The sequence below is a fragment of the Pseudomonas sp. 91RF genome (genome assembly GCF_003576265.1).
GTDB lineage: Bacteria > Pseudomonadota > Gammaproteobacteria > Pseudomonadales > Pseudomonadaceae > Aquipseudomonas > Aquipseudomonas kribbensis.
This window is the reverse complement of sequence record NZ_QWFC01000038.1, coordinates 55,947-113,617: the sequence shown is the minus strand read 5'-3', so window position 1 is coordinate 113,617 and position 57,671 is coordinate 55,947. Positions and strand designations below refer to the sequence as shown.

General features: G+C 61.3%; 48 protein-coding genes (2 of these 48 cut by a window edge). 25 read left to right on the top strand and 23 right to left on the bottom strand.

Features of this window, described 5'->3' with window-relative positions; all coding sequences use genetic code 11:
- The 3 genes in view from DXT77_RS20280 to DXT77_RS20270 are tightly spaced (at most 3 nt apart) and all read left to right on the top strand, a layout consistent with a single transcriptional unit that may run on beyond the window.
- A protein-coding gene (locus DXT77_RS20280) for an alpha-2-macroglobulin (RefSeq protein WP_119428916.1) crosses the window boundary here: on the top strand, positions 1-4,406 show its 3' portion. It extends 160 nt beyond the left edge of the window; the window shows 4,406 of its 4,566 coding nt (coding positions 161-4,566); its start codon lies off the left edge, out of view; its stop codon occupies positions 4,404-4,406.
- A 1-nt stretch (position 4,407) separates the two neighbouring features.
- On the top strand, positions 4,408-6,027 hold the full coding sequence (locus tag DXT77_RS20275; RefSeq protein ID WP_119428915.1) for a DUF2300 domain-containing protein: 1,620 nt from the start codon (positions 4,408-4,410) through the stop codon (positions 6,025-6,027).
- A 3-nt stretch (positions 6,028-6,030) separates the two neighbouring features.
- Positions 6,031-6,843, top strand: coding sequence for a YfaP family protein (locus tag DXT77_RS20270; RefSeq protein WP_119428914.1), 813 nt, complete (start codon positions 6,031-6,033; stop codon positions 6,841-6,843).
- Positions 6,844-7,737: 894 nt separating this feature from the next.
- On the opposite strand, the gene DXT77_RS20260 is transcribed toward DXT77_RS20270, so the two are convergent.
- The 9 genes from DXT77_RS20260 to DXT77_RS20220 all read right to left on the bottom strand — a co-directional run bounded on the left by DXT77_RS20260 (position 7,738) and on the right by DXT77_RS20220 (position 17,007).
- Positions 7,738-8,475: a helix-turn-helix transcriptional regulator gene (locus tag DXT77_RS20260; RefSeq protein ID WP_119428912.1), complete on the bottom strand. Its 738-nt coding sequence runs from the start codon at positions 8,473-8,475 to the stop codon at positions 7,738-7,740.
- 214 nt (positions 8,476-8,689) lie between these two features.
- Positions 8,690-9,217 carry an inorganic diphosphatase gene (gene ppa, locus DXT77_RS20255; RefSeq protein WP_007933577.1) on the bottom strand — a complete coding sequence of 176 codons (528 nt, stop codon included), beginning with the start codon at positions 9,215-9,217 and terminating at the stop codon, positions 8,690-8,692.
- A 112-nt stretch (positions 9,218-9,329) separates the two neighbouring features.
- Positions 9,330-10,142 (bottom strand): zinc-dependent peptidase, encoded by an 813-nt coding sequence (locus DXT77_RS20250; RefSeq protein ID WP_119428911.1) that lies wholly within the window; start codon positions 10,140-10,142, stop codon positions 9,330-9,332.
- 4 nt (positions 10,143-10,146) lie between these two features.
- Positions 10,147-10,803, bottom strand: a complete 657-nt coding sequence (locus DXT77_RS20245; RefSeq protein WP_085712304.1) for a DedA family protein — start codon at positions 10,801-10,803, stop codon at positions 10,147-10,149.
- Positions 10,804-11,041: 238 nt separating this feature from the next.
- Positions 11,042-11,503 carry an N-acetyltransferase gene (locus DXT77_RS20240; RefSeq protein ID WP_085712303.1) on the bottom strand — a complete coding sequence of 154 codons (462 nt, stop codon included), beginning with the start codon at positions 11,501-11,503 and terminating at the stop codon, positions 11,042-11,044.
- A 115-nt stretch (positions 11,504-11,618) separates the two neighbouring features.
- The gene (gene eutC, locus DXT77_RS20235) at positions 11,619-12,452 is read right to left on the bottom strand and encodes an ethanolamine ammonia-lyase subunit EutC (RefSeq protein ID WP_372238681.1); all 834 of its coding nucleotides are present in this window, start codon (positions 12,450-12,452) and stop codon (positions 11,619-11,621) included.
- Positions 12,449-13,843, bottom strand: a complete 1,395-nt coding sequence (locus DXT77_RS20230; protein ID WP_119428910.1) for an ethanolamine ammonia-lyase subunit EutB — start codon at positions 13,841-13,843, stop codon at positions 12,449-12,451. Before DXT77_RS20230 ends, eutC begins: the two co-directional genes overlap by 4 nt.
- Before the next feature lie 71 nt (positions 13,844-13,914).
- Positions 13,915-15,285, bottom strand: a complete 1,371-nt coding sequence (eat, locus tag DXT77_RS20225) for an ethanolamine permease (protein ID WP_119428909.1) — start codon at positions 15,283-15,285, stop codon at positions 13,915-13,917.
- A gap of 201 nt (positions 15,286-15,486) precedes the next feature.
- On the bottom strand, positions 15,487-17,007 hold the full coding sequence (locus DXT77_RS20220; RefSeq protein WP_119428908.1) for an aldehyde dehydrogenase family protein: 1,521 nt from the start codon (positions 17,005-17,007) through the stop codon (positions 15,487-15,489).
- 301 nt (positions 17,008-17,308) lie between these two features.
- Here DXT77_RS20220 and DXT77_RS20215 point away from each other — a divergent pair, with 301 nt between their 5' ends.
- The 4 genes from DXT77_RS20215 to DXT77_RS20200 all read left to right on the top strand — a co-directional run bounded on the left by DXT77_RS20215 (position 17,309) and on the right by DXT77_RS20200 (position 21,697).
- The gene (locus DXT77_RS20215; protein WP_119428907.1) at positions 17,309-19,225 is read left to right on the top strand and encodes a sigma-54-dependent Fis family transcriptional regulator; all 1,917 of its coding nucleotides are present in this window, start codon (positions 17,309-17,311) and stop codon (positions 19,223-19,225) included.
- A 201-nt stretch (positions 19,226-19,426) separates the two neighbouring features.
- The gene (mpl, locus tag DXT77_RS20210) at positions 19,427-20,776 is read left to right on the top strand and encodes a UDP-N-acetylmuramate:L-alanyl-gamma-D-glutamyl-meso-diaminopimelate ligase (RefSeq protein ID WP_119428906.1); all 1,350 of its coding nucleotides are present in this window, start codon (positions 19,427-19,429) and stop codon (positions 20,774-20,776) included.
- Positions 20,773-21,420: a flavin prenyltransferase UbiX gene (gene ubiX, locus DXT77_RS20205; protein ID WP_085712297.1), complete on the top strand. Its 648-nt coding sequence runs from the start codon at positions 20,773-20,775 to the stop codon at positions 21,418-21,420. The genes mpl and ubiX overlap by 4 nt, the downstream gene beginning before the upstream one ends.
- A complete protein-coding gene (locus DXT77_RS20200) occupies positions 21,413-21,697 on the top strand; it encodes a YceK/YidQ family lipoprotein (protein WP_119428905.1) in 285 nt (94 codons plus the stop codon). Before ubiX ends, DXT77_RS20200 begins: the two co-directional genes overlap by 8 nt.
- A 25-nt stretch (positions 21,698-21,722) precedes the next feature.
- Here DXT77_RS20200 and DXT77_RS20195 read toward each other — a convergent pair whose 3' ends face one another.
- From DXT77_RS20195 to DXT77_RS20180, 4 genes are all read right to left on the bottom strand, one after another.
- Entirely contained in the window at positions 21,723-24,287 is a 2,565-nt protein-coding gene (locus tag DXT77_RS20195) for a hypothetical protein (protein WP_147407016.1), read from the bottom strand.
- A 243-nt stretch (positions 24,288-24,530) separates the two neighbouring features.
- Entirely contained in the window at positions 24,531-25,172 is a 642-nt protein-coding gene (locus tag DXT77_RS20190) for an oxidoreductase (protein WP_119428903.1), read from the bottom strand.
- Positions 25,173-25,199: 27 nt separating this feature from the next.
- Positions 25,200-26,927: a C13 family peptidase gene (locus tag DXT77_RS20185; protein ID WP_119428902.1), complete on the bottom strand. Its 1,728-nt coding sequence runs from the start codon at positions 26,925-26,927 to the stop codon at positions 25,200-25,202.
- Positions 26,928-27,037: 110 nt separating this feature from the next.
- A complete protein-coding gene (locus DXT77_RS20180; protein ID WP_007909575.1) occupies positions 27,038-27,493 on the bottom strand; it encodes a MaoC family dehydratase in 456 nt (151 codons plus the stop codon).
- A 193-nt stretch (positions 27,494-27,686) separates the two neighbouring features.
- Between DXT77_RS20180 and DXT77_RS20175 the strand changes: the two genes are divergently transcribed.
- Genes DXT77_RS20175 through DXT77_RS20165 form a run of 3 tightly spaced genes read left to right on the top strand, consistent with a single transcriptional unit; the run spans position 27,687 to position 29,366 of the window.
- Positions 27,687-28,049, top strand: a complete 363-nt coding sequence (locus DXT77_RS20175) for a CidA/LrgA family protein (RefSeq protein WP_119428901.1) — start codon at positions 27,687-27,689, stop codon at positions 28,047-28,049.
- Positions 28,049-28,765 (top strand): LrgB family protein, encoded by a 717-nt coding sequence (locus tag DXT77_RS20170; RefSeq protein WP_119428900.1) that lies wholly within the window; start codon positions 28,049-28,051, stop codon positions 28,763-28,765. Before DXT77_RS20175 ends, DXT77_RS20170 begins: the two co-directional genes overlap by 1 nt.
- 10 nt (positions 28,766-28,775) lie before the next feature.
- On the top strand, positions 28,776-29,366 hold the full coding sequence (locus DXT77_RS20165; RefSeq protein ID WP_119428899.1) for an LON peptidase substrate-binding domain-containing protein: 591 nt from the start codon (positions 28,776-28,778) through the stop codon (positions 29,364-29,366).
- Positions 29,367-29,372: 6 nt separating this feature from the next.
- Here DXT77_RS20165 and DXT77_RS20160 read toward each other — a convergent pair whose 3' ends face one another.
- The 4 genes from DXT77_RS20160 to DXT77_RS20145 all read right to left on the bottom strand — a co-directional run bounded on the left by DXT77_RS20160 (position 29,373) and on the right by DXT77_RS20145 (position 36,735).
- Positions 29,373-31,079, bottom strand: coding sequence for a hypothetical protein (locus DXT77_RS20160; protein ID WP_119428898.1), 1,707 nt, complete (start codon positions 31,077-31,079; stop codon positions 29,373-29,375).
- Between the two features lie 3 nt (positions 31,080-31,082).
- Entirely contained in the window at positions 31,083-34,529 is a 3,447-nt protein-coding gene (locus tag DXT77_RS20155) for a calcium-binding protein (RefSeq protein ID WP_119428897.1), read from the bottom strand.
- A 139-nt stretch (positions 34,530-34,668) separates the two neighbouring features.
- Positions 34,669-35,985, bottom strand: coding sequence for a bifunctional DedA family/phosphatase PAP2 family protein (locus DXT77_RS20150; RefSeq protein ID WP_119428896.1), 1,317 nt, complete (start codon positions 35,983-35,985; stop codon positions 34,669-34,671).
- Positions 35,986-36,039: 54 nt separating this feature from the next.
- Entirely contained in the window at positions 36,040-36,735 is a 696-nt protein-coding gene (locus DXT77_RS20145; RefSeq protein ID WP_119428895.1) for a DNA-3-methyladenine glycosylase, read from the bottom strand.
- A 177-nt stretch (positions 36,736-36,912) separates the two neighbouring features.
- Between DXT77_RS20145 and DXT77_RS20140 the strand changes: the two genes are divergently transcribed.
- The 13 genes from DXT77_RS20140 (at position 36,913) to DXT77_RS20080 (ending at position 49,497) form a co-directional block, all read left to right on the top strand.
- Positions 36,913-38,184, top strand: coding sequence for a glutamate-5-semialdehyde dehydrogenase (locus tag DXT77_RS20140; protein WP_119428894.1), 1,272 nt, complete (start codon positions 36,913-36,915; stop codon positions 38,182-38,184).
- A complete protein-coding gene (gene nadD, locus DXT77_RS20135; protein WP_085712285.1) occupies positions 38,153-38,875 on the top strand; it encodes a nicotinate-nucleotide adenylyltransferase in 723 nt (240 codons plus the stop codon). The genes DXT77_RS20140 and nadD overlap by 32 nt, the downstream gene beginning before the upstream one ends.
- Before the next feature lie 70 nt (positions 38,876-38,945).
- On the top strand, positions 38,946-39,440 hold the full coding sequence (rsfS, locus tag DXT77_RS20130; RefSeq protein WP_085712284.1) for a ribosome silencing factor: 495 nt from the start codon (positions 38,946-38,948) through the stop codon (positions 39,438-39,440).
- A gap of 10 nt (positions 39,441-39,450) precedes the next feature.
- A complete protein-coding gene (rlmH, locus tag DXT77_RS20125) occupies positions 39,451-39,918 on the top strand; it encodes a 23S rRNA (pseudouridine(1915)-N(3))-methyltransferase RlmH (protein WP_011063671.1) in 468 nt (155 codons plus the stop codon).
- Positions 39,919-39,928: 10 nt separating this feature from the next.
- Positions 39,929-41,824 (top strand): penicillin-binding protein 2, encoded by a 1,896-nt coding sequence (gene mrdA / locus DXT77_RS20120; RefSeq protein WP_119428893.1) that lies wholly within the window; start codon positions 39,929-39,931, stop codon positions 41,822-41,824.
- 31 nt (positions 41,825-41,855) lie between these two features.
- Positions 41,856-42,959 (top strand): rod shape-determining protein RodA, encoded by a 1,104-nt coding sequence (rodA, locus tag DXT77_RS20115; RefSeq protein WP_085712360.1) that lies wholly within the window; start codon positions 41,856-41,858, stop codon positions 42,957-42,959.
- 17 nt (positions 42,960-42,976) lie between these two features.
- Positions 42,977-43,987, top strand: coding sequence for a lytic murein transglycosylase B (gene mltB / locus DXT77_RS20110; protein WP_085712282.1), 1,011 nt, complete (start codon positions 42,977-42,979; stop codon positions 43,985-43,987).
- Positions 43,987-44,997, top strand: coding sequence for a septal ring lytic transglycosylase RlpA family protein (locus tag DXT77_RS20105; protein WP_085732950.1), 1,011 nt, complete (start codon positions 43,987-43,989; stop codon positions 44,995-44,997). The genes mltB and DXT77_RS20105 overlap by 1 nt, the downstream gene beginning before the upstream one ends.
- 189 nt (positions 44,998-45,186) lie before the next feature.
- Entirely contained in the window at positions 45,187-46,344 is a 1,158-nt protein-coding gene (locus DXT77_RS20100) for a D-alanyl-D-alanine carboxypeptidase family protein (protein ID WP_065259591.1), read from the top strand.
- A gap of 84 nt (positions 46,345-46,428) precedes the next feature.
- Positions 46,429-46,704: a DUF493 domain-containing protein gene (locus DXT77_RS20095; RefSeq protein ID WP_007958664.1), complete on the top strand. Its 276-nt coding sequence runs from the start codon at positions 46,429-46,431 to the stop codon at positions 46,702-46,704.
- Positions 46,704-47,351: a lipoyl(octanoyl) transferase LipB gene (gene lipB, locus DXT77_RS20090; RefSeq protein ID WP_085712280.1), complete on the top strand. Its 648-nt coding sequence runs from the start codon at positions 46,704-46,706 to the stop codon at positions 47,349-47,351. Before DXT77_RS20095 ends, lipB begins: the two co-directional genes overlap by 1 nt.
- Before the next feature lie 25 nt (positions 47,352-47,376).
- The gene (lipA, locus tag DXT77_RS20085; protein ID WP_162803535.1) at positions 47,377-48,375 is read left to right on the top strand and encodes a lipoyl synthase; all 999 of its coding nucleotides are present in this window, start codon (positions 47,377-47,379) and stop codon (positions 48,373-48,375) included.
- A gap of 174 nt (positions 48,376-48,549) precedes the next feature.
- Complete coding sequence (locus tag DXT77_RS20080) at positions 48,550-49,497, top strand: LD-carboxypeptidase (RefSeq protein WP_119428892.1); 948 nt, start codon at positions 48,550-48,552, stop codon at positions 49,495-49,497.
- A 45-nt stretch (positions 49,498-49,542) separates the two neighbouring features.
- Here DXT77_RS20080 and DXT77_RS20075 read toward each other — a convergent pair whose 3' ends face one another.
- The 5 genes from DXT77_RS20075 to leuS form a co-directional block, all read right to left on the bottom strand.
- Positions 49,543-50,865 (bottom strand): lytic murein transglycosylase, encoded by a 1,323-nt coding sequence (locus DXT77_RS20075; protein ID WP_119428891.1) that lies wholly within the window; start codon positions 50,863-50,865, stop codon positions 49,543-49,545.
- A 61-nt stretch (positions 50,866-50,926) separates the two neighbouring features.
- Positions 50,927-51,091 carry an alternative ribosome rescue factor ArfA gene (arfA, locus tag DXT77_RS20070; RefSeq protein WP_007958672.1) on the bottom strand — a complete coding sequence of 55 codons (165 nt, stop codon included), beginning with the start codon at positions 51,089-51,091 and terminating at the stop codon, positions 50,927-50,929.
- A gap of 138 nt (positions 51,092-51,229) precedes the next feature.
- Positions 51,230-52,267, bottom strand: a complete 1,038-nt coding sequence (holA, locus tag DXT77_RS20065; protein WP_119428890.1) for a DNA polymerase III subunit delta — start codon at positions 52,265-52,267, stop codon at positions 51,230-51,232.
- 39 nt (positions 52,268-52,306) lie between these two features.
- Positions 52,307-52,912: an LPS assembly lipoprotein LptE gene (gene lptE / locus DXT77_RS20060; protein ID WP_119428889.1), complete on the bottom strand. Its 606-nt coding sequence runs from the start codon at positions 52,910-52,912 to the stop codon at positions 52,307-52,309.
- Positions 52,913-52,999: 87 nt separating this feature from the next.
- On the bottom strand, positions 53,000-55,606 hold the full coding sequence (gene leuS / locus DXT77_RS20055; RefSeq protein ID WP_119428888.1) for a leucine--tRNA ligase: 2,607 nt from the start codon (positions 55,604-55,606) through the stop codon (positions 53,000-53,002).
- 254 nt (positions 55,607-55,860) lie between these two features.
- Here leuS and DXT77_RS20050 point away from each other — a divergent pair, with 254 nt between their 5' ends.
- Both DXT77_RS20050 and DXT77_RS20045 read left to right on the top strand, forming a co-directional pair.
- Entirely contained in the window at positions 55,861-56,184 is a 324-nt protein-coding gene (locus tag DXT77_RS20050; RefSeq protein WP_085712273.1) for a hypothetical protein, read from the top strand.
- 105 nt (positions 56,185-56,289) lie between these two features.
- Positions 56,290-57,069: a YdcF family protein gene (locus DXT77_RS20045; protein WP_119428887.1), complete on the top strand. Its 780-nt coding sequence runs from the start codon at positions 56,290-56,292 to the stop codon at positions 57,067-57,069.
- Positions 57,070-57,103: 34 nt separating this feature from the next.
- Here DXT77_RS20045 and lnt read toward each other — a convergent pair whose 3' ends face one another.
- On the bottom strand, positions 57,104-57,671 hold the 3' end of the coding sequence (gene lnt / locus DXT77_RS20040) for an apolipoprotein N-acyltransferase (protein ID WP_119428886.1). Its footprint extends 956 nt past the window's final position; 568 of the gene's 1,524 nt are visible here — the last part of the coding sequence; its start codon lies off the right edge, out of view; the stop codon is at positions 57,104-57,106.

The window sequence follows — 57,671 nt, the reverse complement described above, 5'->3', positions numbered from 1 at the left end:
AGCAGGCGGTGGTGCGCCTTGAAGCGCCGGGTCGTGACTACCGCCGTTTCCGCATGGAACCGTACGGCGGCGCCGACATCCGCGTGTACAAGATCGACAAGCCGCTGGACTTCCTCAAGCGCCAGAAGAACCTGCACCGCGTGGTCAGCGACGGCCAGTTCAAGGGTGAAGGCCTGTCGAACACCCTCGCGTACCTGTGGGACAACTGGTACCGCAAATCCCGTCGAGTGATGCAGCGTGCGTTCTCCTACGAATCGCGCCAGCAAGTCACCGAGGAAGTGCCGGAGCTGAAGATGGGAAATGCCATCGCTGCGCCGACGCCGTACGACGCCCAACCGCAGTTTGCTCTGATTCCGGGCCTGCCGGTGGTCAGCCAGTTCCGATATCCGCTGTGGCAGGCCAAGCCGATCCAGCCGCCAGAAGGCGTGAATCTGGCCGGGTCTTCCAGCGAGTTCGTCAGCGTCGCGCCGGGTAACGTCTACATCCCGTTGGGCAACTTGAAACCAGGCCTGTATCTGGTCGAAGCGCTGATCGGCAAGTACCGCGCGACCACCATGGTTTTCGTTTCCAACACTGTGGCGGTGAGCAAAATTGCCGGTGATGAATTGCTGGTGTGGGCCGCGCGCAAACACGAAGGCAGCTCGGTGCCGAAGGTCAATGTGCTGTGGACCGACGGCCTCGGCGTAATGAGCAGCGGCGCCACCGACACCGATGGTCTGCTGCGCCTGAAACACGTCAGCCCGGAGCGTTCGTTCGTCATCGGCGAGGACGAAGAGGGCGGCGTATTCGTTTCGGAAAACTTCTATTACGACAGCGAAATCTACGACACCAAACTCTACGCCTTCACCGACCGGCCGCTGTATCGCCCGGGCGATTGGGTGTCGCTGAAAATCGTTGGCCGCGAATTCAAGAACGCCCGCGACTCGGTGTTGCCGGGCGCGGCGGACGTCAGTGTCAGCGTGCTCGATGCGACCGGCACCGAGTTGCAGCGTCTTGACCTGAAACTCGATTCCAAGGCCGGCACCCAGGGCCGTTTCCAGTTGCCCGACAACGCGGTGGCCGGTGGTTACGAGTTGCGTTTCAACTACAAGGATCAGGCCTACAGCAGCGCGTTCCGGGTGGCGGAGTACATCAAGCCGCACTTCGAAATCTCGCTGAACCTGGCCAAGCAGGATTACCGCACCGGCGATCCGGTGAAGGGCAGCCTGGTGCTGCTGTACCCGGACGGCAAACCGGTGGCCAACGCCAAACTGACCCTGAGCCTGCGCGCCCAGCAACTGTCGATGGTCGACAACGAGCTGCAATACCTCGGGCAATTCCCGGTGGAGCTGACCAGCACCGAACTGACCACCGACAGCAAAGGCAACGCGACCCTCGACCTGCCGGCCGCCGACAAGCCGAGCCGCTACATGCTTACCGTGTTTGCCAGCGATGGCGCGGCGTATCGGGTCAAGACCACCAAGGAAATCCTCATCGACCGCGGTGCTGCCAGCTTCCGTCTGACTGCGCCGCAGCGTTTCAGCGCGGTCGGTGACAAGGTCGCGTTCAGCTACGCCAACGAAGGCGGCAGCGAACAGGCGCAGGCCGTGGTGCCGAGCGGCTACAGCTGGGTGCGTCTGGAAGACCAGACCACCGGCGAAGGCAAGCTGGCGGCGAAAGACAAAGGCTTCAGCGTGACGTTCGATCGTCCGGGGACCTACAACCTGTCGCTGAAGGATCAGTTCGGCCGAGTGCTTGGCGGCACCGGTCATTCCGTTACCGGCGATGGCGTCAAGGCCGTGCCGGGCACCGTGGAAATCGTCCTCGACAAGCCGGAGTACAAGGCCGGCGACGAAGCACTGGCGTTGATCACATTCCCCGAGCCAGTGAGCGATGCACTGCTGTCGCTGGAACGCGACAAGGTCGAAGCCACCGCGCTGCTGGCCAAGGGCGGCGACTGGCTGAAACTGGAAAAACTCAGCGACACCCAATACCGCGCACGCATCCCGGTGAAGGACAATTTCGCGCCGAACCTGACGTTCTCGGTGCTGTACACCAAGGGCGGTCAGTACAGCTTCCAGAACGCCGGGATCAAGGTCGTCGCGCCGCAGATCGACGTGGCGATCAAGACCGACAAAGAGACTTATCAACCGGGCGATACCGTGACGGTCGACCTGACCACGCAGTTCGCCGGTAAAGCGGTGCCCGCGCATCTGACGGTCAGCGTGGTCGACGAAATGGTCTACGCGCTGCAACCGGAAGTCGCGCCGACCATCGACCAGTTCTTCTACCACCCGCGCCGCAACAACGTGCGCACCAGCGCCAGTCTGTCGTTCATCAGCTACGACGTGGCATTGCCGGGCAGCCCCGGCGCACCGGGCAAGGCCAACCGCAGCGAGCGTGGGGTGAAAGTGCTGGAGCGGCCGCGCCGCGAAGACGTCGACACCGCCGCGTGGCAGCCGGAACTGCTGACCGACGCCGACGGCAAGACCCGCTTCACCTTCAAGATGCCGGACTCGCTGACCCGCTGGCGCATCACCGCACGGGCGATTGCCGATGACGGTCAGGTCGGGCAGAGGAAGCAGTTCGTGCGCTCGGAAAAACCTCTGTACTTGAAGTGGAGCGGGCCGAGCAAATTCCGCAAGGGCGATCAGCCGCAACTCGGCGTGTTCGCCTTCAGTCAGGCCGAGAAACCGGTCAAGGCTGAACTGGTGACGCACTACGCCGGCGCCGAACAGCGTCTGCCGGTGACCCTCAACAACGGCATCAACTACCTGCCGCTGCCGGCCTTCGCCTTGGCAACCGGCGAATGGACAGCCGAACTGGTGCAGGACGGCAAAACCGCCGACGCCCTCGCGGTGCGCCTGACCGCGACCGGCGAAGGCTGGCAAGTGACGCAGACCCAGAGCCTCGACGTGGCCAGCGGCGATACGCCGTTGAGCCTGCCGGCGGACGCCACTGACATTCGCCTGCGTCTGGATGACAGTCCGCAAGCGCTGTTCCGCTCGGCCCTCGACGACCTGCTCAGCTATCCGTACGGCGGCGTCGAGCAGACCGCCAGCCGCCTGCTGCCGCTGAGCATCGCCTATCCGTCGCTGGCGTCGAGCCCGCAGATCCGCGATCGCTTGCGCCTGATCATGCAGAACAGCCGTCTGCGTCTGGTGCAAATGGCCGGGCCGTCGGCGAGCTTCACCTGGTGGGGCTTCGACGGCGAGCCGGATGCGTTCCTCACCGCTTACGCCTATTACGCCGACTGGAACGCCAGTCAGGTACTGGAACTGACCTTGCCGCCGGAGCACTGGCAGCGGGTGCTGGAGGTCTACGCCAAGCAGGCGCCGAACACGCCATTGCTGCAACGGGCACTGATTCTGTCGTTCGCCAGACAGATGCACCTGCCGGTCAACACGCTGCTCAGCGGTTTGATGGACGATCTGGCCAAGGCCGGGGAAGGCAATGCCGCGAACCTGATGGACGACGGTGAAGACAGCCTGGTGATGAGCGATCCGGATTCGGCACTCGGTCTGGCGGCGGCGCGGGTCTTGACCGCATCGCTGGCCACGCAATCGAAAGTCGCTCTGCTGGATGCGTTCAATCGTCAGTTGGGCGCTGCGCAACAGCGTTTGGCCGTCAGCTCTCAACCGTTTGTCGAAGCGCTGAACCTGTCGCTGCAACCGTTCGATCAGGCCCGTGCGACAGCGTTGCTGCAACGCCTGTTGCCTCAGCAATCGACCCTCGAACGCGCGCTGGCGCTGACCTGGCTGCAACGCAGCATCGCCCAGGCATCGCCGACCATCGCGCTGGCACCGGGTGAAGGCTGGAAGAAAAACTACGGCGCAACCGGCGAGATGTACTGGACGTGGCAGGGTGCGGCGCCGGTGCCGAGCGTGTTGTCGGTGTCGGGCACTCAGGAGCGTCCGTTGCGTGCCGCGCTGAGCTTCCAGACCCAACAACCGGCGGTCAATCCGATGGCCGTGACCATCACGCGTCGCCTGTCGCGTCTGGTGCCGGGTGACGAAGCGTTCACCTTCAAACTGGAGCCGGTCGGTACCAAACCGCTGTCCAGCGACAGCCTGTACCTGGACGAAGTGATCCTTACCAGCACGGCGCCGAAACCGCTGCGCTACGGCATGCTCGAAGTGCCGCTGCCGCCGGGCGCGGATGTCGAGCGCACCACGTGGGGCATCAAGTTGCAGGGCAAGGATGGCACCGAGCCGACCGCGCTGGAAAAGGCACGGTTCGAACCGGGTCAACTGGCCTACGCGGTGCCGGTGGATGCGCTGAGCGGTGAATTGCGTCTGCGGCATCTGGTGCGCTTCTCGCAGAAAGGCCAGTTCAACCTGCCGCCGGTGCGCTTCACTCAGGTCTACGCACCGCAGCATCAGGCCCAGGAAGCGAAAGCCACCCTCGGTCAGGTCACGGTCAACTGACATGACCCGGCCGCTGCTGTGGCTGCTGATGTGTGTGATTCCTGCGCTGGCGACGGCGCAGGATGAACCGCTGCGCGTGGCCTACAAGGGCGAGTTGCTGTCGTTGAGCACCACGCAACTGACCGCCCGCGAGCCGTTGCCTTCGTCGCTGGATACACCACTTGGCAGTCTGTGGAAGGTGTTCGTCTACGTGTGGCTGGTGGATACCGGTGCGCAAGAGCCGGCGTATGAGTGCCGCGGGCAGTCAAAAGAAGAAGTCTACTGCTGCACCGCGGGCGGCAAGATCGAGCGTGATCAGGCGCTGGTGAAATCCTGCGGGCTGTATTTCGAGCCGGCCCGGTTGGGCATAACCACTGGCGATTGGAAATCCTATTGGCAGGCGCGACAGGCGCCGTCGTGGTTGCTGGACCTGCCATCGGTGCAGCCGGCTACCCGGGTGTCCGTGGCTGACTTGCTGAAGGTTTTATCCTGGTTGCCGGCTCAGGATCAGCTGCGCCGGGTGCTGCTCGACGTGGTGCTGAACGCAGCGGACGGCAATGTCGTCGGTGAACTCGGCGGACGCTTGCGGGTGAAAACCTGGAGCTGGCTCGGCGATCAGGATCCGCAATCACGTCAGGGCGGTTTCGCTGGCTGGACGGCGGACGGCTCGCCGATCTGGGCCGGTGGCCGTGGCACCAGTCAGATGGTTCTGCGGCATTACGGTGCGGCGTTGGCGACAGTGCTGCCTGCTTCCTGGCCGGCGGACGCGGGGCGATGTGTCGAGGTCGGTCTGTTTTCGCGTTATCCGCTTGCCCGGGTTCTGGCTGGTGATCGGGTGGCGGGTTCGGGTCCGTTGCAGGGTGATTACCGCGTCGAATTCGCCAACGGCAATGCGCTGGATATCCACAGCGACGGCGAACTGTTTCTGCTGAACGACAAGCTTGTGGCGCGGCTGGATCGGGAAGAGTACGTCGCTCGAGTTCTTGAGCGTGAAGCCAAACCGGAACCTGCCGAAGCGGCCAAAGCCCTCGCCGTGGCAATCCGCACGTATTTGCTGCAAAACGCCACGCGCAATGGCGAATGTCTGAGCATCGACGACAGCAGCACCCGCCAGCGTGTCGCCCCGCGTCCTGCTTCCGCCGAATCGCGCAGCATCGCGGCGTGGACGTCGGATCTGGTGTTGGCCGGGAGCACCGTCACCTATCACTCCGATCAACCCGGCCCCGACAAACTGGCCTGGCAGCAAGCCGTCGAACAAGCCAATGCCGGCCAGCGTTACGACGCGATTCTGCTGCACGCTTATCCGCGCGCCAGCCTCAGCCGTTGGGACAACCCGGTGGCGTCCTGCGAAGCACTGCCCGCTGCGCAGGACTGGCTGCAAAAACAACGGCGTGGCTGGCGTCCGAAGCTGGAAAGCGAAACCGGCTACAACGAAGTCAGCACATTCGCCGTCTGCAAACTCGCTTTCGGCCGGCCCTTCGTCGACCGCGAACGCCAGCGCATCTACGTGCGCGGTGTGCTGTCGTTGCAGGATCGCCTCGACCTGACTCACGAATACCTGCACCTGGCCTTTGAAGCACACCCCAACGGCCAGGATGAAAACTATATCGAAGGGCTCGCCCGTCACCTTTTGCTGGAATAGACCATGACACTCCGTTATCCACAGGTCTTGCTGTTGCTCTGCGCCCTCAATGCGTTGCCGATGGCGATGGCCGCCGACAGCGTCAAACTCGACACTCCGGTCGGCGGCTGGCGCAGCGGCGCGCCCGAGGGCGAAGGCGAAAATTTCCGCCAGACCGTCAACTACCCGGCCTCCTCGGTGAACACCCCGGTCGGCCAGGCCAACACCGCCCGTATCAGCGGTGAAATCAAGGCCACACCGAAAAGCAAAGAGCCCGGTCGGCTGATCGTCAACGGCGTCAGCATGCCGCTGAAAATCGACGACAGCGGCCGCTTCGACCGCCCGTTCTCCTTCCCCAAAGGCAGCAACAGCGTCGAAGTCCGCAGTCCCGACGGCCAGCAACGCCACCGCACCCAGTTCCTCAACGCCAACGGCAGCGCCACCCCGGCCAAACTGCGCGTGCTGCTGTCCTGGGACAGCGACGGCACCGACCTCGACCTGCACCTGATCACACCTGACGGCGCACACATCTGGTACGGCGACCGCGTCGCCCCCAACGGCGCGGCGCTGGACGTCGACGTGACCACCGGTTACGGCCCGGAAATCTTCGCCATGCCGGCGCCGATCAAGGGGCAATATCTGGTGTATGTGAACTACTTCGGAGGTGGCTATCGTGGGGATGATGAAGGTGGGGAAGAGGCGGTGCAGCCGCTGACCACCGCGCAGGTGACGGTGATTACCGAAGAAGGGACGCCGAGCGAGAAGATGGAAACGTTCGTTGTGCCGATGCGGGCGTTGGGGGAGTTGACGTTGGTGAAGTCGTTTAGTTATCCGTGAGTCAATCGGGGAAAACGCCGCACAGTGCATTGCCTTCATATCCGTGAACGATGGGTCCCAGCACCATGAATGGACCACAAGCGTATAGCGGAGATGGCACTTTTTGCTCGGTGTCGAGCAGAACGAGTTCGTTTCCGAACTCATCTTTGCCGAAGGATTGCTCGGAGTACGACGTGCACACCGGCAGTTTCAACGGCACTGGAACTACCAGCGCCCAGACAGTAACTCCGCACCATTCTCGGACAGGTGTCGATTTTGCTGTTCTGGTGATCTGTGGGGGAGTCGAGCGGTAGCTTTGTGCTCTGTAGGCGTCGGTTTTGAGTGTGGTTTTTTCAGGGAGGGAAACGCCTACTCCCACGCATGCTGTCAGGCTGAGGCAAATGGTCGAAATCACTCCGACGGATTTCAGGCATGAATTCAGGGCAGATGGGAGCAATCTAGAACGTCCTTGTAGTGCTTTAAGCTTCGTAATTGCCAAGAGCTTTTTTGCTGAACAATTGTGCAAGTAGCGCCTGCACAATTTGTGTGTTGATCAGCAATTGGCTGAACGGCTCTCGAAAACCACTTTCCGACAGGCATTAAAAAGCCGGCTTGTGGCCGGCTTCTCGGGGACTGGCTTGGTTTATTTTTGGTAAACCGCGCCAGCCTTCAAAACGTACACCCGGATCTTGCGTCCGGCTGTGGGACTTGGTCAGACAGTGGTCTGCCGCGTCAGGCGTCATCTGGGCCGCTGGGCGGGTCGATGCGCGAATGTGGGGCGCAGGATACTGAGTTTTGCTTCTGATTCCCAGCTTGAAGTGCGGTTTAGAGCGATCAAACTGGAGAAAATCCGGGATTTGTACCGACTTTCAGGGCCTCATCGCCAGCAGGCTGGCTTCCACAACCGAGGGTACATCAGAGAAACGGCAGCACTGGCCGCCGCTTGCCCAATGTCGACCACCAGAACACCCACCCCAGCACATGAATCCTCTGCTCCTCGATCTGCGCCGCCCGGAAGATTTCGTCCGGGTATTCGGCGCTGTTGTGGCTGCGCAGGCGCAGGGCGTTGCCGGGCATGCGGTGCAGGTATTTGATGCGCAGCATGCCGTCGTGTTCGATGGCGTAGATTTCGCCGTCCACCACCTGGGTGAGGCCGCGGTCGATGGCGAGGGTGGAGCCGTCTTCGATCTTCTCGGCCATGCTGTTGCCGATCATGTGCGTGCAGATGGCGTCGGTGTGGCGGATTTCCAGGGCTTCGAGGTGGCTGCGGGGCAGGCGGATGGTTTGCTCCGGGTCCTTGATGACATGGGTTTTGTCGGAGCCAGGGGCCGTCGGGGCTTCCTTGTAGAGCGGCAACTCTATGTCGTTGGTTTCGAGCACCGTATAGACGCCCTGAATCGCCTGGGCATCCAGCGTGTCGCCGGCGGTGTACAGGTGCGGTGCTTCTTTCGGGCCTTCGCCGGTCTTCAGCCACTGGCTGTTGACGGACAGCAGGCGCGCGACTTCTTCCATGCGGTACGCGGGTACGCCCCGGGTGTACCAGTTATGAACGTTTTGGGCTTCCGTGCCCCAGAACTTTGCGAATCCCGTGGTGGTGATGTTCGCAGCTTCCAGGAGTGCCTTGAATCTTGGACCGCTAGTGTTCTTTCTCATAAACACGAGTCTAAGGCCGGCCCAGAGCGGTTTGAATAAACCTTGCGTTCAAAATCGAGGCAAATTTTGCGACGGGATGTAAGACGTACTTGTGGGAAATTACACACAGTAAAACTTTTCTGTAGGCAGCCATAAACAGGGTGTTTAAGCCCTTGCCGCCCAGGCACAAAAAACCCCGGATCAACCGGGGTTTTCTTCAAGCGTGTCGCTAGGCTTAGCCTTTGTAGGCAGCAACCGACTTGGTGATCGCGGCGCGGGCAGCGTCAGCGCCGTCCCAGCCTTCGATTTTCACCCATTTGCCTTTTTCGAGATCTTTGTAGTTCGCGAAGAAGTGCTCGATCTGCTGGATCAGCAGGGCTGGCAGGTCGGTGTATTCCTTAACGTCCACGTACAGCTGGGACAGCTTGTCGTGTGGAACTGCGATGACTTTGGCATCGCCGCCGCCGTCGTCGGTCATGTTCAGGATGCCGACCGGACGCGCGCGGATCACCGAACCTGGAGCAACCGGGTAAGGGGTTACGACCAGCACGTCCAGGGGATCACCGTCGTCAGCCAGGGTGTTCGGGATGTAACCGTAGTTGGCCGGGTAGAACATCGGGGTGGCCATGAAACGGTCAACGAACAGGCAATCGCTGTCTTTGTCGATTTCGTATTTGATCGGCGCGTGGTTGGCCGGGATCTCGATCGCGACGTAGATGTCGTTCGGCAGGTCTTTGCCAGCCGGAATCTTGCTGTAGCTCATTGGGCGTTGCCCCCGTTAGTAGACCAAAACACTTGGCCGGATTGACCAAAAAGTGGCGGCGATTATAGGCATATTCCACCCGCGATGCCATGCACCGAAGGTCGTCCAGGCCTTACTCGTGTGCCTGATAGACCGGGTCGGTGGCCTGAAGTTGCTTCAGTCGGGCCAGCGGATCCTGTCGGTAGAAAAGCTGCAGCTGCGCATACACCTGTGGATAAGCCTCGTGCAGCAGATCCGGGGCGCTGAAAAAGTACTCGCTGGTGACGGCGAAGAACTCGGCCGGGTTCTCGGCGGCATACGGGTCGATGGCGGTTTCGGCGTCCGGATGGCGGTCGAGCTGGCGGTTGAGGTCGTCATAAGCTTTTTGCATGACCTCGGCCCAGTCGCTGACCCGCATGTCGGCGTGCAGCGGTGGCAGGCCGTTGGCGCTGCCGTTGAGCATGTCGAGTTTGTGTGCCAGCTCGTGGATCACCAGGTTGTAGCCTTCCCAGCCACCACTGGCCATCACCCCGGGCCAGGCGAGAATGACCGGCCCTTGTTGCCAGGCTTCGCCGCTGTGCTCGCCGTCCCACTCATGTTCGACGCCACTGGCATCGCGGTGGCGCTGGGGGCTGAGAAAGTCGTCGGGGTACAGAATGATTTCGTGGAAGCCCTGATACCAGTTCAGATCGCCAAGGTGCAGTAGTGGCAATTGCGCCTGGGCGGCGAGCAGCAGGCGTTGTTCCTGACGCAGTTCGACGCCGGGCAGGGCGGTCAGGTGCTTGTCTTCGAGGAACAGGACGCTGGCTTCGCGCAGCCACTGATCTTCCGTGGCGCTGATGCCGTCGAGGAAGCTCAAGTGGTGACGCACCCGCTGCCACATGTCATCGGCAATCGGGTGCTTCGCCAGAGTGCGCCGGCGTCGCCAGGCGCTCAGTGACCACATCGGATCAGCGCGATTCGGCTTTGGAACCGGCGCCACCGAGGCGGCTGCGCAGCATGCCGATGATCATCGGCACCAGCGACAGCAAGATGATGCCCACTACCAGCAGCGACAGGTTCTTCTTGATGAACGGTACGTTGCCGAAGAAGTAGCCCAGGGTCACCAGGCCGCCGACCCACAGGATGGTGCCGAATACGCTGAAACCGAAGAAACGCGGGTAAGGCATCTTGGCGACACCGGCGACGAACGGCGCAAAGGTGCGGATGATCGGCAGGAAGCGCGCCAAAGTCACGGTCTTGCCGCCGTGCTTGTCGTAGAAGTCATGGGTCTGTTGCAGATAATCCCGGCGGAAAATCTTCGAGTTCGGATTGCTGAACAGTTTTTCCCCTGCCGTTCGTCCGATCACGTAGTTGGTGCTGTCACCGAGAATCGCCGCCAACATCAGCAGGCCCGCCAGCAGCACCGGGTCCATACCGCCGCCTGCGGCCACTGCACCGGCGATGAACAGCAGCGAATCACCCGGCAGGAACGGTGTGACCACCAGGCCGGTTTCACAAAAGATGACCAGAAACAGGATGGCGTAGATCCAGGTCCCATAGTTGTTCACCAGCATGTCGAGGTAGACGTCGAGATGCAGAATGATGTCGATCGGGTTGAAATCCATGTGGGCACCTGTGGTGATGGCCCGACTCGGCAGGCCTGTGCGGATGATTCGGTGTAAGCCTACAAGCGGGTGTAGTTTTTCTTACAAGCCGGAAAGCACAGGATTATACGATCTGATAGGTGAAAAGCGCGTTGGTTTTGTAGCGGGGCATTTCGAGGGGGGAGCGAGGTGCAGGCCTTTGTGGTGAGGGAGTTTGTACCTTCGCCACAAAGGCCTGCGTCCGCATTGTTAGAAAAAATCAGAGTTCGTCGCTGATCGGCAAGATGTAGTTCTTGAACTCGGTGTCTTCCTTGAATCCGATGGATTCGTAGGTTTTCTGTGCGACTTCGTTGTCGCTGCTGGTAGACACGCGCATGCGCACGGCCTGGGTTTCCTTGGCCATGCGCTTGGCGGTGCGGATCAGGTTGTCGGCGACCAGCTGGCGGCGGGCATCTTCGGCGACATAGATGTCGTTGAGGATCCACACACGCTTGAGCGACAACGAGGAGAAGCTCGGATAGAGCTGGCAGAAGCCCATGAGCTTCTTGTCGTCATCATCGGCCAGGGCCAGATAAATGACCGATTCCTTGCGCCGCAGACGCTTTTCGAGGAAGGCCCGGGACGAGTCCGGATAAGGCAGTGCGCCGTAGAACTCACGATATTTGACGAACAGCGGAGCCAACAGGTCCAGGTGTTCGAGGGTCGCTTGAATAATCCGCATGATAGGTCTCGTCTTCAAGTGGCTGTCTTCAACTGCTCTGACGGCGATGGGAAACCCGGGCGGCCGTGCGTCGATCCTGCCTGAAACCGGCGCAGTAAGGCAATGCGGAAACGGTTCAGGCCGGGGGCGGATCGAGTAGGAAATTACTCTTCATATCTGCACCGGCTTCCGATTCCAGCGTCTGAACCTGCGCCTCGTCCTTCAGATTGACCCCCGACAGCTGCCGCCGACAGGCTTCGCGCATCAGATACAGCAGGCGATGGGCCGCCATGCCGTAGCTCAAGCCTTCAAGCCGCACATTGGAGATGCAATTGCGGTAGGCATCGGTGAGGCCGACCTTAGGATTGTAGGTGAAATATAAACCGAGGCTGTCCGGCGAACTGAGTCCGGGGCGCTCTCCGATCAGCATCACGACCATTTTTGCACCCAGCAACTGGCCGATTTCATCGCCAACCGCCACCCGACCTTGCTCAACCAGCACTACCGGTGCGATTGACCATTCGTCGGCGGTCATCTGTTCTTCCAGTCGGGAGATGAACGGCAAGGTGTGGCGATGCACCGCCAGCGCCGAGAGGCCATCAGCTACGACCATGACCAGATCCACGCCGCCCGGATGTGCCAGCGCGTATTCGCGCAGGGTTTGCGCCGATTGATCGCTCAACTTGCGCCCCAGATCCGGGCGTTGCAGGTAACTGTTGCGATCCGTCGCCGCGCTGTGCAGCAGCAGGCTGTCGAGTTGGCGCTCGGCCAGTTGGGCACTGAGCCCGGCGTGATCGAAGGGCAGATGCACGGCATCCCGGGCCTGTGCGTGGGCGAACTGGAAATCCAGCTGTGCGCGGGTCGGCAGGCTGGTGCCGGTACGGCCGAGGGCGATCCGCGCCGGGGTCAGGCGACGCAGCTCAAGCCAGGGGTTCTGTGGATCGACGGGCGGTTTTTCCATCTGACTCATCCCAGTTGCGCCAACGCCTGGCGAAACGCCGGCGGCAGATTGTTGCCGAAGCGGACCTTGCCGTCCGCCTGGGTGAAGATGCCCATGTTCGCCAGCCACTGCTCGAACTCCGGCGCCGGTTTCAGGCCCAGGGTCTGGCGCGCATAGAGCGCGTCGTGGAACGAAGTGGTCTGGTAGTTGAGCATGATGTCGTCGGAGCCGGGGATGCCCATGATGAAGTTGATCCCCGACACGCCCAGCAGGGTCAGCAGGGTGTCCATGTCGTCCTGGTCAGCTTCGGCGTGGTTGGTGTAGCAGATGTCGCAGCCCATCGGCACGCCCAGCAACTTGCCGCAGAAGTGGTCTTCGAGGCCGGCACGGATGATCTGTTTGCCGTTGTAGAGGTATTCCGGGCCGATGAATCCTACGACGGTGTTCACCAGAAACGGTTTGAAATGTCGTGCCACGGCGTAGGCCCGCGTCTCGCAGGTCTGTTGATCGACGCCGTGGTGGGCGTTGGCCGACAACGCGCTGCCCTGACCGGTTTCGAAATACATCAGGTTCTGCCCGAGCGTGCCGCGATTGAGGCTCAGGCCCGCTTCATAACCTTCCTGCAACACGTTCAGGTTGATACCGAAACTGGCATTGGCCGCTTCGGTGCCGGCAATCGACTGGAATACCAGATCCAGCGGCACGCCACGGTTGATCGCTTCTATAGAAGTGGTGACGTGGGTCAGCACACAGGCCTGGGTCGGAATGTCGTAACGCTGGATGATTGCGTCGAGCATTTCCAGCATCGCGCAGATCGAGGCGATACTGTCGGTGGCCGGGTTGATGCCGATCATGGCGTCGCCGTTGCCGTACAGCAGACCGTCGAGAATGCTCGCGGCGATGCCGGACGGTTCGTCGGTTGGGTGATTGGGTTGCAGCCTTGTGGATAACCGTCCGCGCAGGCCTAGGGTGCCGCGGAATTTCGTCACGACGCGGATCTTCTGCGCCACCAGCACCAGATCCTGCACGCGCATGATCTTCGACACGGCGGCGACCATTTCCGGTGTCAGGCCGGGGGCGAGGGCGCGGAGGCTGGACTCGTCGGCCGCTTCGCTCAGCAACCAGTCGCGAAAACCGCCAACGGTGAGATGGCTGACGACCGCAAAGGCCTGTTTGTCATGGCTGTCGATGATCAGCCGGGTGACTTCATCGGCTTCGTAGGGAATCAGCGCTTCTTGCAGGAAATGCGTGAGCGGGATGTCGGCCAGCGCCATTTGCGCGGCGACCCGCTCGCCATCGTTGAGCGCGGCGACGCCGGCCAGAAAGTCCCCGGAACGCGCCGGGCTGGCCTTGGCCATCACGTCCTTGAGGCTGTCGAAGCGGTAGGTCTGGGCGCCGACGGTATGAGCAAATGCGGCCATGGGGCGCGGTCCTCCTGAATGAATGCTTTTAGTGCAGGCACCGAGCCTGAGGCCCGGTGCCGGTGCAACTTCTAGATACCTTCGAGCATAGCGTCTGCCGGTGCTTCGGAGCGTTGCTTGGCGGTCAGCTGGAAATACAGGTAACCGGCAGCCATGAACCCGAGGAACACGCCGCCGATCAGGGTGTTGAACCAGGCCATTGCCACCAGGCACACCACCGCCAGAAACAGCGCGATCCCCGGCACGATCGGATAGCCCGGCGCGCGGAAGGTGCGCTCAAGGTTCGGCTCGGTTTTACGCAGTTTGAACAGGCTGAGCATGCTGATGATGTACATCACGATGGCGCCGAACACCGACATGGTGATCATCGCGGCGGTCAGGCTCATGCCTTGCAGATTGACCAGTCCGTCGCTGTAGATCGCGGCGATGCCGATCACGCCGCCGGCCAGGATCGCCCGGTGCGGGGTCTGGAAACGCGAGAGTTTGGCCAGGCTTTTCGGCAGATAACCGGCCCGGGCCAGGGCGAAGAACTGCCGCGAGTAGCCGAGGATGATCCCGTGGAAACTCGCCACCAGCCCGAACAGGCCGATCCACACCAGCATGTGCATCCACGTCGAGTTGTTGCCGACCACCGCTTTCATTGCCTGGGGCAGCGGGTCGTTGATGTTCGCCAGTTGTCGCCAGTCGCCGACACCGCCGGCCATCACCATCACACCGATGGCCAGGAACACCAGAGTCAGGATGCCGCTGACATAAGCCTTGGGAATCGTGCGTTTCGGGTCCTTGGCTTCCTCGGCCGCCATGGCCGCGCCCTCGATGGCGAGGAAAAACCAGATCGCGAAAGGAATGGCGGCGAAGATCCCGGGAATCGAGCCGAGGCTGAATTCGCTGGAGCCCGACCAGCCATTGAGCACGAAGTTGCTGAAACTGAAGCCCGGCGCAACAACGCCCATGAACACCAGCAGTTCGGCAACCGCCAGCACGGTAACCACCAGTTCGAAGGTCGCGGCGATGCTGACGCCGAGGATGTTCAGGGTCATGAACACGAAATACGCGCCGACCGCCGCGACTTTCGGATCAAGCTCCGGATATTGCACATTGAGATAGGCGCCGATGGCCATGGCAATGGCCGGCGGGGCGAACACGAACTCGATCAGGGTGGCGATCCCGGCGATCAATCCGCCTTTTTCACCGAATGCCCGGCGACTGTAGGCAAACGGCCCGCCCGCATGGGGAATCGCGGTGGTCAGTTCGGTGAAACTGAAGATGAAGCAGGTGTACATGGTCGCGACCATCAGGGCCGTGACCAGGAAACCCAGAGTCCCTGCGGTGCCCCAGCCGTAACTCCAGCCGAAGTATTCGCCGGAAATCACCAGGCCGACGGCAATGCCCCAGAGATGCAGGGTGCCGAGTGTGGGTTTGAGCTGTGTGGTGGAAGTCATAAGTCCTCTCTGTCTTTTTTATTGTTCGATCTGTTGGACTTTCGGGTGCAGCGGTTGAGTGGGTGGGTGCTGTTCACGCAGCGGCAGTGTTCACGCAAATCCTGAATGACAGGTACGCAAGGCCCGTGCCAGAGCGGCCAGGCCAGGGTTTGTCATCGGGATGAAAGGGGCGACGCCGATATTTCGGCGCCGCCCGGTTTTTTAGAAGAAGCCCAGCGGGTTGATGTCGTAGCTCACCAGCAGGTTTTTGGTCTGCTGGTAGTGATCGAGCATCATCTTGTGGGTTTCACGGCCGACGCCGGACTTCTTGTACCCGCCGAACGCGGCGTGCGCCGGGTACAGGTGGTAGCAGTTGGTCCATACACGACCGGCCTTGATGGCGCGGCCCATGCGATAGGCGCGGTTGATGTCGCGGGTCCAGAGGCCGGCGCCGAGGCCGAACTCGGTGTCGTTGGCAATCGCCAGGGCTTCGGCTTCGTCCTTGAAGGTGGTGATGCTCACCACCGGGCCGAAGATTTCTTCCTGGAACACACGCATCTTGTTGGTGCCCTTGAGCAGGGTCGGCTGGATATAATAACCGGAGGCCAGGTTGCCTTCGAGTTTTTCCACCTTGCCGCCGGTCAGCAGTTCGGCGCCTTCGTCCTTGGCGATTTCCAGGTACGACAGGATCTTGTCGAATTGCTGCTCGGACGCCTGGGCGCCGACCATGGTGTCGGTGTCCAGCGGGTCGCCACGTTTGATCTGGCTGACTTTCTTCATCACCGCTTCCATGAACTGCGGATAGATCGACTCCTGAACCAGCGCGCGGGAAGGGCAGGTGCAGACTTCGCCCTGGTTGAAGAACGCCAGCACCAGGCCTTCGGCAGCCTTTTCAATGAAGCTTGGCTCGGCCTGCATGATGTCTTCGAAGAAGATGTTCGGCGACTTGCCGCCCAGCTCAACGGTGGACGGGATGATGTTCTCGGCGGCGCATTTCATGATGTGCGAGCCGACCGGGGTCGAGCCGGTGAAGGCGATCTTGGCGATGCGCTTGCTGGTGGCCAGGGCTTCGCCGGCCTCTTTGCCGAACCCTTGCACCACGTTGAGTACGCCCGGTGGCAGCAGGTCGCCGATCAGTTCCAGCAGCACGCTGATGCCCAGCGGGGTTTGTTCGGCAGGTTTGAGCACCACGCAGTTGCCGGCGGCCAGGGCCGGGGCGAGTTTCCACGCGGCCATCAGGATCGGGAAGTTCCACGGGATGATCTGGCCGACCACGCCCAGCGGTTCATGGATGTGATAAGCGACGGTGTTGCCATCGATTTCGGCAGCGCTGCCTTCCTGGGCGCGCAGGCACCCGGCGAAATAGCGGAAGTGGTCGGCGGCCAGCGGGATGTCGGCGTTGAGGGTTTCACGGATGGCTTTGCCGTTGTCCCAGGTTTCGGTGATCGCCAGGGTTTCGAGGTTCTGTTCGATGCGGTCGGCGATTTTCAGCAGGATCAGCGAGCGGGCCTGGGCGGAGGTCGAGCCCCAGGCATCGGCTGCGGCGTGGGCGGCGTCCAGGGCCCTTTCGATGTCTTCGGCAGTGGAACGCGGGAATTCGGCAATCGGCTGGCCATTCACTGGCGAGGTGTTGGTGAAGTACTGACCTTTGACAGGCGCGACGAACTCGCCGCCGATGTAGTTACCGTACTTGCTCTTGAACGAGACCTTGGCGCCCTCAGTACCGGGGTGAGCGTAACGCATGATGATGTTCTCCTTGGCTTTGTACTTATTAGAGAAACGCGCATGTGCGCTTGCCATAAGCGTAGAGCAAAGGTCGGGCCACTGACGTGCAGGTCAGGCAAATCAAGGCCTTGCGTGATTTCTGTCGGACAAGTGGCAAGCGTCTGTGACGGTATCGGTACAGCTCGGGTGACAGTTTGTACCGCTTCTGGCACAACCCGTGACCGGGCGGTCTTGCCAGCATTGCAAAGACCGGTTGGCTGGAGGATGCTGGGCACCACTTCACGCATGGGCCGATGAGCCTCGGGGAGAATAATAAGAAATGCACGACAACCATTTGAGTCGCCATGCCCGACAGGTTCTCACCGTCACCCAGGGCAAGCCGCACCTGCATGGCCCCGGTGCCGACCCGTCGATCGCCCGCTCGTGGCTGCGTTGTCTTGAGGATTATCACCTCGACCCGGCCCTGACCATGGCGCCGACCGTGCTCGAACACGGTCGCGTCCTCGAAAGCCGCGAACGCCTGCAACAGGTGTTGCAGATCGCCGGCAATGAAATGAGCAGCCTGCATCAACAACTCTCCGGCGCCGGTCACGCGGTACTGCTGACCGACGCACGCGGGGTGATCCTCAACTGCGTAACCGCCCCTTCCGAGCGCAAGATCTTCGAACGCGCCGGCCTGTGGCTGGGCTCCGACTGGAGCGAAGCCTGCGAAGGCACCAACGGCATCGGCACCTGTCTGGTGGAACGCCAGGCCCTGACCATCCATCAGGACGAACACTTTCGGGGTCGCCACACCGGCCTGACCTGCTCGGCGAGTCCGGTGTTCGACCCTCACGGCGAGCTTCTGGCGGTGCTCGACGTATCTTCGGCGCGGCCGGACGTTTCGCGGCAGAGTCAGTTCCACACCATGGCGCTGGTCAATCTGTCGGCGAAGATGATCGAGAGCTGCTATTTCCTGCGCTGTTTCGATAATCAATGGTTGCTGCGTTTCCATCTCCAGGCCGAATCCGTCGGGCTGTTCAGCGAAGGGTTGCTGGCGTTTGACGGGGAAGGGCGGATCAGTGCGGTCAATCAGAGCGCATTGAACCTGCTCGGGCACATTCGTGGCGGACTGCTCGGCAAACCGGTGGAGGCGTTTTTCGATTGCTCGCTGGATGAGTTGCTCGGGCGCGCCAGTGCCCATGCCAGCGCAAGCTGGCCATTGCGTACCCGTGACGGACGCCATCTGTTTGCAGTGTTGCGCGGAGAAGCGCGCAAGCCGTCTCCCGTCCTGCCCAAGCCTCAGGCTCCCGAACCGCCGCGCCTTGCTGGTATTTGTCTGGGCGACGCCGGGCTGCAAGCGGATTTCCGCAAGGCCCTGCGGGTGTTCGAGCGTGACGTGCCGCTGCTGATCAACGGCGAAACAGGCTCCGGCAAGGAAGCATTCGCCAAGGCTGTGCACAACGCCAGTCAACGCGCCGGCAAAGCCTTCGTCGCGCTCAACTGTGCGGCAATTCCCGAAAGCCTGATCGAGAGCGAACTGTTCGGCTATCGCGGCGGCAGCTTCACCGGCGCGCGCAAGGACGGCATGCGTGGCAAGTTGCAACAGGCCGACGGCGGTACGTTGTTCCTCGATGAAATCGGCGACATGCCGCTGGCCTTGCAGACCCGTCTGCTGCGAGTACTGGAAGACCGGCAAGTGGTGCCGATCGGCGGCGAGCCGGAAGGGGTCAACGTGCGGATCATCAGTGCCACGCACCGCAATCTGCTGGAGCGAGTGGCAGACGGCAGTTTCCGTGAGGATCTGTACTACCGGCTCAACGGGCTGGAAGTGGCGCTGCCACCATTGCGCGAGCGCAGTGACAAATCCCAATTGCTGGATTTCCTCCTGGCCGAAGAGGCGGGCGGGGAAGCGATCCTGATCGAAGAGCCGGCGCGCCGGGCGCTGCTCGGGTTCAACTGGCCGGGCAATGTGCGGCAGATGCGCAATGTGCTGCGCACGCTGGCGGCGCTGTGCGATGAGGGGCGGATCGGGCTGGATGATCTGCCTGCGATGTTCCGGCAGGTACAACCGATGTTGGTCAGAGTCGATGAGGCATCGTTCGGGCAGCCGCTGGAGGATGCCGAACGGCTGGCGCTGCTCAATGCGCTGGAACACACGCGCTGGCACATGACCCACGCGGCCGAGCAGCTTGGCGTCAGTCGCAACACCCTTTATAGGAAACTGCGCAAGCACGGGATCGCCCGAACTGCCTGAATCCCCCTCTGGATCGTTCCCACGTCGAGGCGTCGAACCGTCCGCGTGGGAATGCCTCCCTGCGCGTCTGCTCCGGGACGCAGAGCGTCCTTTGCTGCGTTCCCACGCAGAGCGTGGGAACGATCATGTCGGGTGATCAGCTAAAGAGTGCGATTTCCCCCTCCCTGCGCTAACCTGCGGCCATGTTTTACGAGGTCGACTATGCACATTCATATTCTGGGTATCTGCGGGACTTTCATGGGCTCGATGGCGGTTCTGGCCAAAGAGCTGGGCCATCACGTGACCGGCTCCGATGCCAACGTCTATCCGCCGATGAGCACCCAGCTCGAAGCCCAGGGCATTCAGTTGACCCAGGGTTACGACCCGGCGCAGCTTGATCCGGCACCGGATCTGGTGGTGATCGGCAACGCCATGTCTCGCGGCAATCCGGCAGTCGAGTATGTGCTGAACAAAGGCCTGCCGTACGTCTCCGGCCCACAGTGGCTGGCCGACCATGTGCTGCAAGGTCGCTGGGTGCTGGCGGTTGCCGGCACGCACGGCAAGACCACCACCAGCAGCATGCTCGCCTGGGTGCTGGAACATGCCGGCATGAGCCCGGGCTTCCTGATCGGCGGTGTGCCGCAAAACTTCTCGGTGTCGGCGCGTCTGGGCGGCACGCCGTTCTTCGTGATCGAGGCTGACGAGTACGACAGTGCGTTCTTCGACAAGCGTTCGAAGTTCGTCCACTACCGTCCGCGCACCGCGATCCTCAACAACCTTGAGTTCGATCATGCGGACATCTTCCCTGATCTGCCGGCCATCGAGCGGCAATTCCACCACTTGGTGCGGACCATTCCGAGCGAAGGTCTGGTGATCCATCCGACCACCGAACCGGCCTTGCAGCGCGTGATCGAGATGGGCTGCTGGACCCCGGTGCAAACTACCGGTGCCGGCGGTCAGTGGCAGGTCAAATTGCTGAAGGATGATGGCTCGGCGTTCGAAGTGATGTTCGACGGCGTCTCCCAGGGCGTGGTCGAGTGGGAATTGACCGGCCAGCACAACGTCGCCAACGCCTTGGCCACTTTGGCCGCCGCACGTCACGTCGGTGTCGTGCCGTCCATGGGCATTGCCGGGTTGAGCGCATTCAAGAGCGTCAAACGCCGGATGGAAAAAGTCGCGGAAGTGCGCGGCATCACCATCTACGACGACTTCGCCCACCACCCGACCGCGATTGCCACCACCCTCGACGGCCTGCGCAAACGCATTGGCGATGCGCCGTTGATCGCGATCATTGAGCCACGCTCCAACTCGATGAAGCTCGGCGCACACCGTGACGGTCTGCCGGACAGCGTGGTCGATGCCGATCAGGTGATCTGGTACGCCCCGGCCAACCTCGGCTGGGATCTGGCGGGCACCGCCGCGTTGTGCACCGTGCCGTCGATTGTCAGCGATTCGCTGGAAGGCATCATCGAACGCGTGAAGAGTCAGGCCCAGCCCGGTACCCATGTGGTGATCATGAGCAACGGCGGCTTCGGCGGCCTGCACGGCAAACTCGCCGAGGCGCTGAAATGAACACTCGCTTTCAGGACGGCGGCCCGGAACGCATCACACTGGCGATGACCGGCGCGTCCGGCGCCCAGTACGGCTTGCGCCTGCTGGATTGCCTGGTGCGCGAGGATCGCGAGGTACACTTCCTGATCTCCAAGGCCGCGCAACTGGTGATGGCCACCGAGACCGATGTGTCGTTGCCGGCCAAGCCGCAATTGATGCAGGCGTTCCTCACCGAATACACCGGCGCCGCCGCCGGGCAGATCCGCGTGTATGGCAAGGAAGACTGGATGTCGCCAGTGGCCTCGGGCTCCGGGGCGCCGGCGGCGATGGTAGTGGTGCCATGTTCGACCGGCACCTTGTCGGCCATCGCCACAGGCGCCTGCAACAACCTGATCGAGCGAGCGGCAGATGTAACGTTGAAGGAGCGTCGCCAGTTGATTCTGGTGCCGCGCGAGGCGCCTTATTCGAGCATTCATCTGGAGCACATGCTCAAGTTGTCGAACATGGGCGTGACCATCCTGCCTGCTTCGCCGGGCTTCTATCACCAGCCGCAGACCATCGATGACCTGATCGATTTCGTGGTGGCGCGGATTCTCAACTTGCTGGGCATTCCCCAGGACATGCTGCCGCGCTGGGGTGAGCATCATCTGAGCAGCGATGAATAAGCTGCTGGCAATCCTGCTGATAGTGCAACTGACCGGCTGCGCCACCGCGCGCACGCTGGATGCCGCCAAACCCGGCGCGCCGGTGGTGTATTCCGGCACCCGGCTGGATCTGTATGCGATGAATGGCGGGTGTTGCGCGATGGACCGATTCGGCGCCGAGGCGCCGAGTTACCCCGGTGTGGATCTGCCGGCCAGCGCATTGCTCGATACGCTGTTGTTGCCTTTGTCACTGCTCACAGTGATCGGCGTCGGCTTTCAGGCTACCGGAGGGATGTGAAAAGCTCCGGCTCGACCATGCTGGATCAAGCCGAGGGCGTCTCCGGTAAAGTGATGGTTTCGATGGGAAAGGTGATGTCGGTGGAAAAGATGTCTTTTCCTGGTGGTAATTCCATGACACGTTTTCCGGCTGTCGCTACGTCATCGATCAAGGCTTCATACTCGTCGCGGTTCAGGACTCCAGCCTGCGTACGGGATTCGATGGCCACGTCGTGGGTCTGATTCGTATCAGTAACTCTTCCACGTGCCTGCGTATATAGGTCGTCCACGGTGGCTGCACGCGTCATGGTCGAGTTGACCAGCCAGATGCGTCTCGATGTGAAACCGGTCGGTTGCATCGAAACGTGGCCCTCCATCTTCATGCTCGGGAACAATGTTTTGTCATCCACAGGTTTCGGGTTGACCCGAGTCGCGTTGTAGATACGGTTATCCGGCCCCGGAACGACCTCGACATCACGTGTATCGATCAGGTAGCAAAACATGATGCGTCTGGAGTGTGTCAATGGATCCTTTGTTTGTGTGCTGGAGGAAGGAAGCACTGTATTGGCCGGATGGGCGAAACCCATCGCGGTCTTGAGGCTGAACATCGCACTCACGGCGATCGCACTCGTGGAGCCCTCGGCTGACAAGGGCTGTGGAAGCAAGGCGCCCGCTCGGGCTAAGTCAAAGGGCGTCCGTTCATCCACTTTGAATACCGCGGGAATGTCGTCTCTGTACAGATAGTTGTGTTTGTTGGGTTTGAAGCCAGAGCGCCGCAACAACTGCCGAAAGAACGGTGGGGTCAGAGTCGCCTGCAGAAGACTTTTGCCACCGCCCTGATTTCTCAGTCTGATCATCTCGTCTCGGATTTCCGTCAGATACGGCCCGAACTGTTCGAAACGGGTCACTACCAGCGTTCGAGCCTGATGAGACTTGACCCAGGTTGGCATTTCATCACCGATCATCTTGTTGAACTGGCCGGATGGCGATATTTCCTTGACCAGGCGTCCCAGTTGCTCGATGGACAGGTTGTAGGGTTGGAACCGGGCCATGACCTGCTCTTGTGATTTGAGCGGTGAATCAGGATTGGTCCACAGCCGCAAATAGTCGATCCACTGTTCCCTGAGTGAGGTGTATTCCCGCAGTTTGACCCAGCTCGGCTGAACCCCGTTGATTGCAACTTCCCGACGGAAGCGCACGATGTCTTCGCCCTCGATCCTGTACAGATTCCAGATATCGATGTCCCGCCAGTAGGGTCGAAGTACGCGGTTATTGGCCGAGTACCTGACGGGACTGACGATAGTCAGAGCGACGCCATCGTGAAACGCGACTTGGATACGCGGACCGTGAGTGTCATTCAGACCGGGTTTGCGCTGCATTTCGACATAGCCATGATAGTTCGTCTGGGCGTGGTCCCAGGTGTAGTAGCTCTGATGGCCGTAGGGTGGGATATCGTCTGTTACTGTGGATACGTCAGTTGTGTGCGGGGGCGGCGAATGCGTCAGGGAGGTGGGGGTATCGCTCTGTGGGGTGATGGCGTGGTCACGTGCAGGCTCGGAGCCTGTGGTGTTTTGCAGATCCTGAGGGTGATTGGACCTTTCGCGCTCCAGCCCCCAGTTTTGCCAGCGGCGCAGTTCCTCATCCAGATAGCGTTTCTGCTGTCGTTGTTCCCGGATTCTGGCCCACAGAGGTCTCTTGCCAATACGGTCGGCTTCGGTGCGAAAAAGGATGATGTCCGCGCCGTGCAAGCCGTAGAGATCCCAGAGGTGGTGATCTGTCCACCCTGGCAACAGATCTGCCGGCTGGTCAATGCGCGAGGTAGAAGGCTCAACAACGACGAATGCTCCATTGTCGTCCTTGAATGCGTAGTGCAACTCGGGGCCAGCGTCACTGCCCAGCCCCCTTTTTCGATGCATGACGGTATAACCGTGGTAATTGGAGACGGCTTCATTCCATACATAGTGACGGGTATCGACGTAAGCGGTCATCGGGGCGGGTTGCGATGAGGACTGGTTCACAGGGGCGGGCAGGCGAGTCTGCACGGCGCTATCGTCTGTATGTGTTATCTGTCGATCAATCAACGGTTGTGTTGGGTTGCGAGTGTTTTGCTGCTCGGCGATCCGCCAGGTATTGCTGTCGGTATCGAAACGCAGTGCAGGGCCGGAGGGATGCACCTCCTGTGGAAGCCGAACCCGATAGGTCTCGATTCTTTCGTCCCACGCGACCATGACAGTTGTGGTCGTGGTGTATTGCACTTCGGCATAAATGCGCCCTCTGTGAACTCGCAACCCTTCAGCGCCGATGGGGGGCAAAACGCTTCGTGCCTGGGGCGGAACCTCATAAAGGCGAATGGATTCGGCGGAGTGAGATACGAGGGACGAGTCACCTGCGATTGCTCCATCAGAGGTTACCAGGTCGCGAATCTGAATCACGGATGGTCTGTCGCTTGCGGGCGGTAGATTCGTCAATTGCCCGCCGGGCAGGTCGGCAGCCGGTCCTGTGGATCGAGTCAGCCCTGGAAGCTCATGACGAAGAGTCGGCGCAGAAAGGGATGTATCGGGGGTGGGATGGGATGTGCCAGGGTTTTTCGGAGTTGTTTTTCGGGGTGCCATCAAAAGCTCCTTTCATTGAATACCGGACGTATGAAGCGCTGTCATCCCGTGGGATTGGCAGCGGATGCCGGTGTGCCGGAGGGCACGTTATCCATGGAAGGGGCGGGGAATGAGGTAAATAGATAGGACGTGCTGACTGATTCGATTCAGTTTATCTCGGTTGCCCTGCAGTTCAACGCAAGATCCCTGGCCTCTATGGCAAATGACCGAGCGGATCTGCGTCGAACAGATTGGCAGGATTGCTTACTTGCCGAGCTTTCTCAATTCGTCGGATTCCACGATCCGCACCCCGTCCTGCTCCTCAAGTGCCAGGCGCCACATGGCCCGGGCCAGCTGGCAGGCTTCGATGCCACGGTACTTGCCGGGAATCAGTTTCGAGAACGGCGCGGCAAGCTGCTCGCCCAGGCGCGGCTCGCTGCGTTCGCCAAGCAGCAGTGACGGCCGGCAGATGGTCAGTTGCGGCCAATCCTGCGCGCGCAAGGCGTGTTCCATCTCGCCTTTGACCTTGTTGTAGAAAATCGAGGATCGGCGATCGGCCCCCAGGGCACTGATCACGATCAGGTGCCTTGCGCCCATTTCCCGTGCGCGTTTGGCGAACGCCACTACCATGTCCAGATCCACGGCGCGAAACGCCTCTTCGGAGCCGGCCTGCTTGATGGTGGTGCCGAGGCAGCAGTAGGCAATGTCGACCCGGCCGGCCAGTTGCGGCAAGAAGGTCTGTGGATCGCCGACCGGGTTTTCCAGATGTGGATGTTCGGCCAGCGGCCGGCGTGAAGGGGCCAGGACACGGGTAATCGTCGGCTCGTTGAGCAAACGGTCGAGCAGATGTTCACCGGTCAGCCCGGTGGCTCCGGCAAGCAAGACATGCTGAGGCGTCAAGTACATAGTGTCTCTCCCTTGATACTGTTCAGCTTAGTTGCTCTTTATCGCTCCGTCGTTCAACGCAGCACTTTGCAACGCTTTTCTCGCCTGTTGTTTGCGCAGCAGTTGCCAGTGCGCGAGCACGGTTTTCGGTGCCCAGATCTGCGGTTCCGAGGCTTCGAAGTTGTCCGCCAGCTCGCGCTCGGCAACGGTGGCTTTGGCCAGTTTGAAGGCTTGCTCCAGATCGTCGGTCTGGTTCAGCGCCTGGGCAAACAAGGCATCGCCGAAATAGGTGAAGTTGGCCTCCTCGGAGCAGCCGAACGACACGCGGTCGGCGCGCGAGGCGGTCATGATCAGTGTGCGTTCGTCTTTAAGTGCCGGAATGAAACCACCGGAATAGCACGAGGAGATGACAATGATCTTGTCGCGGTTCTTCAGCGGTGCGAGCACGGCGGCGAGCTCGTCGGCGGGCAGGTCGGCCAGTTCCATGCGTGGCTGATCCAGCACCAGTTCGTGTTCGGCGGTGCCGTGGCTGGTCAGGTAGATGAACACCAGGTCTTCCGGGCCGCTGCGTTCGGCCAGGGTCAGGGCGGCGCGGCGCAGGTTTTCACGGGTGGCCATCGGCCGGTCGCCGAGGTGGTCGCGGTGATTGACCAGGCGAATCTGGCCAACGGCACCGAAACGGCTGGCGAGCATGTTGGCCACGTAATCGGATTCGCGCAGGAACACGCTTTGCTTGCCGTCGCCGCCGAGGGTCAGGGTGTACAACTCCACCGCCGGGGTCGAGGCCGGCACATTGGCCAGCGCTTCGTCGAGCAGACGGCCCTGGGCCAGCAGGCCAAGTTCGAGGGTGTCTGGCAGCAATTTACCGTCGGCATCACGCACGCGCTGGCCGTTGATCCAGGTGCCGCTGAGCACGGTGCCGTCGGTCAGCACCAGGGTGCCCCGGCCTGTGTAGCTGTCGCTGTCGAACCCGCCGATGTAGAAACTGCCGTCGGACAGGTTCAAGCGGCCCTGGCCACTGAAACGCCAGTCGTTGAAGTAGCCGATGTAATGACTGCCGTCGGCGCCGATCAGTTCGCCTTTGCCGGTCAGTGCGCCTTCCTTGAACTGTCCGAGCCAGACATCGCCGTCAGCATTTTCGTAGCGGCCCTTGCCGTGCAGTTGATTGTTCTTGAAGCCGCCGACATAGATGTCGCCGTCGGCGCTGTTGAAGGTGCCGTTGCCTTCGAGCTGGCCATTGATGAAATGGCCGCTGAACTGATTGCCGCTGGCGTCGCCGCGCTGGCCTTCACCGTTGGGTTTGCCGTGGGCGAACTGGCCCTGATAGGAACTGCCGTCGTCCAGTTCCAGACGACCCAGTCCGGAATACTGGTCGTCCTTGAATTCGCCGCGATAGGTCATCGCGTTTTCCTTGAGGGTGCCTTCGCCCTCGCGCCGGCCCAGTTTGAAGCCGCCGGTGTAGCTGCCGCCGTGGGTGGTCAGTGTGCCCTGGCCGTCGAACAGGCCTTGCTGGAAATTGCCGCGATAGACCTCGCCATTGCTGCCGTGCCATTCGCCCTGGCCATGCCACTGGCCCTTGTCGAACTCGCCCGCGTACCAGCTGCCGTTGGGGTAGTCGACCCGGCCCTGGCCTTGCAGCAGGCCGTTGACCAGTTCGCCGCGATAGCGTCCGCCGTCGGGCAGGCGTGCGTCCGGGGGCAGCAGCGATTCGCCGTCGCCGCAAGCGGAAAGCATCAGGGTCAGGGCAAGCGGTGCAAGAGCAGCAAGTTGGCGCATAGCAGGATCCGGGCAATTAGGCGACCGAGTATGCCGTAGCTATGTGACCTTATACAGCCGGCAGAGAGGAGTGGATGCGAAACCGCGTGAGCCGTTTCGCATCCCGGCACTCAGACGAAGCAGAGTGACAGCGGTTCGGCGATGTAGGCCGGTTTGTCCGAGCCTTCGATCTCCAGGGTGGCGGTGGCCTTGAGCAGCCACTGGCCAGGTTTTTTCTCGGTCACTTCACCGAGGTCGACCTTGAGCCGGACCTTCGAATTGACCTTGACCGGCTGGATGAAGCGCACGCTGTCCAGGCCGTAGTTGACCACCATCTTCACGCCTTGCGGCAGGATCAGGATGTCTTCCATCAGTTTGGGGATCAGCGACAACGACAGGAAACCGTGTGCAATGGTGCTGCCAAATGGCGTTTGCGCGGCTTTGACCGGGTCGACATGGATGAACTGATAATCCCCGGTGGCTTCGGCGAACAGGTTGATTCGCTCCTGATCGATAGTGAGCCATTCGGAACGTCCGAGTTCCTTGCCGACATAATCTTTGAGCTCTGCAACTGGAACATAGGGCATTGAGACTCTCCTTGGGTTCATCGGTTTTATAGTTTTTCAGGTGGGGGATTTGACCGCCCTGCGAACCACTGTAGATCATCATGGCGATTTGCTCAGGTCAACCGACCATGCTTTTGGCGAATGCCGATCCATAGCGCAGGCGTGCTTATAATGCCGACGACTCGCGGGTTGGAAAGTAAGACGGAGATGACGGATGTTGCTACGCGGCCTGACCATGCTGGTGCTGTTTCAATTGCTCGGCACGGCCCTCAATCATTTGCTGTTGCCGGTGCTGCCGGGGCCGATCATCGGCCTATTGCTGTTGCTGGTATTTCTGATCGTGCGCGGTGAAGTCGGCGAGCCGCTGAGTCTCGCCGCCGGCAGTCTGTTGCGGTATCTGCCGTTGCTGCTGGTACCGCCGGCGGTGGGCGTGATGGTCTACGCCACGGCGATTGCCGCGGATTTCTGGGCCATCGTCGGTGCGCTGGTGGTCTCGCTGATTCTGTCCATGGCCTTCGCCGGCGTGCTGATGCAGCGCCTGGTCAAGCGTCACGCACCGCATTCGGAGGAATCCTGATGCTGTTCGACTGGCAAGGTGCCTGGGCTTCGGTGATTCACCATCCGCTGTTCGGCATCGGCATCACCCTGGGGGCTTATCAACTGGTGCTGGCGGCGTTCGAGAAAACCCGCTGGATTTTCCTGCAACCGGTGCTGGTTTCAATGTTGCTGGTGATCGGTGTGCTGGTCGGTTGCGGCCTGACTTACGTCGAGTACCGCAAGAGCACCGAGATCCTCAGCATTCTGCTGGGCCCGGCGACCGTCGCACTGGCGGTGCCGCTGTATCTGAATCTGCGGCGCATCCGCCAATTGTTCTGGCCGATTTTTACTACGCTGGTGATAGGCGGGGTGGTCGCCACGGGCATGGGCGTGGCGCTGGGCTGGTGGTTCGGTGCCGATCACATGATCCTGATGACCATGGCGCCCAAGTCGGTGACATCGCCGATTGCCATGCTGGTGGCCGAGCAGATCGGTGGCGTCGCGGCGCTGGCGGCCGTGTTCGTGCTGATCACCGGGGTGATCGGCGCGATCTTCGGTCCGGCGCTGCTGAACCGTCTGGGTGTGCACAGCCCGGAGGCGCGGGGCATGGCGCTGGGCATGACCGCGCATGCGGTCGGTACGTCGGTGGCGTTGCAGGAAGGTGACGAGTGCGGCGCCTTCGCGGCACTGGCAATGAGTCTGATGGGCGTGGCCACGGCGGTGTTCCTGCCGTTGGCGGTGTCGATGGTGGTGTAAGGAAATGTCTATGAGTCTGCCGCTTTTTCCGCTGAACACGGTGCTGTTTCCCGGCTGCAATCTGGATTTGCAGATCTTCGAAGCGCGCTATCTGGACATGATCGGCCGCTGCATGAAACAGGGCGGTGGTTTCGGTGTGGTGTGCATCCTCGAAGGCCATGAGGTCGGCGCCGCCCCCGAAGGTTTCGCCATGGTCGGTTGCGAAGCGCGGATCACTGATTTCCAGCAGCAGGACAACGGGCTGTTGGGCATTCGGGTGCAGGGCGGGCGTCGGTTCATCGTACAGCGCACTGAAGTGCAGCGTGATCAACTGATCGTCGCCGAGGTCGAGTGGCTGGACGAAGAACCCGAGCAACCCTTGCAGGATGAAGATGCCGATCTGGTGGCCTTGCTCAAGGCCCTCGCCGAACACCCGATGGTCGAGGCGCTGAACATGGGCATCGAGGCGGCAGGGCAGCAATCGCTGGCCAATCAGTTGGCGTACCTGTTGCCGTTCGCCGAAGAAGACAAGATCGACCTGCTGCAACTCGATGACCCACAGCAGCGACTGGATGCGATCCAGGCGCTGCTCGATGAGTTGCAGGGCGAACTGTTCGCCTAGAGCGGCTTATTCGGGCCAGACGATATCGTTGGCGAACCACTCCTTGCCCCTGTCCAGTGTCAGGATCGGCTTGCCTGCCAGGGCAACCTTGTCGATCAGGGCGTCATATTGATATCGGTTGTCGGCGCCATGGTGGGTCCGTTCCTCGATGTCCATTCGTGATTGATAACCTGCCTCGTAGGCAATGTCGTCGACTTTCGCCGCGCGAGAGCGGGTGGAGTCGAGCAGCCAGAGGCGTTCCGATTCGATGCCCCGTTTTGACGTTGAAATCAGTGCTTCGAGTTCATCTTCGGGAAACCACGCTCCCTTGTCTCGGGCGGCGGTATTGAGAAGATGGTTCTCTTCCCCCAGGACGATTTCCATCTTTCGTGTGTCGATGACGTAGGTGAATATGACCTGCTGATCATGCCGGATGGTTTCGTAATTTCGTTCGGAGTCCAGTTCCACATCCGAAGCATCGGACCAATCGTTATCGGACTCACCTGATTCGTTGTCCGGTTCGCCGGGCTTGCGTCCGGGGTATTTGTTTTTCTGGTTGTTGTAGCGCAGGTATTCAGGATCGGGCGAGTCAGTGCCTCTGCCGGCATATTGATGAACCAGTTTGAGGCTGACGGTGGCACTGATCGGTTTCTCGGTCGTTGCTCCGCGAGGATGTTTTAACCGCGGCAACATCCGGCCATCGTTGTAGAACTCGAACGGCGTGCGCTCGTCGGCTCTGAACAGGGCCGGGATGTCTGTCCGGAACAAACAGTCGCTGGCGTTGCGCAGATAACCCAGTTTTGCCAGGAACCCGTCGAGGAATTCGCGGCTGACACTCTCACTGAAACCGCCATAGTCACCGAGGCGACTGATCAACAACTTGCCGTTCCTGAGCGGCAGGAGCAAAGGTTCTATTTCTTCATGCAAAGCGTCGAAGCGTGAAGGATTACTGGCATCGAGGGAGCGTGTCCTGTGCTGCGTTACCCATTCGGGAAGTGCTGAAGGATTGACGATCAGGTCGTCGCGCAATCGGATGTGTTGAAGGGGTGAGAGGTTGCAGGAGCGCAATTCCATGATTCGCTCACCGTGGGTCAAATGTGGATAAAGCTGTGCGAAATACGTACTCAGCAATTCCGACGTGGCCATTTTCAAGTGTGCGGGCATCGATGTGATTCGCGGCTGTCTTGCGGGCACCGCCGATGCCCCGCCAGAGTTGTCTGCATTCGGCCGTTTGAGCGGATTGCCTGTACTGCTCTGTCGAGCAGGGCTCCAGGTCGACTCACCGGCATTCCTGAAAAGCGCAGGCCCCGGCGCAAGCTTTTTGTACAGATCCATTGCCCGATAGGTACCCAGGCTCATATCGAACTCCACGTACACCGTGCCGACATCTTTCACATCGACGAACTTGCGTCCGACCACATAACGCAAGCCTTCCTCATCGGCCGCTTGCATATTGCGCAGCAAGCCGGGGTTCAGCAGATAGCTGCTCAGCGTGGTTGCCGGTTCCCGTGACAGGCCGGGCAAGTCCGTGACTTCGACTCTTGACGGGCCGGGTATCGCTGCGGGTGTCTGACCATGGCCCGGGTTTCGAGGGTTCGATATCGGTGGGTCGGGGAGTGATTGATGTGTCTGTGGATCCTGGATCTGTGGTCGCAACCGGGAAGGCTGGACCGATGGTTCGGCAGGCGTGCCGAACCGGGGCGGAGTTGGCAGTGAGGGCGTTTTGGGACGCATGGGTCATTCCTTGACGATGGTCAGATGTTCGATCGGGATTGGGCGGGACGGGGTGTTTTCGAGTCTCCAGCTGTTGCTGAGGACGTTGTAGAAAATCCTCCCGGGAGTGGCGTCGAGAAGGCGAATGTTCAGAACCGGTACATCAGTGACTTCCAGCTCTGCGCGATGGTGGTGATCGCGGAGGTCCAGAATCAATGCCTGAATCGTTGGATAGCCTCGTGCATCGACGACGCAGAGCCCGATCATTTCAAACAGGGAGTTGATCCGGTAACGGTTTCCTGAATGGACCACGACATCGATGGTTTCCAGCGGCAGCTCTGGATTGCTGCTGTCCGGCAGATGAACATGGATGCTGCCGATTTTGAGTAGATCGTCCTTGATGGAGAGATCGCCGGGGCTGATCCGCTCCTGCAGATGACGGGTGTGAATGAGCCAGGTAGAGGAACCCGAAATGATGGCGTCCGCTTGAGCAGTAGATAGCCGCATGGAAACAGCTCTGGCGGGATACAGCTCATAGGTTGCGGATCGCCCCTCCAGCCAGTAGCTGGTGTTGTGCTCGTCAGCCTGAAAATCCACTCGCTGCGGAGTCGCCTTCAGGGTGCGCTTCGTGATGCCGGGCTTGAGGAATGTGTATCGGCCCGCGCGTTCGCGCAGCGAGGCACGGCTTTGAATAACGGTATAGCCGGTCTTTTTTGCATCATCGATATACGAGTTGCGCGGAAAGTCGAGGTGGTAGGAGACACCGTCGCGCATCACCAGAATGACCGGATGATTTGCCTCCCAGCCCGAAGCGATGATGCCGCCGCCCCTGTCGGTTTTCTTGCCGGGTCTTTCTTTCATGATTCCGTGCAGGGAAAGCAGACCTGACGGGTGATTGAAAGTGATGGTGAAGTGGACATCCTTGTAGCCAAGAAACGTGAACGCACCTGTCTCGGTTTTTGAAACGGTGTAGATGGCCCTGACTTCATTGATTTCGGTGCTGTCATGCTCAACGTAGATCGTACTGGACGCGGCCTGATCGTTTTGCGTGGCTATCAGCGTCGAATGACGTGTCTGACGGGAAATGAAGTAGGACGAATGTGCGTTTTTCGAAATTCTGCAGGGATAGTCATTGACCGGGGCGGGGGAAGTCCTGCTCATGCCGACTGTCAGGACAGTGACGCTGAGCGTCAGCTCGCCAGTTCCCACGATGTTGGCAGGCCATATCGGTTGCAGGTGGAAACCGTCCTGGGTAATGAACACCCATTTGTCATTGTGCAGTGAGCGTTTGCGACCGACTGTCCGGTAGACCGCTTCAAGCACCAGTTCCCGTCGTGGAGTTCCGGGTGAATCGTCGCGCAGCGATTCGACCACCAGCGCATCATCGCGCAAGTACCAGCGCTGGATGGCTTCAAGCGTCACGCCCAGATAGACCGTGCTCGTCTCTGCACCGTCATCGGTGATGGATACGGTACGGCACATCGGGTCGAGAATATAGATGTCGTTACCCGGCCCCCCGACGACGGATACGTGGATGCCGCGAACGGAAATCCGGTCATCTCCCGCACCGGCGTCAACGTGGTCGTCACCATTGGCGGAAATGATGTCCGCCTGATTGGAACCCGTCACGCGATTGGCCGCACCGGCGAGCGTCTCGACCTTTTCGATGGACTTGAGCGTCGAGTGCAGCACAGGTCCCCGCGCCGGGTTCGCGGGACGCAACATCAGCGTGCCTTTCTTCAGGTCAATGTCATAACCGAGATGGCGCGGTGGATCGGGAATGTGATCGAGATGCCTGTGCGTGCCTTGCAGCCATAGCAGATCGATACCGTCCCCTCCTGACAGCTCGCTGACCTTGATCGGGTCGAGCGAGAGCGATTCGCAAGCCGACTGAAAGAGAAACGAATCATCCCTCTCGCCGCCTTCGAGGACTTTCCTTCCCGTGCCATAGCTGAAGAAGTTGGTTTTGTTCCGTACGCCTTGCACGGTGTCATTGCCTGCACCGAGGCTCCAGAAAACGCCTTTGGCCGGATCGGTTTTTGTTTTGGCAATGATGGCGTCCGAGGTCGGCAGGCCATCCCTTGCGTCATAACTGTCATCGGTGTCACTGATGGCCGGCCGGTCTTCGGTGACGTACGGGGTTTCGCCACGGGATTCATCCCACTGAAAGCGATAGAGGCGAGTGGGCTGCATCTTCACCTCGAACCGGCCATTGACGATTACGTCGATACTCTCCTTGAATTCATTGTCCAGCCAGCCAAGGCTGCGGGTCTTCAGGGCTTTGGCGTAGTCCGCAGTGGTTTTGGCGACCAGGTAGCGATCCATCAGCGGCTTGTCCTGGGCCTGACCGGTGAACGCAAACCAGCCAGCACGCCAGCGCTCGTTCACGGTCAGTTCGATGTAATCGTCAATGTCGTCGACCGCCCGGACGGCGCCATAGATCTTCGCCCCGACGATCATGATTGCGGCAGCGGCGATACCCACCGGGCCTGCTGCCTGAAATCCCGCCAAAGCTGCACACCCGAGAGCCAGTGAGAGTACGCCGCTGAATACACTCAGCCCGCCGGTGACATACAGGTCCTGCGCTTCCTTGCCCTGGGCCTTGGCCGCATCGTTGAAGGATTTGATGGCGGTGTAGATATCGAAGGGCAGCGTCAGCACGCTGGCGATCAACCCGGCTCCGCGACACAGCCACTTGCCCATGGAAGTCTGGCCGAATTGTTCGAAGGCCATGGAGCCCTGGCGGATCATATGTTCGCCGGTCTTGCTCAGGGCGTACTCGACCCCCAGTGAAGTGATTTCCGAGAGGCCTCCGCCAACGTTGATCAGCGCTTCAGCCGTGTCACCTTTCTTCAGCGCGTCGATGGCGCCGATGTAAGCGCTGTAGAGTCCGTACGCCTGCATCCCGACGCCCATGCTGGCCATCCCGCGGCTTTTGGTTTTATCGACCCAGTCCGGCAGGTGTTCGGGCAACGGGTCTCGGCGAATGTCCAGGCGTTGGGTGGCGTTCAGCAGGTGGTTGATCTTGTTCATGGCCTCAGCGAATTCGCCGGTGGATTTCTCTCGCATGAGCGGTGGGGCGTCGGGGGAGCGCTGAGTGACGATTTCGTACAGCAGGGGCGGGATCTGAGCGTTTTCCGGTGAGGGAACGGATCTCATGCGCTGTTCGATCTGAGCCGTATCGAACTCCAGTGCATCGATGAACGCTTGGTCAGGTTCGGAAAAGTAGGTGTTGGTCGCCGAGAGGGTTTCCCCATCGATTCGGCCGCCCAAGGCCTGGAGCGTCTGGCGGCTGACGCTGAATTCTCCGATGCGCAGAGGGCCGAACAGGGTGTCGAGATCCGCAAGCCCGGGTTTTTGGCCCGAGGGCTGAAGGGGCGGTTCCGGGTGGATGTTCAGGTCGGATATTTTGATCGGAGCTGGCGGTCGGTCAGCCCGGGATAGATCGTTTGATTGATTCTTCAAAGTCATTGCTCTTTTCACAAGTCCGTTTGTGGTGCTGCTGCCGGAATGTGGCATGGGGCACGGACTTGTTCATGAGCATTTGCTTTGCCAAATGTTTGATGGCGCTCATCGGCGCCGGGTGCACCGATGAGCGTTGAGCGCGGACTCAGTAGGCATATCGCAACAAGGTATGTGGCAGATGCCGCAATACAAAGAAACCGAACAGGGCGAGCAGCGCCGGCAGAACCAGCCACCAGACTTTCTGCGGCATCGCTTCAAGGGGGGACTGGCGCTGAATCAGCCACAGGCTCGCTGCGCAGACACAGGCGGCGAGCATGGCACCGGCCAGGACATCCGTCGGCCAATGTGCCCCCAGATAGACCCGTGACAGCGCAATCGCCAGCGCCGGAATGCAGCCGATCAACAGCCAGGTCAGGCGCAGTCTTGGTGGTTGTCCACGTCCGGCCAGCACGGCGAGGGTCAGGAACAGTGCGAACGACCCGGACGCATGGCCACTGGGCATGCTGTAACTGGTGATCGGGTCGGTCAGCACTTCCGGGCGTACCCGGGCGAAAAACAGCTTGGTTCCGGTGTTGGCCAGCGCGGTGACGAGCAAGGTACTGCCGGCGAAGATCGCCTGGCGCCACTGGCGGCACAGCAGCAACAGGCCGGTCAGCAAAATGCTGAACACCAGCATGTTGCGGAATTCGCCGATCAGGGTGAAGACCACTGCGACTTCGTCGAGCACCGCGCTGCGGTGTTCCTGCACGAGGGTCATGACGCCCTGGTCCAGCGCGGTCAGGTACGGATAACCGATGAACAACGCGATCAGGATCAACAGGCTCATGCTACTGATCCAGATTGTCGCCCGGCGGTGACGGCGCAGACTGCTGTTGGCGCTCAGGCCGACCATCACTGCAATGCTGGCGGCGACGATCCCGGCCTGCAGCCAGAAACCTTCCGGCAATGGCAGACGAATCGCCGCCCCGGTGGCCCAGCCCGGCAGCAGGTAGGCGATGCTCCAGCCCGCCGCAGCCAGCAGACTGACGGCAACGAAGCGCGGGAAGGGCATGTCGCACATCCCGGCGACCATCGGCAACATCGGCCTCAGCGGACCGATGAAACGTCCGACCAGCAGGCTGGCGATACCGTAGCGCTGGAAGTAGGTTTCTGCGCCGGCCATCCATTCAGGGTGATGACGCAGGCCCGGCAGGCGCCGGATGTTCTGGTGGAAGTGGCGCCCGAGGAAATACGACACCAGGTCGCCGAGAATCCCGCCGAGAAAGCCCAGCAACAGGGTCTCGCTCAACGACAGCGCACCGCTGCCGGCAAGTGCCGCCACGGCGAACAGCAACACCGTGCCGGGAACGATGATCCCGGCAATCGCCAGACACTCGACGAATGCCACGACGAATACCGCAGCAGCCAGCCACTGCGGGTTGGCGGCCAGCCACCCGGTCACGCTATCGAGCCATGGGCCCATACAACACACTCCATTTCATTGATGTCCCTGGCCGGCGTAGCGCAGAGGGGAAATTCACAGCAGAAAATAATCGCGTCCTTCGACCTGACCCCGGCGCAGCGGGTTCCGGGTGCACCACTGGGCGTAGGCCGCATCGACGAAGCGATACATCAAATGCTCGTCGCGCCCATGGGGGATGCCCAGGCGGGTGGTCTGGATGATGTGGCCCGGCGCGGGGCCGGTGTCTTCCACCAGCAGGATTTCGTGGTCAAAACGCTTGGCGTCCCATACCGGCACCTTCAGCCCCAGTGCCTTGCACAACAGGGTCTGCCCGGCGCAGAGCTTTTGCGACGGTCGCGGGCGGCCCTGAGCGTCGGGATTGTTCAGCAGCATTTGCGCGAGGCTGGCCGGGCCGCTGATCTCGTCGACCCACGGATAGGCCGATTTGATCAGTACCGCATTGCCAGGACCCTGCGCGCTGAAGTTCAGCGAATCGCCGCCACGGGCGTAGTACATATAGATGTGGCCGCCATCCAGAAACAAAGCCTTACGCTTTTCCGTGTAGCCGAGGGAGGCGTGGCTGCCTTTTTCTTCGCAGTAATACGCTTCGGTTTCGATGATCCGGGCGCTGAGCCACAGGTCGCCGACCCGGTGACGGATGACTTTGCCCAGCAGATCGCGGGCCAGGACCTGGGCGTCGCGGTCGAAAAAAGCGTCCGGAAGGCCCAGCGGCAGGCGCTTGGCGCGGGCGCGAACGGTCAGGTTGGACATGGCAAACGGTGTTTATCCAGGCGAAAGAGGTCGTGATGATAACAATCCGAGCCTTAATTACGGCTGAACATCGGTAAATCGCCGTCCATTTCGACCATCCGCCCGTCACCGCTGTTAGTCCCGGGACGCGACAGCTATAATCTGCCGCTTTCCTCTTTGCCAAGACCCCAGCAGACCATGACTGAGTCCGTTCTTGACTACATGACCCGATTGGGTCGCGCCGCCCGCGAAGCTTCCCGGGTCATCGGCCGTGCCAGCACCGCGCAGAAAAACCGCGCCCTGCTGGCTGCCGCCAATGCGCTGGACGCCGCCCGCGCCGAGCTTGCGGCAGCCAATGAACAGGATCTGGCCGCCGGACGCGCCAACGGTCTGGAGCCTGCACTGCTGGAGCGCCTGGAACTGACCCCGGCCCGTATCGACGGCATGATCGTCGGTCTGCGCCAGGTGGCGGCGCTGCCGGATCCGGTCGGTGCGATCCGCGACATGAGCTTCCGTCCGTCGGGCATTCAGGTCGGCAAGATGCGCGTACCGCTGGGCGTGATCGGGATCATCTACGAATCCCGTCCGAACGTGACCATCGACGCCGCGAGCCTGTGCCTGAAGTCCGGTAACGCGACCATCCTGCGTGGCGGTTCCGAGGCGATTCACTCCAACCGCGCGATTGCCGCCTGCATCCAGCGTGGCCTGGCCGAAGCCGAATTGCCGGCCGCCGTGGTGCAAGTGGTGGAAACCACCGACCGCGCTGCCGTTGGCGCTTTGATCACCATGCCCGAGTACGTCGATGTGATCGTACCGCGCGGTGGCCGTGGTCTGATCGAACGCATCAGCCGTGACGCCCGGGTGCCGGTGATCAAGCATCTGGACGGCATCTGCCACGTCTATGTCAGCGAACACGCCGACCTGCCGAAAGCCCAGCGCATTGCCTTCAATGCCAAGACCTATCGTTATGGCATCTGCGGCGCGATGGAGACCCTGCTGGTCGATCAAAGTGTTGCGAAGGATTTCCTGCCGTCGATGGCCAGACAGTTCCGCGAAAAAGGCGTCGAGCTGCGTGGTTGCGAGCGCACCCGGGCGATCATCGAGGCGGTAGCGGCGACTGAAGAAGACTGGGGCACCGAGTATCTGGCGCCGATCCTGTCGATCCGCGTGGTCGACGGTCTGGACCAGGCCATCGAGCACATCAACCATTTCGGCTCTCACCACACCGACTCGATCGTCAGCGAAAACCTGGCCGACACCCGCCAGTTCGTGGCCGAAGTCGACTCGGCATCGGTGATGATCAACACCCCGACCTGCTTCGCCGATGGATTCGAATACGGATTGGGTGCCGAGATCGGCATTTCTACTGATAAGCTGCACGCCCGTGGCCCGGTGGGCCTCGAAGGACTGACCTGCGAGAAATACGTCGTGGTCGGTGATGGCCAGTTGCGCGGCCAGGCGACGGTCTGACTTGTCCGACCTCGACCCGAAAGCGCCGAAATCCGGCAGGAAGTCTCGCCCCAGACGCATTGGCGTTCTGGGCGGAACCTTCGATCCGGTGCATGTCGGCCATTTGCGCGGCGCGCTGGAAGTCGCCGATGCGCTGGCGCTCGATGAGCTGCGCATGATGCCCAGCGCCCGGCCGCCCCATCGCGATACCCCGCAGGTGTCGGCGCAGGATCGGCTGGCAATGGTTGAATGTGCGGTGGCCGGTGTGCCGCCGCTGGTGGTGGACGCCCGCGAATTGCAGCGGGACAAACCGTCCTGGACCATCGATACCCTGGAGTCGCTGCGTGCTGAACTGGCCGCCGAGACCCAGGTTTTTCTGCTTTTGGGCTGGGACGCATTTTGCGGCCTGCCCACTTGGCACCGCTGGGAGGAGTTGCTCCAGCATTGCCACATCCTGGTGCTACAGCGCCCGGACGCCGACAGCGAACCGCCGGATGCCTTGCGCAACCTGCTGGCAGCGCGTTCGGTGAGCGACCCGCTGGCCCTGAAAGGGCCGAGCGGACAGATTGCATTCGTCTGGCAGACACCGCTCGCGGTCTCCGCCACCCAGATCCGTCAACTGCTGGCCAGCGGTAAGTCGGTACGTTTCCTGGTGCCCGACGCGGTCCTGGCCTACATCGATGCGCACGGTCTGTACCGTGCGTCGAACTGAACAAGGCGTGCTCGAGTAACACGATCATCGTGGAACGAGCCGCCGAATACATGAGCAAAACGAGTTTTATATGACTGACAAAGACCAAACCAAAGTAAAGCGCAAAGGCACGTTCAAGAGCGCTCCGCTGCCGGAAGTCGCCAACACCAACGAGCCGCTGAAAGGCGACGAACTGGTCAAGGTGGCCGTGGCTGCCCTGGAAGACGTCAAGGCCCAGGACATCCAGATCATCGATGTGCGTGACAAGCAAAGCATCACTGACTACATGATCATCGCCACCGGTACGTCCAACCGCCAGATCAACGCGATGCTGGACAAGGTTCGCGAAGAAGTGAAAAAGCAGGGCGCCAAGCCGCTGGGCGAAGAAGGCAAGGGCGACAGCGACTGGGTGCTGCTGGACCTGGACCTGGTGATCGTACACATGATGACCGCCTCGGCCCGTCAGTTCTACGACCTGGAGCGCCTGTGGGCCGGTGCCGAGCAGAGCCGTGCGGCAGACGCCAAGCACCACAGCCCGGAAAACACCCACGAGCACTTCACCAAGCTCAACAAAGACCAGCTGTAAGGGAAGCGCTGTGCGACTGCGACTGATCGCCGTCGGTTCACGCATGCCCAAGTGGGTGGAAGAAGGCTGGCATGAATATGCCAAGCGTCTTCCGTCCGAGCTGGCGCTGGAACTGGTGGAAATTCCGCTCAATACCCGTGGCAAGAATGCCGACGTGGCCCGCTTCATCCGTCAGGAAGGCGAAGCCATGCTGGCCAAGGTCGGGCACAACGAGCGGATCGTCACCCTCGAAGTGCACGGCAAGCCCTGGAGCACCGAGCAGCTGGCGGTCGAACTCGACCGTTGGCGGCTGGACTCGCGCACGGTCAATTTCATGGTCGGCGGCCCGGAAGGGCTGGCGCCGGAAGTCTGTGCCCGCGCCGACCAGCGCTGGTCGTTGTCGCCGTTGACGCTGCCGCACCCGTTGGTGCGCATCCTCATCGGCGAGCAGTTGTATCGTGCCTGGACCGTGTTGTCCGGCCACCCTTACCACAAGTAATCCTGCCCTCATGTCCCAGCCGATCCGCATCAAGGACCACGAAAAAGACGCCCGCCTGGTGCGTAGCCGCGTCGTGTTCGGGGCCATTGCGGTGGTGCTGCTGATCTGTGTGCTGATTGCCCGGCTGTATTTCCTGCAGGTGATCCAGTACGAGTATCACTCGACCCTCTCGGAAAACAACCGCGTCCATGTCCAGCCGATCCCGCCGACCCGTGGCCTGATTTACGACCGCAACGGCGTGGTGGTGGCGGACAACCGTCCGAGCTTCAGCCTGAGCATGACCCGCGAGCGCTCCGGCGACTGGCAGCAGGTGCTGGACGTGATCGTCGAAGTGCTGGAGCTGACGCCGGAAGACCGGGTGATCTTCGAAAAACGCATGCGCCAGGGGCGTCGGCCGTTCGAGCCGGTGCCGATCCTGTTCGAGCTGACCGAAGAGCAGATCGCCCGGATCGCGGTGAACCAGTTCCGTCTGCCGGGCGTGGAAGTGGTCGCGCAACTGGTGCGTCACTACCCGCAGGGCGCGCATTTTGCGCACTCGGTGGGGTACATGGGGCGGATCAACGAGAAGGAGCTGAAGACCCTCGACCCGGTCAACTACAGCGGCACCCACCACATCGGCAAGACCGGCATCGAACGCTTCTACGAAGCCGAGCTGCACGGCCAGGTAGGTTACGAAGAGGTCGAGACCAACGCCCGGGGCCGTGTGCTGCGGGTACTCAAGCGTACCGATCCGGTGCCGGGCAAGGACATCGTCCTGAGCCTCGACATCAAATTGCAGGAAGCCGCCGAAGCCGCACTGGGCGGGCGACGCGGCGCAGTGGTGGCGCTGGACCCGAACACCGGTGAAGTGCTGGCGATGGTCAGCCAGCCGAGCTTCGACCCGAACCTGTTCGTCACCGGCATCAGCTTCAAGGCTTACGCCGAGCTGCGCGATTCCATCGACCGGCCGCTGTTCAACCGCGTGTTGCGCGGCCTGTACCCGCCGGGCTCGACGATCAAGCCGGCGGTGGCGATTGCCGGTCTGGACGCGGGCGTGGTGACGGCGTCGAGCCGGGTGTTCGACCCGGGTTACTACATGCTGCCCAACTACGATCACAAATACCGCAACTGGAACCGCACCGGGGACGGCTTCGTCGACCTCGACACGGCGATCATGCGGTCCAACGACACCTACTTCTATGACCTGGCGCACAAGCTGGGCATCGACCGGTTGTCGGCGTACATGAACAAGTTCGGCATCGGCCAGAAGGTCTCGCTGGACATGTTCGAAGAATCCCCCGGCCTGATGCCGTCCCGCGAATGGAAACGTGCCACCCGCAAGCAGGCATGGTTCCCGGGCGAGACCCTGATTCTCGGGATCGGCCAGGGCTACATGCAGTCGACCCCGCTGCAGCTGGCCCAAGCCACCGCGCTGGTGGCCAACAAGGGCGTGTGGAACCGTCCGCACCTGGCCAAAACCATCGAGGGCGAGAAGCCCAAGGATGAAAACCCGATGCCGGACATCGTCCTGCGCGATCCGTCGGACTGGACCAAGGTCAACCACGGCATGCAGCAGGTAATGCACGGCGCCCGGGGTACGGCGCGCAAGGCGTCGGTCGGCGCGCAATACCGGATCGCCGGCAAGTCGGGTACGGCCCAGGTGGTCGCGATCAAGCAAGGCGAGAAATACGACCGTTCCAAAGTGCAGGAGCGCCACCGCGACCACGCCCTGTTCGTCGGTTTTGCACCGGCCGACAACCCGAAAATCGTGGTGTCGGTGATGGTCGAGAACGGTGAGTCCGGTTCCGGCGTCGCAGCACCCGTGGTACGTCAGGTGATGGACGCCTGGCTGCTGGATCAGGACGGACGCTTGAAGGCCGAATACGCCAGCCCAATCAGTGCGGAGGCTACGGCCCGTGAAGAATAATTTCGATCGCATGCTCTCCAGCGAGGATGTGATGCGTCGCCGTGCGACGCTGTTGCAACGCCTGCATATCGACGGACCCTTGCTGGTCCTGCTGCTGATCCTCGCCGCCGGCAGCCTGTTCGTGCTGTATTCGGCCAGCGGCAAGAGCTGGGACCTGCTGGCCAAACAGGCCACGTCGTTCGGCATCGGCCTGGTGTCGATGATCGTCATCGCCCAGTTCGAACCGAGGTTCATGGCCCGTTGGGTGCCGCTCGGCTATGTGGTCGGGGTGGTGCTGCTGATGGTGGTGGACATCATGGGCCACAACGCCATGGGTGCGACCCGCTGGATCAACATTCCCGGGGTGATCCGCTTCCAGCCGTCGGAATTCATGAAGATCCTGATGCCGGCGACCATCGCCTGGTACCTGTCCAAGCGCACGCTGCCGCCGCAGCTCAAGCATGTCGGGATCAGCCTGATGTTGATCGGTGTGCCGTTCATTCTGATCGTGCGCCAGCCGGATCTGGGCACGTCGCTGCTGATTCTGGCCGGCGGTGCGTTCGTGCTGTTCATGGGCGGGTTGCGCTGGCGCTGGATCCTCAGCGTGCTGGCCGCCGCCGTGCCCGTGGCGATCGCCATGTGGTTCTTCATCATGCACGACTACCAGAAGCAGCGGATCCTGACCTTCCTCGACCCGGAAAGCGATCCGTTGGGCACCGGCTGGAACATCATTCAGTCGAAGGCCGCCATCGGTTCCGGTGGCGTGTTCGGCAAGGGCTGGCTGCTGGGCACCCAGTCGCACCTGGACTTCCTGCCGGAAAGCCACACCGACTTCATTATTGCGGTGCTGGGCGAAGAGTTCGGCCTGGTGGGCATTTGCGCGCTGCTGTTGATCTATCTGTTGTTGATCGGTCGCGGCCTGGTGATTACCGCCCAGGCGCAGACGCTGTTCGGCAAACTGCTCGCCGGCGCCTTGACCATGACGTTTTTTGTTTATGTTTTCGTCAACATCGGTATGGTCAGTGGCCTGTTGCCGGTGGTGGGGGTACCGTTGCCGTTCATTAGCTACGGCGGAACTTCGCTGGTGACGCTGCTGTCAGCGTTTGGGGTTTTGATGTCGATCCATACGCATCGCAAGTGGATCGCACAGGTTTGAATAAGGTGAAGATTTCAATGCAAGTAATGCGTGACTGGGCGACACGATACGCACCGTGGCTCGGCCTGGTAGGCATCCTTGGCAGCGCGCAGGAAGCGCTGGCCGGCGATTACGAAGGCTCGCCCCAGGTGGCCGAATTCGTCGGTGAAATGACCCGCGACTACGGTTTCGCCGGCGAGCAACTGATGGCGGTGTTCCGCGAGGCCCAGCGCAAGCAGGCGATTCTCGACGCGATTTCCAAACCCGCCGAACGGGTCAAGCAGTGGAAAGAATACCGGCCGATGTTCATCACCGACGCGCGTATCGCCCGGGGTGTGGACTTCTGGCGCCAGCACGAGGCGGTACTGGCCCGCGCCGAGCAGGAATACGGCGTTCCGGCCCAGGTGATCGTGTCGATCATCGGCGTCGAGACCTTTTTCGGACGTAATACCGGTAATTACCGGGTGATCGATGCCTTGTCCACGCTGGGTTTCGACTATCCTCCCCGTGCCGAATTTTTCCGCAAGGAACTGCGTGAGTTCCTGCTGCTGGCTCGCGAAGAACAGGTCGACCCGCTGACCCTCAAGGGCTCCTACGCCGGGGCGATGGGCCTGCCGCAGTTCATGCCGAGCAGTTTTCGCGCCTATGCGGTGGATTTCGACGGCGACGGCCACATCAATATCTGGAACAACCCGGATGATGCGATCGGCAGTGTCGCCAGCTACTTCAAGCGTCACGGCTGGGTGGCCGGCGAGCCGGTGGTCAGTCGTGCCGATGTGCGCGGCGAGCAGGTGGATGAGGGTTTGACCACCGGCATCGAGCCGACGAAAACCGTCGGGGAGTTGCGAGCGCTGGGCTGGTCAAGTCATGATGCGCTGCGCGATGATATGCCGGTTACTGCATTTCGCCTGGAAGGCGACAATGGCCCGGAATACTGGATGGGCCTGAAGAATTTCTACGCGATCACGCGTTATAACCGCAGCGTGATGTACGCCATGGCTGTACATCAACTGTCTGAAGAGCTGGTAAAAGCACGGGGCGTCAAGTAATGCAGGCATTGCCTATCAACAAACCCCTGAAGCTGGTGGCATTCGCTGCGTTGGCGGTGCTGGTCGCCAGTTGCTCGACCAGCCGGGCGCCGACCCAGAAATACGCCTCCAATACCGTTCGTGCCCAGCCGGGTCTGGACATCAACCGGGCCCACAAGGACGGTGCGCCATGGTGGGACGTCGATGTGTCGCGCATTCCGGACGCCACGCCGACTTTGCACACCGGACCGTACAAGGCCAACCCGTACACCGTGCTGGGCAAGACCTACTTCCCGTTGCAGGAGTCCAAGACCTACGTGGCCTCGGGCACCGCGTCCTGGTACGGCACCAAGTTCCACGGTCAGAACACCGCCAATGGCGAGGTCTATGACCTGTACGGCATGAGTGCCGCCCACAAGACCTTACCGCTGCCAAGTTACGTTCGGGTGACCAACCTGGACAACAACAAGAGCGTGATCCTGCGGGTCAACGACCGTGGGCCGTTCTATTCCGACCGGATCATCGACTTGTCCTACGCCGCCGCGAAAAAGCTCGGGTATGCCGAAATCGGCACCGCGCGAGTCAAGGTCGAGGGTATCGACCCGCAACAATGGTGGGCCGCCAAGGGCCGTCCGGCGCCTCTGATGCTCAACGAGCCGCAAGTCGCGCAGAATACTGCGCCGGTGATCACGGCCTCGGCCGGTACCATCGAGCAGTGGACTCCACCGCCGCAACAGCACGCCTCCGACACTGTACCTGTACAGATCGGCGCAAAAAAAAACGCTTCTGCACCAGCGTCTGGCCAGTATCTGCAGGTGGGCGCGTTCGCCAACCCGGACGCTGCAGAGCTCCTGAGGTCGAAGCTCAGCGGGATGGTGAGCGCTCCGGTGTTCATCAGCTCGATCGTGCGCAATCAGCAGACCCTGCACCGGGTACGTCTGGGACCGATCGGTTCGCCGGGTGAAATTGCCCAGGTGCAGAACAGCGTGCGCCTGGCCAACCTTGGTTCGCCAAGTGTGGTCACCGAGTAAGTAATACGTAGCACTTGATTGACGGTTCACCAGCGATTGGGGGGTGAATCAGGTTGTTGGCTCGTCGAAGAACAAAAGCCCGGCAAAGGGTGACTGGAGTGAGCAACTGAACACGCGATGACTCGTTAGAAAGTCATCTGATTAATTTTGCCCGCAAGGGCAGTTTCCATTAGCGATTTCGAGAGACGGATGAACATCACCACCTTTGCCAAACGCCTGTGTCTGCTAGTCCCGCTGCTCCTCTCGCCAGCCGCCTTCGCGGCCGAGATGATGCCGTCGCCACCTCAACTGGCCGCAAAAGCCTACGTGCTCATGGACGCCAGCAGCGGCAACGTGCTGGTGGAGAACAACGGTGACCAGCGTCTGCCACCGGCCAGCCTGACCAAGCTGATGACCGCGTACATTGCTACGCTGGAAATCCGTCGTGGCCAGATCGGTGAAAACGATCCGGTGACCGTCAGCGAAAACGCCTGGCGCACCGGCGGTTCGCGGATGTTCATCAAGGTCGGCTCGCAGGTGACTGTCAGCGACCTGCTGCACGGCATCATCATTCAGTCCGGCAACGACGCCAGCGTCGCGGTGGCCGAGCACATCGCCGGTAGCGAAGACGCCTTCGCCGACCTGATGAACAAGACTGTCGCCGATCTGGGCATGACCAATACCCACTTCATGAACCCGACCGGTCTGCCAAACCCTGAGCACTACTCGTCGGCTCACGACATGGCGATCCTGGCGCGTGCGATCATCCACGAAGACCCGGCTCACTACGCGATCTACTCGCAGAAAGAGTTCTTCTGGAACGGCATCAAGCAGCCTAACCGCAACCTGCTGCTGTGGCGCGACAAGACCGTCGACGGTCTGAAAACCGGTCACACCGACGAAGCCGGCTACTGCATGGTGTCCTCGGCCGTACGTGACGGCATGCGCCTGATCGCCGTGGTGTTCGGCACCAACAGCGAAGTGGCCCGTGCTGCTGAAACCCAGAAGCTGCTGACCTACGGTTTCCGTTTCTTCGAAACCCAGACCTTCTATCAGAAGGGCACCGAACTGGCTCAGGCCCCGGTGTGGAAAGGCACCACCAGCCAGGTCAAGGCCGGCCTGGCTGAAGATCTGACCATGACCCTGCCGAAAGGCCAGCTGAAGAAGCTCGCTGCCAGCATGACCATGAACCCGCAACTGACCGCGCCAATCGCCAAGGGCGACGTGATCGGTAAAGTCGAAGTGAAACTGGACGACAAGGTGGTGCACAGCGCCGACCTGATCGCCCTGGACGCTGTCGAGGAGGGTGGTATCTTCCGCCGCATGTGGGATAGCATCCGTCTATTCTTCTACGGCTTGTTCAACTGATTCGAGTTGACCTGCATGGCCCCGTTCCCGTCCGGAGCGGGGCCTTGTTCGTTACCGGGCTTACGCTTACGAGGCCGTTACGCCATGACCGATACCGAAGTAAAGGCGCCAAAGATCGAATTTCCGCAGGTTGATTATCCGGTTAAGGTGATCAGCGATACGGGCGTCGGCAACAAAGACAAGATCATCGACATCGTCAAGAAACACGCAAAGATCAACGATGAGCGTGTGGACGAGCGTCAAAGCAGCAACGGCAAGTACACCACCATCCAGTTGCACATCGTCGCGACCGACCAGGATCAGCTGTACAACATCAACAGCGAGCTGCGGGCGACCGGCTTCGTACACATGGTGTTGTGATGCCGGGCACGCTGGGCTTTCGCGAACTTGGCCAGATGGCTTACGAGCCGGTCTGGCATGCCATGCAACGCTTTACCAACGAACGCGGCAGTGATGCCGCCGACGAAATCTGGCTCGTCGAACACCCGCCGGTGTTCACTCAGGGGCAGGCCGGCAAGGCCGAACATCTGTTGCTGCCCGGAGATATCCCGGTGGTTCAGGTCGACCGCGGCGGGCAGGTGACTTACCATGGCCCCGGCCAACTGGTGGCGTACCTGCTGCTGGATGTACGCAAACTGGGTTTTGGCGTACGCGACCTGGTCACACGCATGGAGCGGTGCCTGATCGAACTGCTGGCCAGCTACGGCGTCACCGCCGTGGCCAAGCCAGATGCTCCCGGCGTCTATGTCGACGGAGCGAAAATCGCTTCTCTGGGTTTGCGGATTCGCCACGGTTGTTCCTTTCATGGCCTGGCCCTGAACGTGGATATGAACCTGGAACCGTTTCGACGGATTAATCCCTGCGGCTATGCCGGGCTGGCGATGACCCAGCTGAGCGATCACGCAGGATCGATTGAATTTGCCGAGGTAAGTGCCCGGCTGCGCGCGCAGCTCGTCAAACACCTCGACTATGCTGAGCAGACGACCCTGACGGGCGGAATCGACTGATATGACTACTGATGCAGTGCAAACCATGATCCCGACGCTCGACGTGACCGAGCGCCCGGCCCCGCGTCCCAAGGTTGAAGCCGGCGTCAAGCTGCGCGGCGCCGAGAAGGTTGCACGCATCCCGGTAAAGATCATTCCGACCACCGAACTGCCGAAGAAACCCGACTGGATCCGCGTGCGCATCCCGGTTTCGCCGGAAGTCGAGCGCATCAAGAGCCTGCTGCGCAAGCACAAGCTGCACAGCGTCTGCGAAGAGGCATCCTGCCCGAACCTGGGCGAGTGCTTCTCCGGCGGCACCGCGACCTTCATGATCATGGGTGACATCTGCACCCGTCGCTGCCCGTTCTGTGACGTCGGCCACGGTCGTCCGAAACCACTGGACGTCAACGAGCCGGAAAGCCTGGCCATCGCCATCGCCGACCTGAAACTCAAGTATGTGGTGATCACCTCGGTTGACCGCGACGACCTGCGTGACGGCGGTGCCCAGCACTTTGCCGACTGCATCCGCGAAATCCGCAAACTGTCGCCGAACGTGCAGCTCGAGACCCTGGTCCCGGACTACCGCGGCCGCATGGACATCGCCCTGGAAATCACCGCCGCCGAGCCGCCGGATGTGTTCAACCACAACCTGGAAACCGTACCGCGCCTGTACAAGGCTGCGCGTCCGGGTTCGGACTACCAGTGGTCGCTGACCCTGTTGCAGCGTTTCAAGCAGATGATGCCGCACATTCCGACCAAGTCCGGCCTGATGCTGGGTCTGGGCGAGACCGACGACGAAGTCATCGAAGTCATGAAGCGCATGCGCGAACACGACATCGACATGCTGACCCTGGGCCAGTACCTGCAACCGTCCCGCAGCCACTTGCCGGTGCAGCGTTTCGTGCACCCGGACACCTTCGCCTGGTTCGCCGAGGAAGGCTACAAGATGGGCTTCAAGAACGTCGCTTCCGGCCCGTTGGTGCGTTCGTCGTACCATGCCGACGAGCAGGCGAAACTGGTCAAGGCCGAACTGCTCGGTTCCTGATTCAGCGCTGAATGAGAAAATGCCCGCCGGGGTTTACCGCCCGGCGGGCATTTTTTTGCCCGGGGTACACTCGTTACTGACTTTTCCTGCAACCTGCGGCGCATCTGAGCCTCTTCTGTTTGTCGCCGTTCCTGACTACTGTGTGTGCATGACTTCACACAGGGAGATCCATGGATGACCGTTCGACCGACCCACACCCCTTTTCCGCACAAGCCTGTGCCGGCGCTGCCGTCGGAAGGGCTGATAGGCGTCATTGCGCCCGCCGGTCCTGGCGCGCTGGATACCGAAAAGGCCATTCAGTGGATGCGCGCCCGGGGTTACGGTTTGCGGGTGTTTCCCGGCGTCTATGAAAAGGATGGCTACCTGGCCGGCAGCGACGAGGTGCGGCTCAATGATCTGCACGCGGCGTTCGCGGATCCCGAGGTTGACGCAATCATCTGCCTGCGTGGCGGTTACGGCACGCCGCGCCTGCTGGATCAAATCGACTACGATCTGCTGGCTCGCCATGCCAAGCCGTTTGTCGGCTACAGTGACATCACTGCGCTGCACCTGGCGATCAGTCGCTACGCCGGGTTCGTGACCTTTCACGGGCCGCTGCTGAACGCCGACCTGCTGGGGGACAAGGAACCGCCGACGGTGACGTCGTTCTTCGCCATGCTGCGCGGTCAATTGAAGGTCGGCAGTGTGTTGAGTCATCCGGTGGCTTATCCATTGACTACGGTTGAGCCTGGCATCGCTCACGGGCGTTTGCTGGGCGGCAATCTGGCGATGATCGCCGCAACCCTGGGCACGCCTTACGAGATCGACGTCGAAGGGGTGATTCTGCTCATCGAGGATATTAACGAGCCGCTGTATCGGATCGACCGTTTACTGACCCAGATGCGTCTGGCCGGTAAGCTGGCCCGATTGCGTGGCGTGTTGGTCGGGGATATCGCGGGGGTGGATGTCGATGCGCTGAATCGCCTGCTCAAGCAGACCTTCGAGCCGCTGCGGATTCCGGTGTTGTCGGGCTGGCGCAGCGGGCACTGCGATCCGAACCTGACGCTGCCGTTGGGGGCGCTGGTTCGACTGGATGCGGGGAAGAAGGAATTGATGCTGGAGCAGGATGTGGTGATTCGTTAAACGAGCCACAAAAAACCGCCGCCTGAAGAGGCGGCGGTTTTGTTTTTACTGGCTACGCAAGCTTTCCAGCAGCTTGTGTGTCGGGTAGCCGTCTGCAGGCCAGCCAAAGGACTGCTGCGCACTGCGGATCGCCTTGCGCGTATTGGCGCCGATGATGCCGTCAGCGGTGCCCGCGTCGTAGTTGCGAGCGGTCAGCAGGTTCTGCAGCTCGATGCGCTCGGTACGGCTCAGCGGCAGATCATCCTTCGGCCAGGTGCCGTTGATCAGGCCTGCGCCGTTGAAGCGCTCGGACAACAGGCTTACCGCCAGGGCATAGGACGACGAGTTGTTGTACTTGAGGATCGCCCGGAAGTTGTCGAGGATCAGGAACGCCGGGCCACGATAGCCCGCCGGCAGCAGCAGGGCAGCCGACAACTGCTCGGAGCCAGCCGGTGCCTGGCCACCGTTGGGCAGGATCACGCCCAGTTGCCGCCATTCGGCGACACTCTTGCGAATCGCGCCATCTGCCAGGGTGTAGTTGAAACCGCTCGGCAGCTGTACTTCGAAGCCCCACGGCTGGCCACGCTGCCAGCCGGAGCTTTGCAGGTAGTGCGCGGTGGATGCCAGTGCGTCAGCCGGGCTGCCCCAGATATCACGGCGCCCGTCACTGTCAAAATCCACCGCGTGGGTGTTATAGGTGGTCGGGATGAACTGGGTCTGGCCCATGGCGCCGGCCCAGGAACCGAGCATTTTCTCCGGTGTGATGTCGCCCTGTTGCAGGATCTGCAGCGCCGCGATCAGTTGCGCGTGAGCAAATGCCGGGCGGCGACCTTCATAGGCCAGGGTTGCCAGAGAGTTGATCACCGATTTGGTGCCCTGGAACTGGCCGAAATTGCTCTCCATCCCCCACACCGATACCAGCGCCTGGCGGTCGACGCCATAACGTTGCTCGATGCGTTGCAGGATATCGGCGTACTGGTTGATCAGGGCCTGGCCTTTACGTACTCGCAGCGGCGACAGGGCACCGTCCAGGTATTCCCATACCGGGCGGGCGAACTCCGGCTGGCTACGGTCGGCGCGGATCACGCTGGCGTCGAAACTGACGTTGGCAAAGGCGCGGTCAAACACGTCGGGGCGAATGCCGGCGGCCAGGGCGTCCTTGCGGAAACCTGCCTGCCACTCGGCGAAAGTCTGAGTCGGTTGCAGATCGAGGTCGTCACCGGACGGCACTACCGGCGGGATGACCGCAGGGGCCGTGGCAACGGGAGCAGTCTGAAGCGGTTGCGCGTCGGCGGCGGTGGGTTTCTCCGCGCAGGCGACAAGCAGTATGAAACTTGTGGCAGCGATCAGTTGGCGAACGGGCCAACGACGGGAAAGACTGAGGGGCATGCACAGGTCCAGGGGATACGAATCAGGTGCAGACCTTAACATGAGGAAGGGGTGCTGCGCTTCAAGCGGCCAGAAAGTAAGAAGCCTCCCAGCTGTCAGACTGGAAGGCTTCGCGGCGGTAGCTGCCTTTACCCTTGGTTGGTCGTTCCTGGCGGCTGCGGAACAGGGGTTGGGCGACGATGGATTTGGCCTTGTTGTGGCCATGTTTCGATGGCTTTTTGCTCATTAGGGTTCTCGCGAGTGAGTGGGTTTTGCGCGGCAAATGATCTGCCGATGACGGGCGTCTGTCTATAGGACTGAAGGCGCGATTTTCTGTAGGAAATGGTCTGTGCAAAAAAGGGATCGCAGGGTGCGATCCCGGATTTCATTCGGCAGGTAACGTCAGACGCTGACCGGCCATCAACATCGCCAGCCGGCTGAGGCTCATCCACGGCGATCCGGCCGCCTGGCCCTTGATCTGCGCATCGATGCGCTGGGCCTCGAGCAACAATTGCGCCCAGCGTTGCGCCGAGTAGCGTTGCAGGGCCTTGCTCATCAGCGGTTTGCGCTTGTCCCAGACCGGCGGTTTCGCCTGACTGAAGCACTTGTCCAGCGGCGTTCCCTGGCTGTACTGCAGCGAGATATTGGCCAGCAGACGCAGCTCCCGGGCCAGGGCCCAGAGGATCACCGGCGGCTCGACACCTTCACCGCGCAGCCCTTCGAGCATGCGCAGCGCGTGAGCCGGTTCGCCGTTGAGGACTGCGTCGGTCAGGCCGAATACGTCAAAACGCGCACTGTCGGCCACGGCCGCCTGCACGGTTTCGACGGTGATCTGTCCGCCTTCGGCCATCAGCTTGAGCTTCTCGATCTCCTGCGCGGCGGCAAGCAGGTTGCCTTCGACCCGCGCGGCAATCAGTTCCACCGCGTCCTGACTGGCCGACAACCCGGCCTGAGACAGTCGTTGACGAATCCAGCTCGGCAACTGGTTGGCATCCACCGGCCAGATCTGGATGAACTGGGTCTGCTGACCTTCGACCAGCGCCTTGCCCCACTTGGTCTTCTGCGCGCTGCCGTCCAGCTTGGGCAAGCTGATCAACAGCACCGTGTCCTCTGCGGGGCGCGAGCAGTATTCGATCAGTGCGGCTGCGCCCTTGTCACCCGGCTTGCCGGAAGGCAGGCGCAGTTCCAGCAGGCGCTTTTCAGCGAACAGCGACATGCTGGCCCCGGCCAGCAGCAACGTACCCCAATCGAAATTGGCGTCGGCGGCGAACACCTGGCGTTCGTCGAAACCTTGCTGACGGGCAGCGGAACGAATGGCGTCGGCAGCTTCCTGGCACAGCAGCGGGTCATCACCGCTGATGATGTAGACCGGCGCAAGGGCGCCTTGCAGGTGTTTGCCGAGTTGGGCGGGAGCGAGCTTCATAAGAAAGGGCGAACGGGGCGCCTGAGCGCCCCGGACGTCTTACTGCTGCGGCAGTTCGAGCGGCGACTGACGCGGGGTTTCCGCTTCAGCCTTCTGCGCCGCTTCCAGGGCGTCGGCTTCTGCCTTGGCCCGGGCGTTGGCGGCTTGTTGCAGAGCTTCCAGCTGGGCCGGCGTCAGTTGCTGCAGGCGCAGCATCATGCGCTGTACCAGCTCGCGGCGTGTCTCGTTGCGGGCATCGTTGGCTTCCTGGTCGGAACCCACCAGGTTGTTGCCGTCGTGGATGAACACTTTCTGCACTTCAAGCTTGTCGCTTTTGAGCAGCAGGTCTTTTTCGCCACGGATGTCGTAATTGAGCACGGTGGTCACCTGGTATTCGCCAGTACGACCGGCACCGGCGTAGCTGAGGATGCGCTGGTTTTCCTGCTCATCGGCCAGATACAGCTTGTACGGTGCGCCGGAAACGATCCTGACGCCGCTGGCCTCCAGCACCTGGCGCAGTTGCGTCACGGTTTCGCCGTAGGCGTTGCGGGCGCTCAGGTCGAGTTCCTTGATCGCCAGTTCGGTGGTGCCGGTGCCGCGCAGCTGGAAACCGCAGGCGCTCAACAGGACAGCGAGGCCCATCACCAGCAGATTGCGTTTGATCATTGTGTTGCTCCCCTTGAAACCATGTGGGCCGACCCTGCGGCCCGAAAGGTTTTACTGGACGCCAGGCAGACCCGGCGTCCGATCCAATTAGCTGGCGACGATATTGACCAGTTTCCCGGGCACTACGATCACTTTGCGAATAGTCAGGCCGTCGACGAAGCGCAGCACGTTTTCGTTGGCACGGGCGGCGGCTTCGACTTCTTCGCGGGTGGCGGCGGCCGGCATTTCGATCTGGCCGCGCAGCTTGCCGTTGACCTGGATGACCAGCGTCAGGCTGTCCTGTACCAATGCGCTCTCGTCGACCACCGGCCAGCCGGCGTCGATCACGGCATCGGCATGACCCAGCTGATTCCACAACTCGTGGCTGATATGCGGCGTAATCGGAGCCAGCAGCAGAGTAACGGCTTCCAGACCTTCGTGAACCAGCGCGCGATCCTGTTCGGTGTCTTGCGCAGCTTTTTCCAGCACGTTCATCAGCGTCATCACTTGGGCAATGGCGGTGTTGAATTTGTGGTTCTGGCCGACGTCGTGGCTGGCCTGCTTGATGGCCTGGTGAGTCGCGCGGCGAACGGTTTTCTGCTCGTCGTTCAGGCTGGCGATGTCCAGTTTGCCTGGCAGACCCTGGGTTACGTGAGCCTGAGCCAGACGCCAGACACGCTTGAGGAAGCGATGCGAACCTTCGACTCCGGAGTCGGACCACGCTGCGCTCATGTCAGGCGGCGAGGCGAACATCATGAACAGGCGGCAGGTGTCTGCGCCGAACTGATCGATCATCGACTGAGGGTCAACGCCGTTGTTTTTCGACTTGGCCATCTTCTCGGTGCCGCCGATTTCCACCGGCAGGCCGTCGGTTTTCAGCTTGGCACTGGTCACGTTGCCTTTACCGTCGCGTTCCAGATCCACGTCGGCCGGGTTGAACCACGTGTAGGCGCCATTGGCTTCGCGACGATAATACGTCTCGGCGATCACCATGCCCTGGGTCAGCAGGTTCTTGAATGGCTCGTTGGAGCTCACCAGGCCTTCGTCGCGCATCAGCTTGTGGAAGAAGCGCGCGTACAGCAGGTGAAGAATGGCGTGTTCGATACCGCCGATGTACTGATCCACCGGCAACCAGTGGTCAGCTGCGGATTTTTCCACCAGACCGCCTTCGAAGTGCGGCGAGGCGTAACGGGCGTAGTACCAGGACGACTCGACGAAAGTGTCCATGGTGTCGGTTTCACGCTTGGCCGGCTGGCCGCATTTCGGGCAGGTGCACTCGTAGAACTCGGGCATGCGCGCCAGCGGCGAACCGGCGCCGTCCGGCACCACGTCTTCCGGCAGAACGACAGGCAACTGGTCTTCCGGCACCGGCACGTCACCGCAGGCATCGCAGTGGATGATCGGGATCGGGCAACCCCAGTAGCGCTGACGGCTGATGCCCCAGTCGCGCAGGCGGAACTGGGTGCGCGAGGCACCGAGGTTCTTCTTGATCAGGGCGACTTCCATGGCGTCGAAGGCGCCAGCGAAGTCCAGGCCGTCGAACTCGCCGGAATTGATCAGCGTGCCGTGCTCGCCGTAGGCGTCCTGCCATGGGGCCGGGTTGGTTTCACCGGAACTGGTGCGAACCACGGATTTGACCGGCAGGTTGTACTTGTGGGCGAATTCGAAATCGCGCTCGTCGTGAGCCGGCACAGCCATGACCGCACCGTCGCCGTAGTGCATCAGCACGTAGTTGGCGACCCACACCGGCAGTTTTTCGCCGGTCAACGGGTGCTCGACGAACAGGCCGGTCGGCAGGCCTTTCTTCTCCTGGGTGGCGACGTCGGCTTCGGCAACGCTGCCGCCCTTGCATTCGGCGATGAACGCCTGCAGCTCAGGGTTGTTCTTGGCGGCGAGAGCGGCCAGGTGGTGCTCGGCGGCCACCGCAACATAGGTTGCGCCCATCAGGGTGTCCGGACGGGTGGTGAAGACTTTCAGGGTACCGCTTTCGCCGATCGAGTCGACGTTGTACGGGAACTGCACTTCCATCCCGCGCGACTTGCCGATCCAGTTGCGCTGCATGGTCTTGACCTGCTCAGGCCAGCCGGTCAGTTCGTCGAGACTCTCCAGCAGCTCATCCGCGTAGGCGGTGATCTTGAAGTAGTACATCGGGATTTCGCGCTTTTCGATCAGCGCGCCGGAGCGCCAGCCGCGACCGTCGATCACTTGTTCGTTGGCCAGAACGGTCTGGTCGATCGGGTCCCAGTTCACGGTACCGTTCTTGCGGTAGATCACGCCTTTTTCGAACAGGCGGGTGAACAGCCACTGTTCCCAGCGGTAGTAATCCGGCTTGCAGGTGGTGACTTCGCGGGACCAGTCCACCGCGAGGCCCAGGCTGCGCAGCTGGGATTTCATGTAGGCGATGTTTTCGTAGGTCCACTTGGCCGGGGCCACGTTGTTCTTCATCGCGGCGTTTTCCGCCGGCATGCCGAAAGCGTCCCAACCCATCGGTTGCAGGACGTTCTTGCCGAGCATGCGCTGGTAGCGGGAGATCACGTCGCCGATGGTGTAGTTGCGCACGTGCCCCATGTGTAGCTTGCCGCTGGGGTAAGGGAACATCGACAGGCAGTAGTAAGTCTCCTTGCCTGGCTGTTCACTGACTTCAAAGGACTTTTGCTCGTCCCAGAATGACTGGGCGGCGGCTTCGATTTCACGGGGCTGATATTGTTCGTGCATGGCTACTTTTGTACTGGATAGGGGTGGCCTAATCCTCTTCAATGCGACATCCGGAGCGGGCCGGACGGGCTGGAAGTGGAGTTACAGGAAGCGCCGTAGCATACATGACCGCGCTTGGCCTAGGGAAACCCTGATTGCAGCCGTTTAACCCGTTGAAATTGCGGCGAGGGCCGTTGGTCGCGGCGTGCAGCCGGTTTGTGCAGCGAAGCTAAGCTCTAACTGGGGAGTGAGTCTTATCTTCAATGAGGTGAGGGATGGTGGAGTCACAGCAAAGAAACATAACCAAACCCGAGTTGTACGAGCGGTTGATCGATCGTCTGGGAATGGCCCTGGACGCTGCAAAAACCGCTGGACGGCTGCGCGACGAGCGCCCCCTGGAGCTGGAATTGCGTGGCTTGAGCCCCGCCGAGTTCAATCTGGTCAAGGCTTACCTGGATCGCAGTGAGCGTGAAACCCACGGATACCTGTCACAGGCAGTGAAGCAACTCGATGCAGCCCATTCGGCCAAGGTCATCTGGCTCAAGGACAAGGCACCGGGCAGAGAGACCGTAAAAGTGCGCACTCTGCAGGCCAAGTAAACGCATGGCAGGTCAAAAAACGGATCTTTTTCAACGGGATCCGACCCTACTGGTTGTCGCGTTGTATCAACCCACTTAGGCTTCGGGCATCTCTGGAGATGCTCGATGCCTTTTCGTTATTTCATTAAACAACTTCTGTTGCCGCCTGGCCTTCTTTTGCTGCTGTTGCTCGTCGCCTGGTGGTTGCGACGTTCGCGGCCGCGACTGGCCGGGCTGTGCTTCGCCCTGGGTTTTGGCGGCTTTCTGCTGATGAGCCTGCCAGTGGTCGTGCAATGGGGCGCCAAGGCCCTGGAGCGCGAGCCGCCGCTGGCCCGGGATTCATGGACAAGCCTTGCGCAACGCGCCGATGCGATTGTGGTGCTGGGCTCCGGGCGCGAGCGTGGCGATCTGGCCTGGGGTGAGGATCAACCGACGGGCGTCGGGCTTGAGCGACAGCGTTATGCGGCGCGGCTGGCCAAGGCCTCGGGGTTGCCGATTCTGACCAGCGGTGGCCTGCATTACGGTACGCCGCCGACCGAAGCCAAGTTGATGGCCGATTCGTTGCGCGATGATTTCGGTGTGACGGTGCGCTGGCAGGAAGGGGAGAGCCGCACCACGTGGGAAAACGCTGCCTTCAGCGCCAAAATGCTGCTGCCGGAAGGCGTCAAACGTATCGTGCTGGTGACCCAGGCCTGGCACATGCCGAGGGCGGTGTGGAGTTATCAACAGGCGGGATTCGAAGTGGTGCCGGCGCCGGTCGGTTTCCTTGGCACCGACAATGCCCGGCCGTTCGGCGGCTGGCTGCCGGAGTTCAAGTCGATCTGGCAGAGCGGACAGTTGCTGAACGAGGCGGTGGGGCAGGTCGGTTATTCGTTGTTCTACCGAGGGGAAGACAGCGCCGAGTGATCACTCCCGCGCAGAACGCGGGAGTGAGCGGGTTTCAGAGGGTCTTGGACATCCGGTTGGTCATCAGTGCCCAGCCAAACAGCACCGCGCACAGGATGATCAGCGGCCACGAGCGCCACTGCAGATACGGCGTCAGGTTGTGCATGGGCACCACTTCGCCATACAGCACGCCTTGTTCGAACTGCGGAATGCGCTCGGTGATCTGCCCGAACGGGTTGATCAGGCCGGTCACGCCGTTATTGGTCGCACGAATCATCCAGCGCCCGGCTTCCAGAGCGCGCATCTGCGCCATCTGCAGGTGTTGCAGCGGACCGATGGAAGTGCCGAACCAGGTGTCGTTGCTGATAGTCAGCAGCAGGTCGCTGTGTGCGGCCAGGCCGGCAGCGAACTCCGGGTACACCACTTCGTAGCAGATGAACGGTGCAATCTGATAACCCTTGGCCTGCAACAGCGGCTGATCGGCAGGACCGCGAGCAAAGTCGGACATCGGCAGATCGAAGAACGCGATCAGCCCGCGCAGCAGGTCCTGCAACGGCACGTACTCGCCGAACGGCACCAGCTTCTGCTTCAGATACGTGCCGTCGCCTTCGCCGACCACGGTA

Bases quoted from the DNA above. Each gene is read 5' to 3' on its own strand.
- ppa (WP_007933577.1), bottom strand. From the start codon at position 9,217: ATGAGCTACAGCAAGATTCCGGCTGGCAAAGACCTGCCGAACGACATC.
- DXT77_RS20045 (WP_119428887.1), top strand. From the start codon at position 56,290: ATGCCTTTTCGTTATTTCATTAAACAACTTCTGTTGCCGCCTGGCCTT.
- DXT77_RS20100 (WP_065259591.1), top strand. From the start codon at position 45,187: ATGAACATCACCACCTTTGCCAAACGCCTGTGTCTGCTAGTCCCGCTG.
- rsfS (WP_085712284.1), top strand. From the start codon at position 38,946: ATGACTGACAAAGACCAAACCAAAGTAAAGCGCAAAGGCACGTTCAAG.
- DXT77_RS20165 (WP_119428899.1), top strand. From the start codon at position 28,776: ATGAGTCTGCCGCTTTTTCCGCTGAACACGGTGCTGTTTCCCGGCTGC.
- DXT77_RS20075 (WP_119428891.1), bottom strand. From the start codon at position 50,865: ATGCCCCTCAGTCTTTCCCGTCGTTGGCCCGTTCGCCAACTGATCGCT.
- DXT77_RS20155 (WP_119428897.1), bottom strand. From the start codon at position 34,529: ATGACTTTGAAGAATCAATCAAACGATCTATCCCGGGCTGACCGACCG.
- mrdA (WP_119428893.1), top strand. From the start codon at position 39,929: ATGTCCCAGCCGATCCGCATCAAGGACCACGAAAAAGACGCCCGCCTG.
- DXT77_RS20095 (WP_007958664.1), top strand. From the start codon at position 46,429: ATGACCGATACCGAAGTAAAGGCGCCAAAGATCGAATTTCCGCAGGTT.
- DXT77_RS20175 (WP_119428901.1), top strand. From the start codon at position 27,687: ATGTTGCTACGCGGCCTGACCATGCTGGTGCTGTTTCAATTGCTCGGC.
- DXT77_RS20250 (WP_119428911.1), bottom strand. From the start codon at position 10,142: ATGTGGTCACTGAGCGCCTGGCGACGCCGGCGCACTCTGGCGAAGCAC.
- lipA (WP_162803535.1), top strand. From the start codon at position 47,377: ATGATCCCGACGCTCGACGTGACCGAGCGCCCGGCCCCGCGTCCCAAG.
- DXT77_RS20270 (WP_119428914.1), top strand. From the start codon at position 6,031: ATGACACTCCGTTATCCACAGGTCTTGCTGTTGCTCTGCGCCCTCAAT.
- mpl (WP_119428906.1), top strand. From the start codon at position 19,427: ATGCACATTCATATTCTGGGTATCTGCGGGACTTTCATGGGCTCGATG.
- eat (WP_119428909.1), bottom strand. From the start codon at position 15,285: ATGACTTCCACCACACAGCTCAAACCCACACTCGGCACCCTGCATCTC.
- DXT77_RS20200 (WP_119428905.1), top strand. From the start codon at position 21,413: ATGAATAAGCTGCTGGCAATCCTGCTGATAGTGCAACTGACCGGCTGC.
- DXT77_RS20275 (WP_119428915.1), top strand. From the start codon at position 4,408: ATGACCCGGCCGCTGCTGTGGCTGCTGATGTGTGTGATTCCTGCGCTG.
- holA (WP_119428890.1), bottom strand. From the start codon at position 52,267: ATGAAGCTCGCTCCCGCCCAACTCGGCAAACACCTGCAAGGCGCCCTT.
- DXT77_RS20230 (WP_119428910.1), bottom strand. From the start codon at position 13,843: ATGGCCGCATTTGCTCATACCGTCGGCGCCCAGACCTACCGCTTCGAC.
- DXT77_RS20185 (WP_119428902.1), bottom strand. From the start codon at position 26,927: ATGCGCCAACTTGCTGCTCTTGCACCGCTTGCCCTGACCCTGATGCTT.
- DXT77_RS20190 (WP_119428903.1), bottom strand. From the start codon at position 25,172: ATGTACTTGACGCCTCAGCATGTCTTGCTTGCCGGAGCCACCGGGCTG.
- DXT77_RS20245 (WP_085712304.1), bottom strand. From the start codon at position 10,803: ATGGATTTCAACCCGATCGACATCATTCTGCATCTCGACGTCTACCTC.
- DXT77_RS20220 (WP_119428908.1), bottom strand. From the start codon at position 17,007: ATGCGTTACGCTCACCCCGGTACTGAGGGCGCCAAGGTCTCGTTCAAG.
- ubiX (WP_085712297.1), top strand. From the start codon at position 20,773: ATGAACACTCGCTTTCAGGACGGCGGCCCGGAACGCATCACACTGGCG.
- DXT77_RS20215 (WP_119428907.1), top strand. From the start codon at position 17,309: ATGCACGACAACCATTTGAGTCGCCATGCCCGACAGGTTCTCACCGTC.
- DXT77_RS20150 (WP_119428896.1), bottom strand. From the start codon at position 35,985: ATGGGCCCATGGCTCGATAGCGTGACCGGGTGGCTGGCCGCCAACCCG.
- DXT77_RS20240 (WP_085712303.1), bottom strand. From the start codon at position 11,503: ATGCGGATTATTCAAGCGACCCTCGAACACCTGGACCTGTTGGCTCCG.
- DXT77_RS20050 (WP_085712273.1), top strand. From the start codon at position 55,861: ATGGTGGAGTCACAGCAAAGAAACATAACCAAACCCGAGTTGTACGAG.
- nadD (WP_085712285.1), top strand. From the start codon at position 38,153: ATGGCCAGTTGCGCGGCCAGGCGACGGTCTGACTTGTCCGACCTCGAC.
- DXT77_RS20140 (WP_119428894.1), top strand. From the start codon at position 36,913: ATGACTGAGTCCGTTCTTGACTACATGACCCGATTGGGTCGCGCCGCC.
- DXT77_RS20160 (WP_119428898.1), bottom strand. From the start codon at position 31,079: ATGCGTCCCAAAACGCCCTCACTGCCAACTCCGCCCCGGTTCGGCACG.
- lptE (WP_119428889.1), bottom strand. From the start codon at position 52,912: ATGATCAAACGCAATCTGCTGGTGATGGGCCTCGCTGTCCTGTTGAGC.
- DXT77_RS20195 (WP_147407016.1), bottom strand. From the start codon at position 24,287: ATGGCACCCCGAAAAACAACTCCGAAAAACCCTGGCACATCCCATCCC.
- mltB (WP_085712282.1), top strand. From the start codon at position 42,977: ATGCAAGTAATGCGTGACTGGGCGACACGATACGCACCGTGGCTCGGC.
- DXT77_RS20105 (WP_085732950.1), top strand. From the start codon at position 43,987: ATGCAGGCATTGCCTATCAACAAACCCCTGAAGCTGGTGGCATTCGCT.
- rodA (WP_085712360.1), top strand. From the start codon at position 41,856: ATGCGTCGCCGTGCGACGCTGTTGCAACGCCTGCATATCGACGGACCC.
- eutC (WP_372238681.1), bottom strand. From the start codon at position 12,452: ATGAGTCAGATGGAAAAACCGCCCGTCGATCCACAGAACCCCTGGCTT.
- DXT77_RS20145 (WP_119428895.1), bottom strand. From the start codon at position 36,735: ATGTCCAACCTGACCGTTCGCGCCCGCGCCAAGCGCCTGCCGCTGGGC.
- leuS (WP_119428888.1), bottom strand. From the start codon at position 55,606: ATGCACGAACAATATCAGCCCCGTGAAATCGAAGCCGCCGCCCAGTCA.
- DXT77_RS20080 (WP_119428892.1), top strand. From the start codon at position 48,550: ATGACCGTTCGACCGACCCACACCCCTTTTCCGCACAAGCCTGTGCCG.
- DXT77_RS20260 (WP_119428912.1), bottom strand. From the start codon at position 8,475: ATGAGAAAGAACACTAGCGGTCCAAGATTCAAGGCACTCCTGGAAGCT.
- lipB (WP_085712280.1), top strand. From the start codon at position 46,704: ATGCCGGGCACGCTGGGCTTTCGCGAACTTGGCCAGATGGCTTACGAG.
- DXT77_RS20180 (WP_007909575.1), bottom strand. From the start codon at position 27,493: ATGCCCTATGTTCCAGTTGCAGAGCTCAAAGATTATGTCGGCAAGGAA.
- arfA (WP_007958672.1), bottom strand. From the start codon at position 51,091: ATGAGCAAAAAGCCATCGAAACATGGCCACAACAAGGCCAAATCCATC.
- DXT77_RS20170 (WP_119428900.1), top strand. From the start codon at position 28,049: ATGCTGTTCGACTGGCAAGGTGCCTGGGCTTCGGTGATTCACCATCCG.